The organism is Cyanobium sp. Aljojuca 7D2 (assembly GCF_024346415.1).
In the GTDB taxonomy this organism is placed as follows: Bacteria; Cyanobacteriota; Cyanobacteriia; order PCC-6307; family Cyanobiaceae; genus Cyanobium_A.
The window spans coordinates 55135-109659 of the sequence record NZ_JAGQCX010000003.1 but is presented as its reverse complement, the minus strand read 5'-3'; the positions used below and the strand labels follow the sequence as shown (position 1 = coordinate 109659).

General features: G+C 66.3%; 60 protein-coding genes, 3 tRNA genes, 1 other RNA gene, 1 pseudogene and 1 riboswitch (2 of these 66 cut by a window edge). Of the genes and pseudogenes, 42 read left to right on the top strand and 23 right to left on the bottom strand.

Annotation, left to right across the window (positions count from 1 at the left end; translation table 11 throughout):
• On the top strand, nt 1–351 hold the 3' portion of the coding sequence (locus KBY57_RS04855) for a DUF721 domain-containing protein (protein ID WP_254994756.1). Its footprint begins 180 nt before the window's first position; 351 of the gene's 531 nt are visible here — the last part of the coding sequence; its start codon lies beyond the left edge, outside the window; it ends in the stop codon at nt 349–351.
• On the opposite strand, the gene KBY57_RS04850 is transcribed toward KBY57_RS04855, so the two are convergent.
• The 3 genes from KBY57_RS04850 to KBY57_RS04840 all read right to left on the bottom strand — a co-directional run bounded on the left by KBY57_RS04850 (nt 345) and on the right by KBY57_RS04840 (nt 4368).
• On the bottom strand, nt 345–2177 hold the full coding sequence (locus KBY57_RS04850; RefSeq protein ID WP_254994755.1) for an ArnT family glycosyltransferase: 1833 nt from the start codon (nt 2175–2177) through the stop codon (nt 345–347). The genes KBY57_RS04855 and KBY57_RS04850 overlap by 7 nt on opposite strands.
• A gap of 167 nt (nt 2178–2344) precedes the next feature.
• Nucleotides 2345–3433 (bottom strand): glycosyltransferase, encoded by a 1089-nt coding sequence (locus KBY57_RS04845; RefSeq protein ID WP_254994754.1) that lies wholly within the window; start codon nt 3431–3433, stop codon nt 2345–2347.
• Complete coding sequence (locus tag KBY57_RS04840; protein ID WP_254994753.1) at nt 3433–4368, bottom strand: DMT family transporter; 936 nt, start codon at nt 4366–4368, stop codon at nt 3433–3435. Before KBY57_RS04840 ends, KBY57_RS04845 begins: the two co-directional genes overlap by 1 nt.
• A 59-nt stretch (nt 4369–4427) precedes the next feature.
• Between KBY57_RS04840 and sppA the strand changes: the two genes are divergently transcribed.
• The 11 genes from sppA (at nt 4428) to KBY57_RS04785 (ending at nt 12001) form a co-directional block, all read left to right on the top strand.
• Entirely contained in the window at nt 4428–5240 is an 813-nt protein-coding gene (gene sppA, locus KBY57_RS04835; protein ID WP_254994752.1) for a signal peptide peptidase SppA, read from the top strand.
• A complete protein-coding gene (gene aroH / locus KBY57_RS04830) occupies nt 5237–5614 on the top strand; it encodes a chorismate mutase (RefSeq protein ID WP_254994751.1) in 378 nt (125 codons plus the stop codon). Before sppA ends, aroH begins: the two co-directional genes overlap by 4 nt.
• An 85-nt stretch (nt 5615–5699) precedes the next feature.
• Entirely contained in the window at nt 5700–6278 is a 579-nt protein-coding gene (locus KBY57_RS04825) for a DUF2808 domain-containing protein (RefSeq protein WP_254994750.1), read from the top strand.
• Nucleotides 6279–6358: 80 nt separating this feature from the next.
• The gene (gene rpmH / locus KBY57_RS04820) at nt 6359–6496 is read left to right on the top strand and encodes a 50S ribosomal protein L34 (RefSeq protein WP_015108935.1); all 138 of its coding nucleotides are present in this window, start codon (nt 6359–6361) and stop codon (nt 6494–6496) included.
• A gap of 5 nt (nt 6497–6501) precedes the next feature.
• Nucleotides 6502–6885, top strand: coding sequence for a ribonuclease P protein component (gene rnpA / locus KBY57_RS04815; protein WP_254994749.1), 384 nt, complete (start codon nt 6502–6504; stop codon nt 6883–6885).
• On the top strand, nt 6882–7289 hold the full coding sequence (locus KBY57_RS04810) for a PH domain-containing protein (protein ID WP_254994748.1): 408 nt from the start codon (nt 6882–6884) through the stop codon (nt 7287–7289). The genes rnpA and KBY57_RS04810 overlap by 4 nt, the downstream gene beginning before the upstream one ends.
• Before the next feature lie 56 nt (nt 7290–7345).
• Complete coding sequence (gene yidC / locus KBY57_RS04805; RefSeq protein WP_254994747.1) at nt 7346–8473, top strand: membrane protein insertase YidC; 1128 nt, start codon at nt 7346–7348, stop codon at nt 8471–8473.
• 20 nt (nt 8474–8493) lie between these two features.
• Complete coding sequence (locus tag KBY57_RS04800) at nt 8494–9018, top strand: YceD family protein (protein WP_254994745.1); 525 nt, start codon at nt 8494–8496, stop codon at nt 9016–9018.
• Nucleotides 9019–9028: 10 nt separating this feature from the next.
• A complete protein-coding gene (locus tag KBY57_RS04795; RefSeq protein ID WP_254994743.1) occupies nt 9029–10528 on the top strand; it encodes an AAA family ATPase in 1500 nt (499 codons plus the stop codon).
• 90 nt (nt 10529–10618) lie between these two features.
• The gene (locus tag KBY57_RS04790; protein ID WP_094559691.1) at nt 10619–10798 is read left to right on the top strand and encodes a hypothetical protein; all 180 of its coding nucleotides are present in this window, start codon (nt 10619–10621) and stop codon (nt 10796–10798) included.
• A gap of 60 nt (nt 10799–10858) precedes the next feature.
• Nucleotides 10859–12001 (top strand): aminotransferase class V-fold PLP-dependent enzyme, encoded by a 1143-nt coding sequence (locus tag KBY57_RS04785; protein WP_254994868.1) that lies wholly within the window; start codon nt 10859–10861, stop codon nt 11999–12001.
• Between the two features lie 97 nt (nt 12002–12098).
• On the opposite strand, the gene aqpZ is transcribed toward KBY57_RS04785, so the two are convergent.
• Complete coding sequence (aqpZ, locus tag KBY57_RS04780; RefSeq protein WP_254994867.1) at nt 12099–12845, bottom strand: aquaporin Z; 747 nt, start codon at nt 12843–12845, stop codon at nt 12099–12101.
• Between the two features lie 397 nt (nt 12846–13242).
• Here aqpZ and KBY57_RS04775 point away from each other — a divergent pair, with 397 nt between their 5' ends.
• Nucleotides 13243–14196, top strand: a complete 954-nt coding sequence (locus KBY57_RS04775; RefSeq protein ID WP_254994742.1) for a hypothetical protein — start codon at nt 13243–13245, stop codon at nt 14194–14196.
• A 24-nt stretch (nt 14197–14220) separates the two neighbouring features.
• Here the strand turns inward: KBY57_RS04775 and KBY57_RS04770 are convergent, their stop codons facing one another.
• Genes KBY57_RS04770 through yidD form a run of 3 tightly spaced genes read right to left on the bottom strand, consistent with a single transcriptional unit; the run spans nt 14221 to nt 16232 of the window.
• A complete protein-coding gene (locus tag KBY57_RS04770; RefSeq protein WP_254994740.1) occupies nt 14221–15726 on the bottom strand; it encodes a UDP-N-acetylmuramoyl-L-alanyl-D-glutamate--2,6-diaminopimelate ligase in 1506 nt (501 codons plus the stop codon).
• 27 nt (nt 15727–15753) lie between these two features.
• Complete coding sequence (locus KBY57_RS04765; protein WP_254994739.1) at nt 15754–16026, bottom strand: glutaredoxin family protein; 273 nt, start codon at nt 16024–16026, stop codon at nt 15754–15756.
• A complete protein-coding gene (gene yidD, locus KBY57_RS04760) occupies nt 16026–16232 on the bottom strand; it encodes a membrane protein insertion efficiency factor YidD (RefSeq protein ID WP_094559821.1) in 207 nt (68 codons plus the stop codon). The genes KBY57_RS04765 and yidD overlap by 1 nt, the downstream gene beginning before the upstream one ends.
• Before the next feature lie 205 nt (nt 16233–16437).
• Between yidD and rpsD the strand changes: the two genes are divergently transcribed.
• Nucleotides 16438–17046, top strand: coding sequence for a 30S ribosomal protein S4 (rpsD, locus tag KBY57_RS04755; protein ID WP_094559687.1), 609 nt, complete (start codon nt 16438–16440; stop codon nt 17044–17046).
• Nucleotides 17047–17140: 94 nt separating this feature from the next.
• Here rpsD and trpC read toward each other — a convergent pair whose 3' ends face one another.
• From trpC to KBY57_RS04730, 5 genes are all read right to left on the bottom strand, one after another.
• On the bottom strand, nt 17141–18025 hold the full coding sequence (trpC, locus tag KBY57_RS04750; protein WP_254994738.1) for an indole-3-glycerol phosphate synthase TrpC: 885 nt from the start codon (nt 18023–18025) through the stop codon (nt 17141–17143).
• Nucleotide 18026: 1 nt separating this feature from the next.
• A complete protein-coding gene (gene lpdA / locus KBY57_RS04745; RefSeq protein ID WP_254994736.1) occupies nt 18027–19517 on the bottom strand; it encodes a dihydrolipoyl dehydrogenase in 1491 nt (496 codons plus the stop codon).
• A 38-nt stretch (nt 19518–19555) separates the two neighbouring features.
• A complete protein-coding gene (locus KBY57_RS04740) occupies nt 19556–20383 on the bottom strand; it encodes a TrmH family RNA methyltransferase (protein ID WP_254994735.1) in 828 nt (275 codons plus the stop codon).
• A 1-nt stretch (nt 20384) separates the two neighbouring features.
• On the bottom strand, nt 20385–20633 hold the full coding sequence (locus KBY57_RS04735) for a hypothetical protein (protein WP_254994733.1): 249 nt from the start codon (nt 20631–20633) through the stop codon (nt 20385–20387).
• Nucleotides 20634–20640: 7 nt separating this feature from the next.
• Nucleotides 20641–20724: transfer RNA gene (locus KBY57_RS04730), tRNA-Leu, on the bottom strand.
• Between the two features lie 141 nt (nt 20725–20865).
• On the opposite strand from KBY57_RS04730, the gene murA reads away from it, so the two are divergent.
• The 5 genes from murA (at nt 20866) to KBY57_RS04705 (ending at nt 25596) form a co-directional block, all read left to right on the top strand.
• The gene (gene murA, locus KBY57_RS04725; protein WP_254994732.1) at nt 20866–22203 is read left to right on the top strand and encodes a UDP-N-acetylglucosamine 1-carboxyvinyltransferase; all 1338 of its coding nucleotides are present in this window, start codon (nt 20866–20868) and stop codon (nt 22201–22203) included.
• 12 nt (nt 22204–22215) lie between these two features.
• Nucleotides 22216–22297: transfer RNA gene (locus KBY57_RS04720), tRNA-Leu, on the top strand.
• A gap of 8 nt (nt 22298–22305) precedes the next feature.
• Entirely contained in the window at nt 22306–23535 is a 1230-nt protein-coding gene (locus KBY57_RS04715) for an aspartate aminotransferase family protein (RefSeq protein ID WP_254994730.1), read from the top strand.
• A 7-nt stretch (nt 23536–23542) separates the two neighbouring features.
• Nucleotides 23543–24784 (top strand): bifunctional folylpolyglutamate synthase/dihydrofolate synthase, encoded by a 1242-nt coding sequence (locus tag KBY57_RS04710; RefSeq protein ID WP_254994729.1) that lies wholly within the window; start codon nt 23543–23545, stop codon nt 24782–24784.
• A gap of 350 nt (nt 24785–25134) precedes the next feature.
• On the top strand, nt 25135–25596 hold the full coding sequence (locus tag KBY57_RS04705; RefSeq protein WP_409996411.1) for a pentapeptide repeat-containing protein: 462 nt from the start codon (nt 25135–25137) through the stop codon (nt 25594–25596).
• Here KBY57_RS04705 and KBY57_RS04700 read toward each other — a convergent pair.
• The 3 genes from KBY57_RS04700 to KBY57_RS04690 are packed head-to-tail and all read right to left on the bottom strand — an operon-like array spanning nt 25580 to nt 28709.
• A complete protein-coding gene (locus KBY57_RS04700) occupies nt 25580–26956 on the bottom strand; it encodes an FAD-binding oxidoreductase (RefSeq protein ID WP_254994727.1) in 1377 nt (458 codons plus the stop codon). The two genes, KBY57_RS04705 and KBY57_RS04700, sit on opposite strands and share 17 nt — an antisense overlap.
• Nucleotides 26947–28242 carry an amidohydrolase family protein gene (locus tag KBY57_RS04695; RefSeq protein ID WP_254994726.1) on the bottom strand — a complete coding sequence of 432 codons (1296 nt, stop codon included), beginning with the start codon at nt 28240–28242 and terminating at the stop codon, nt 26947–26949. Before KBY57_RS04695 ends, KBY57_RS04700 begins: the two co-directional genes overlap by 10 nt.
• Entirely contained in the window at nt 28239–28709 is a 471-nt protein-coding gene (locus KBY57_RS04690; RefSeq protein ID WP_254994724.1) for a DUF4359 domain-containing protein, read from the bottom strand. Before KBY57_RS04690 ends, KBY57_RS04695 begins: the two co-directional genes overlap by 4 nt.
• Nucleotides 28710–28771: 62 nt before the next feature.
• Here KBY57_RS04690 and KBY57_RS04685 point away from each other — a divergent pair.
• Nucleotides 28772–28844, top strand: a tRNA-His gene (locus KBY57_RS04685).
• Here KBY57_RS04685 and KBY57_RS04680 read toward each other — a convergent pair.
• Together KBY57_RS04680 and KBY57_RS04675 are read right to left on the bottom strand one after the other, a co-directional pair.
• Nucleotides 28826–29977 carry a DUF1611 domain-containing protein gene (locus KBY57_RS04680; RefSeq protein ID WP_254994723.1) on the bottom strand — a complete coding sequence of 384 codons (1152 nt, stop codon included), beginning with the start codon at nt 29975–29977 and terminating at the stop codon, nt 28826–28828. The genes KBY57_RS04685 and KBY57_RS04680 overlap by 19 nt on opposite strands.
• A complete protein-coding gene (locus KBY57_RS04675; RefSeq protein WP_254994722.1) occupies nt 29971–31059 on the bottom strand; it encodes a dipeptide epimerase in 1089 nt (362 codons plus the stop codon). The genes KBY57_RS04680 and KBY57_RS04675 overlap by 7 nt, the downstream gene beginning before the upstream one ends.
• Nucleotides 31060–31237: 178 nt before the next feature.
• On the opposite strand from KBY57_RS04675, the gene miaB reads away from it, so the two are divergent.
• The 5 genes from miaB to ftsZ all read left to right on the top strand — a co-directional run bounded on the left by miaB (nt 31238) and on the right by ftsZ (nt 36301).
• The gene (gene miaB, locus KBY57_RS04670) at nt 31238–32602 is read left to right on the top strand and encodes a tRNA (N6-isopentenyl adenosine(37)-C2)-methylthiotransferase MiaB (protein WP_254994721.1); all 1365 of its coding nucleotides are present in this window, start codon (nt 31238–31240) and stop codon (nt 32600–32602) included.
• A gap of 32 nt (nt 32603–32634) precedes the next feature.
• The gene (locus tag KBY57_RS04665) at nt 32635–33762 is read left to right on the top strand and encodes a D-alanine--D-alanine ligase family protein (protein ID WP_254994719.1); all 1128 of its coding nucleotides are present in this window, start codon (nt 32635–32637) and stop codon (nt 33760–33762) included.
• Nucleotides 33759–34169, top strand: a complete 411-nt coding sequence (locus KBY57_RS04660; RefSeq protein ID WP_254994717.1) for a hypothetical protein — start codon at nt 33759–33761, stop codon at nt 34167–34169. The genes KBY57_RS04665 and KBY57_RS04660 overlap by 4 nt, the downstream gene beginning before the upstream one ends.
• Nucleotides 34170–34203: 34 nt before the next feature.
• A complete protein-coding gene (locus tag KBY57_RS04655; RefSeq protein WP_254994716.1) occupies nt 34204–35016 on the top strand; it encodes a cell division protein FtsQ/DivIB in 813 nt (270 codons plus the stop codon).
• Between the two features lie 124 nt (nt 35017–35140).
• Nucleotides 35141–36301, top strand: a complete 1161-nt coding sequence (gene ftsZ, locus KBY57_RS04650) for a cell division protein FtsZ (protein WP_409996410.1) — start codon at nt 35141–35143, stop codon at nt 36299–36301.
• Between the two features lie 85 nt (nt 36302–36386).
• Here ftsZ and ffs read toward each other — a convergent pair.
• An RNA gene (gene ffs, locus KBY57_RS04645) (signal recognition particle sRNA small type) lies at nt 36387–36483 on the bottom strand.
• A gap of 45 nt (nt 36484–36528) precedes the next feature.
• Here ffs and panB point away from each other — a divergent pair.
• On the top strand, nt 36529–37368 hold the full coding sequence (gene panB / locus KBY57_RS04640) for a 3-methyl-2-oxobutanoate hydroxymethyltransferase (protein ID WP_315859773.1): 840 nt from the start codon (nt 36529–36531) through the stop codon (nt 37366–37368).
• Between the two features lie 679 nt (nt 37369–38047).
• On the opposite strand, the pseudogene KBY57_RS14360 reads toward panB, so the two are convergent.
• Nucleotides 38048–38452, bottom strand: a pseudogene (locus KBY57_RS14360) (radical SAM protein); the annotation flags it as partial.
• 189 nt (nt 38453–38641) lie between these two features.
• Here KBY57_RS14360 and KBY57_RS04630 point away from each other — a divergent pair.
• The 6 genes from KBY57_RS04630 to KBY57_RS04605 all read left to right on the top strand — a co-directional run bounded on the left by KBY57_RS04630 (nt 38642) and on the right by KBY57_RS04605 (nt 43671).
• Entirely contained in the window at nt 38642–39835 is a 1194-nt protein-coding gene (locus KBY57_RS04630; protein WP_094559673.1) for a PIN/TRAM domain-containing protein, read from the top strand.
• 31 nt (nt 39836–39866) lie between these two features.
• Nucleotides 39867–40574: an ATP-dependent Clp protease proteolytic subunit gene (locus KBY57_RS04625; RefSeq protein WP_254994710.1), complete on the top strand. Its 708-nt coding sequence runs from the start codon at nt 39867–39869 to the stop codon at nt 40572–40574.
• Between the two features lie 74 nt (nt 40575–40648).
• Entirely contained in the window at nt 40649–41251 is a 603-nt protein-coding gene (locus KBY57_RS04620) for an ATP-dependent Clp protease proteolytic subunit (protein ID WP_254994709.1), read from the top strand.
• A gap of 50 nt (nt 41252–41301) precedes the next feature.
• Entirely contained in the window at nt 41302–42297 is a 996-nt protein-coding gene (gene ilvC, locus KBY57_RS04615) for a ketol-acid reductoisomerase (protein WP_254994708.1), read from the top strand.
• Between the two features lie 20 nt (nt 42298–42317).
• Entirely contained in the window at nt 42318–43379 is a 1062-nt protein-coding gene (gene cbiB, locus KBY57_RS04610) for an adenosylcobinamide-phosphate synthase CbiB (protein ID WP_254994707.1), read from the top strand.
• 49 nt (nt 43380–43428) lie between these two features.
• Nucleotides 43429–43671, top strand: coding sequence for a hypothetical protein (locus KBY57_RS04605; protein ID WP_254994706.1), 243 nt, complete (start codon nt 43429–43431; stop codon nt 43669–43671).
• Here KBY57_RS04605 and KBY57_RS04600 read toward each other — a convergent pair.
• A complete protein-coding gene (locus tag KBY57_RS04600) occupies nt 43637–43969 on the bottom strand; it encodes a YciI family protein (RefSeq protein WP_254994704.1) in 333 nt (110 codons plus the stop codon). The two genes, KBY57_RS04605 and KBY57_RS04600, sit on opposite strands and share 35 nt — an antisense overlap.
• A gap of 154 nt (nt 43970–44123) precedes the next feature.
• On the opposite strand from KBY57_RS04600, the gene KBY57_RS04595 reads away from it, so the two are divergent.
• From KBY57_RS04595 to KBY57_RS04585, 3 genes are all read left to right on the top strand, one after another.
• A complete protein-coding gene (locus KBY57_RS04595; RefSeq protein ID WP_254994703.1) occupies nt 44124–44336 on the top strand; it encodes a hypothetical protein in 213 nt (70 codons plus the stop codon).
• A 331-nt stretch (nt 44337–44667) separates the two neighbouring features.
• Complete coding sequence (locus tag KBY57_RS04590; RefSeq protein WP_254994701.1) at nt 44668–44853, top strand: hypothetical protein; 186 nt, start codon at nt 44668–44670, stop codon at nt 44851–44853.
• Nucleotides 44854–44860: 7 nt separating this feature from the next.
• The gene (locus KBY57_RS04585) at nt 44861–45037 is read left to right on the top strand and encodes a hypothetical protein (protein ID WP_254994700.1); all 177 of its coding nucleotides are present in this window, start codon (nt 44861–44863) and stop codon (nt 45035–45037) included.
• Nucleotides 45038–45547: 510 nt separating this feature from the next.
• On the opposite strand, the gene KBY57_RS04580 is transcribed toward KBY57_RS04585, so the two are convergent.
• The 3 genes from KBY57_RS04580 to KBY57_RS04570 all read right to left on the bottom strand — a co-directional run bounded on the left by KBY57_RS04580 (nt 45548) and on the right by KBY57_RS04570 (nt 47557).
• The gene (locus KBY57_RS04580) at nt 45548–45790 is read right to left on the bottom strand and encodes a hypothetical protein (RefSeq protein ID WP_254994699.1); all 243 of its coding nucleotides are present in this window, start codon (nt 45788–45790) and stop codon (nt 45548–45550) included.
• Nucleotides 45791–46237: 447 nt separating this feature from the next.
• Nucleotides 46238–46498 (bottom strand): Nif11-like leader peptide family natural product precursor, encoded by a 261-nt coding sequence (locus KBY57_RS04575; protein WP_254994698.1) that lies wholly within the window; start codon nt 46496–46498, stop codon nt 46238–46240.
• Nucleotides 46499–47230: 732 nt separating this feature from the next.
• On the bottom strand, nt 47231–47557 hold the full coding sequence (locus tag KBY57_RS04570) for a YnfA family protein (protein ID WP_254994697.1): 327 nt from the start codon (nt 47555–47557) through the stop codon (nt 47231–47233).
• Between the two features lie 948 nt (nt 47558–48505).
• Here KBY57_RS04570 and KBY57_RS04560 point away from each other — a divergent pair.
• The 7 genes from KBY57_RS04560 to KBY57_RS04530 all read left to right on the top strand — a co-directional run.
• Nucleotides 48506–48721, top strand: a complete 216-nt coding sequence (locus KBY57_RS04560) for a DUF3721 domain-containing protein (protein ID WP_254994694.1) — start codon at nt 48506–48508, stop codon at nt 48719–48721.
• The gene (locus KBY57_RS04555) at nt 48711–49160 is read left to right on the top strand and encodes a hypothetical protein (protein WP_254994693.1); all 450 of its coding nucleotides are present in this window, start codon (nt 48711–48713) and stop codon (nt 49158–49160) included. The genes KBY57_RS04560 and KBY57_RS04555 overlap by 11 nt, the downstream gene beginning before the upstream one ends.
• Before the next feature lie 14 nt (nt 49161–49174).
• Nucleotides 49175–49323, top strand: a riboswitch (cobalamin riboswitch).
• A gap of 72 nt (nt 49324–49395) precedes the next feature.
• Nucleotides 49396–49968 (top strand): HupE/UreJ family protein, encoded by a 573-nt coding sequence (locus KBY57_RS04550; RefSeq protein ID WP_254994692.1) that lies wholly within the window; start codon nt 49396–49398, stop codon nt 49966–49968.
• A 385-nt stretch (nt 49969–50353) separates the two neighbouring features.
• Nucleotides 50354–50530 (top strand): hypothetical protein, encoded by a 177-nt coding sequence (locus KBY57_RS04545; protein WP_254994691.1) that lies wholly within the window; start codon nt 50354–50356, stop codon nt 50528–50530.
• A gap of 382 nt (nt 50531–50912) precedes the next feature.
• Nucleotides 50913–52805, top strand: coding sequence for a type I restriction-modification system subunit M (locus KBY57_RS04540; RefSeq protein ID WP_254994690.1), 1893 nt, complete (start codon nt 50913–50915; stop codon nt 52803–52805).
• Nucleotides 52798–53913 (top strand): restriction endonuclease subunit S, encoded by a 1116-nt coding sequence (locus tag KBY57_RS04535; RefSeq protein ID WP_254994689.1) that lies wholly within the window; start codon nt 52798–52800, stop codon nt 53911–53913. Before KBY57_RS04540 ends, KBY57_RS04535 begins: the two co-directional genes overlap by 8 nt.
• 2 nt (nt 53914–53915) lie before the next feature.
• On the top strand, nt 53916–54525 hold the 5' portion of the coding sequence (locus KBY57_RS04530; RefSeq protein WP_254994688.1) for a type I restriction endonuclease subunit R. 2360 nt of this gene lie beyond the right edge of the window; the window shows 610 of its 2970 coding nt (coding positions 1–610); the start codon lies at nt 53916–53918; its stop codon lies off the right edge, out of view.

Genomic DNA, 54525 nt, shown 5'->3' with positions numbered 1-54525 from the left:
CTGGCGCCCCATTGCAGGCCCCTGCGGCTGCACAGCGGCTTGCTCACCGTGGGGGCAGCCCCCGGCCCCTGGCTGCAGGCCCTGCAATACAACCGCCACCAGCTGCTGGGGGCCTTACGCGCCCAGGGCTTCACCGTGCGCGACCTGCGCCTGGAGCAGCACCACCCCAGTGCCGCCGTTCCTCCGGGCGGCCTGCAGGAAGCGGAGGTGTGGGCCGCCCACCCCAGCCGGGTGGACGTGCATGGCATGGCCACCTGCCCATGCTGCGCCAGTCCGGCGCCGGCCGGCGAGATGGCCCGCTGGGGCCACTGCAGTTTCTGCCGACAAAAGCAACTGGCTCAAGCTCAGTAGCGCTCGGGCCGGGGGTCGCTCCAGTCGGCCGGCACACCCTGGCGCCACAACTGCCCGGCCCGCTGCTCCAGCCGGCGGCGATCCAGGCGCCAGAGGTTGTAGATGCCGCGACGCTCCAGCAGCTGGGGATTGAGGCCCTGCCAGTGGAACTGCTCCGCGGTGGCGGCATCGATCACCACCAGCACGCTGGGCTGCTGATCAGGCCGGCTGGCGGGCTGGCCCGGGCGGCTCTCGCGCCGCAGGCGATCAGCCAGGTTGACGAGATTGTGGGGCTCGGCCCCCTCGTAGATCACCACCCGGCGGCTGTAGTAGTGCAGCGAGGGCTTGAGCATGCCCACCATCGCCACCGGTTCGGCGGGGCGGGCCTGCCGCCCCAGCGCCACCGCCATCTGGCGCACCGGCTGGCCCCGCAGGCGATCGCCCAATTCCCAGGCGGGCTGGAGCACCAGTGGCACAAACGCCAGCAGCGGAAGCTGTAACCCCAGCAAGGCAACAGCCCCTCCGTGCCGGCCCAGGGCGAGGCCCAACCCCACGGCAGCGGCATAAAGCAGTCCGCCCAGGAGCAACCAGCGGCCCGCCAGCAGCTCTGGCACCAGGCCGGGCATCTCCGGGGCGACGATCAGCGGCACCCACAGGGGGGAGGCCAGCCAACCAGCCGCCATCACCGCGGTCACCACCAAGCTGAGCCGCCAGGGCCAGCCCAACCCCCGCTGGGCCGCCAGGGCCACCAGCAGGCCCGCCGCCGGGGTGGCCGGCAGCCAATAGCTAGGCAATTTGGTGGCGGCGACGGTGAAAAACAGCAGCACGGCCACCAGCCAACAGGCGGCGAAGCGCTGCAGGGAAAGCTCCGGGGCCAAGGGGTCGGCGGGCCTCCTCCAGCCCTGCACTCCCCGCCACCTCAATGGGCCAAACCCCTGGACCAAACCCGCCAGCAGCAGCGGCGTGAGCGGCAGGCTGGCGATCACCAGAACCACGCCGAAAAACCACCAGGGCTGCTGGTGGTTGTTCACCACCGCCGTGAAGCGCTGCAGGTTGTGGTAACCGAAAAAGCTGCGCCAGAAGGGCTCGCCTTCCACCAGCAGCGCCGCGCCATACCAGGGCAGGGCCACCGTCGCCGTGATCACCAGCCCCGGCAGGGGCCGCAACCGCCGCCAGAGACCCGGGAGATCCGCCTGCAGCAGGCCAAACAGCAGCAGGGTCAAACCCAGCAGCAGCACCGCCACCGGCCCCTTGGCCAGCACCGCCAGGCCCAGCAGCAACCAGGGCTGCCACCAGGCTCCCCACCAGCGAGCGCCACGGGCTGGGGCTGCGTAGGCCCTCCAGCTGAGCAGCAGGCTGCCGGCCAGCAGCCCGGAAAACAGGGCATCGCTGACGGCAATGCGGCCCCAGAGCAGCACCAACGGCGACAGTCCAAAGGCCAGAGCTGCGGTGAACGCCGTCAAGGCCGGGCGCTGCTGGCGCTGGGGCCAGCGCAGCAGGGTGTCGGCCAGGGCCAGCATCACCGCCCCGCAGGCCAGGGCCGAGGGCAGCCGCGCCGCCCAGGTGCCCAGGGGGTTCCACAGCTCCTGGCCGGGCAGGGCATAGAGCACCCCCATGGCCCAGTAGATCAGCGGCGGCTTGTCGTAGCGGGGCAGGCCGTTGACGCGGGGAATCAGCCAATCGCCGGTCTCGGCCATCGCCCGGGCCGAAGCGGCAAACAGGGGCGGCGTTTCATCCACCAGGCCGGTGCTGCCGAGGCGCCACACCAACAGCACCAGGGCTGCAGCGGCCGTGAGCCAAAGCACCTGGCGGCGCCGATGCGGGGCGACGGGCGGCAGCAGGGCCATCCGGCCAAGGCAAGGGGTTTGAACCTATCTCCCCCGATTGCGCCAGACCCCGGCCGCTGGCGCCTGCAAACCGGGATGAGGAATGGCAATCGGGGCCCCAGCGTGCGTTGAACAAACCGTTTCACAAACGCAAAAACGCAAAACAGCACCCAACTCGACTGCGTCCATCAGCCAGGCCCCGCAGCAACCAGGCCCTGCAGCAACCACGCCTCCACCCGCTCGGCCAGCACCGCGCGCGAGGCATGGGCCTCCACCCACTGCCGGCAGGCGCGCCGATCGATCGCGCCCACCTCAGCCGCCGCCGCTGCCAAGGCCACCACGTTGTCGGGCTCCACCAACAACCCATTCACCCCCGGCTGCACCAACTCCCCGGGCCCGCCGCGTCGGTAGGCCACCACGGGTACCCCGCAGGCCATCGCCTCCACCACCACGTTGCCGTAGGCCTCGTTCCACTTGGGCGTGTTGAGCAGGGCCCGGCAACAGCCCAGCTCGGCCTGCAGCTGGGCCGTGGGCAGGAACCCGCGCCACTGCAGCGTGCCGGCCGGCACCGAGGCCTCCACCGCCGCCGCGTAGGCCTCATCCTCCACCAGGCCCCACACCGCCAGGGGCAAGCCCAGCTGCGCCGCCGCCGCCGCCGCATCCTCCAGTCCCTTCTCCGGGGCCACCCGCCCAGCCCAGCCCAGCAGCGCCTCGGGCTCGGCGCAAAACCCATAGGCACTGAGATCGAAACCATTGCCCACCAGCACCGGCGCGGCAGGCAGGGCGAAATCGGCGGCCTGGGCTTGGGTGTGAAAGGCGAGGCGGTGCTGATCCCAGGCGGCGATCTCGGCGATCACCGCATCCATGGCCCGACTCACCGAGCCCATGCTCACCAGGTGAAAGATCGGCAGCGGCGCCGTCGGGGTGAGCCAGAACGGCAACCAGTCGTAGGCCAGGTTGAGCGCCGCATCGAATCCCGCCGCCGGCGCCTCGGCCAGCACCCGGCGCCAAAAGCGGGGCAGCAGGCCATCGGCAGGCATGGTGATCGGGGCGTCGCGCTCTTGATGCTGGGCACTGGGCTGGGAGCTGCCGCTGCAGGTCCACAGCGCGGCGGTGGCGCAGGCGGGGGGCAACTCCGAGCCCTCCGCCGCCAGCACCGTGAGCCGGTGGCCCCGCTCCAGCAGCCCCGCCACCAGGCTGACCAGGGTGAGCTCCACACCGCCGCCACGGCCGCTGCCCAGGGCCCCCACCGGGGTGCTCACCACCAGGATCCGCATCAGGGCTGCTCCAAAAGGGGCGTGCCCTGCCAGAGCTGCTGGCGCCGGTTGATCAACAGCACCGAGGCCAGGGCCAGCACCGCCCCCAGCCACTGCAGCGGCCGCAACTGCTCATCCAGCAGCAGCACGCCACAGAGCAGGGCAAACACCGGCGTTAAGAAGGTGAGGGCCGTGAAGCCGGTGAGATCACCGCTGCTGGCAAACCAGAAAAACAACCCGTAGGCCAAAGCACTGCCCAACACGGTGGCGTAGGCCATCAGGCCCCAGTCGGTCGGGCTCCAGGCCGGCAGCAGCGGCCCTTGAAAGGCAACGCCGCCGAGCAGGGGAATCCCGCCCAGCAGCAAATGCCAACCAGTGATCGCCACCGGATCACTCTCGCGGCTGGCATAGCGGCTCAGCACCGTGCCCAGGGCCATGGCGGCCGCCGCCGCCAGCATCCACAACTCCCCATGGCTCCAGGCCCGCTCCCCCAGGGCGGCTGGACCATCCAGCCACCAGTGGCGCAGCACCGGCGCCGGCAGGCCGAGGCAACAAATCCCTAGCAGGCCCACCAGCAGGCCCACCCAGCCCACCGGGTTGATCGCTTCGCCAAACAGGCTGCGGGCCAGCAGGGCAACCAGCAGGGGCTGGGAGTCGATCAGCACCGACCCCAGGCCCGCGCCGGTCTGACCGAGCCCCTGGGCCAACAAGCCCTGAAACAAACTGCCGTCCACCAGGGCGAAGGCGAGCAGCCAGGGCCAGTCGGCGGCGGCAATGCGCAGGGGGCGGCCCAGCAGCACCGCGGCCAGCAGCACCAGGGCACCGGCGGGCAGCAGGCGCAGGCTGGCCACCTGCAGGGGGGTGCCGCCCTCCAGCAGGGGCCGCATCGCCGCCATGGCCGTGCCCCAAAGCGCAAAGGGCAGCAGCATCAGGGGCCAACGCAGGGCCTGGGGCATGGTGCTTCCGGGCCGGTGAAGGCTTTCTTTTTAAGATCCAACCACTTCACACCGCCGCGATGCCCTGGCCCTGGCGCCGTAAGACCCGTCGCACCCTGGCGCGCATCGCCATCGAGGGCCCAATTGCCGGCCCCACCCGCCAGCGGGTGCTCAAGGCTCTCCGTCAGGTGGAGCAGCGGGAATGTCCCGCCCTGCTGCTGCGCATCGACAGCCCCGGTGGCACCGTGGGCGACAGCCAAGAGATCCACAGCGCCCTGTTGCGCCTGCGGGAGAAGGGCTGCCGGGTGGTGGCCAGCTTCGGCAACATCTCCGCCTCAGGCGGGGTGTACATCGGCGTGGCCGCCGAGCAAATCGTGGCCAACCCCGGCACGATCACCGGCTCGATCGGCGTGATCCTGCGGGGCAACAACCTCTCCAAGCTGCTGGAGCGGGTGGGGGTGAGCTTCGAAACCGTTAAGAGCGGCCTCTACAAAGACATCCTGTCCCCCGATCGCGCCCTCACCCACGGCGAACGGGAGCTGCTGCAAAGCCTGATTGATTCCAGCTACGACCAGTTCGTCGAAGCGGTGGCCACGGGACGGGGGCTCAGCCAGGAGGCGGTGCGCGGCTTTGCCGATGGCCGGGTGTTCAGTGGTGCCCAGGGCAAGGAGCTGGGCTTGGTGGATGTGCTCGGCGACGAGGAGACGGCACGGCGGCTGGCGGTGGAGCTGGCGGAGCTCGACCCGGAGAAAACCCGCCCGATCACCTTCGGCAGCCCGCCGAAGCGCTTTGGTGGCCTGATTCCCGGGCGCAGCCAGCTGCGGGGCCTGCTGGCGGCCCTCAGCCTCGAGCTGGCCTGGAGCGGCCAACCCCTGTGGCTCTACCGGCCATGAGTCAGGGGTTTGTCCTACGGGCCCTGCGCGGGGCCACCACTGCCGACGCCAACACCACCGAGGCGATCCAGCTGGCGGTGGCCGAACTCGTGGATGCTCTGGTGGCGCGCAACGGCCTGGAGGGAGAGCAATTGGTGTCGGTCACCTTTTCGGTGACCCACGACCTCGATGCCTGCTTCCCGGCCGCCATCGCCCGGCGCCAGACCGGCTGGGAGCAGGTGGCCCTGCTCGATTGCCAGCAGATGGCGGTGGCGGGCGATCTGCCCCGCTGCATCCGGCTGCTAGCCCATGCCTGGCTGCACCCGGAGCGGGTGCCTGTGCACCCCTACCTGCGGGAGGCGGCCCGCCTGCGCCCCGACCGGGCCCAACACTGATCCCGCCACCTGTGGGTCCGGCCACCACGGCCACCGGGGTCGCTGCCGGCTGAAGAGAATTGTTGTCTTGATCGGTACTGCCCTGATGGGTTTCCCTTCCCTCCGCCCCCTGCTGAGCCTTGCCGCCCTGGCCGGCGCCGGCGCCGTTGCCCTCAGCGCTCAGCCCGCAGCGGTGCTGGCCCAGGGCACACCGAGCCTGATGGAGTTCCGCTGGGACAACACCAAGGACTACCGCAAGCTCTATTTCTTCATGACCGATACCCAGCGCCTGAAGCGCTCGGAGTATTACCTGATCCTCAAACCGAAGGATCGCAAGACCGCCATCCTCAAGCTGAGCATCACCATCCCCAGCTACTTCGACGCCAAGATCGATCCCAAGCGGGTCAAGCTCTGCAAGATGAGTGAGGGCGGGATGATGTCGCGCACCAAGTGCCAGGAAACGATCCCGGCCACCATTGAGATCGCCGAGAACGGCAGGGCCATCGAGATCTTCCCCGACACCCCCGTACCCGACACCGGCACGATTGGGGTGTATATGAACATCTTCAACCCGTTCAACATCGGCATGTATCAGTTCAATGCCCTGGCCCAGGCCCCCGGCGACGTGCCGATGGCCGGCTACCTGGGCAGTTGGCTGATCCAGATCGATCCGCCCAACAACTGAGCCCGCCTCCCGCTTAGCCCGCCTGATAGGTTGGCTCCAACGCCCACTACCGACGCGACGAGCGCAGCGAGCAGCCAGTCATGACCAAGCGCACCCTGGAAGGAACAAGCCGTAAGCGCAAGCGTGTATCTGGCTTCCGCGTGCGCATGCGCACCCACACCGGCCGTCGCGTGATCCGCACCCGCCGCCGCCGCGGCCGGGCCCGCCTCGCCGTTTAAGGCCCTTGGCCCTGCCCCAGCGCCACCGGCTGAAGGGGCAACGGGTGTTTGACCGGGTGTATCAAAAGGGCCGTCGCTTCCACGGCCCTTTTTTGGTGCTCCGGATGCTGGAGGCCCAGCCCCAGTTGCTTCCCGTCGAGCAGCAAACCTGCCCGCCCAGCCCCTGGCGTTGTGGCGTGGTGGTCAGCAGCAAGGTGCACAAGCGGGCCGTGCGCCGCAACCGCCTGCGCCGCCTGCTCCACGCCCATTTGCTGGCCCAGCCACCCACGGTCTCCGAACGCTGCCTGTGGCTACTGCTGAGCCTCAAACCGGGCAGCGCTGATCTCACCCCAGAGGCCCTGCTGGGAGAATGCAGCCAACTCCTTCATCAAGCAGGTCTGACGCCATGAGCACAGGCACCGGCGCCACCATCCAGGAAACCGTGTTCTACGAGGGCGGCCCTGCCAAGGGAGATCTGGTGTTCAACCTGCTCCTGGGGCTCACGCTGATCGGCATCCCCTTCGCCGTGGGCGCGATTGTGCGAGCCCTGTGGCTGCGTTTCCGGATCACCAGCCGCCGCATCGAAGTGAATGGCGGCTGGCTGGGCCGCGACCGCACCCAGGTGGTGTACAGCCAGATCCGCGAAGTGCGCAGCGTGCCCAGGGGCTTCGGCCTCTGGGGCGACATGGTGCTGGTGCTCACCGACGGCTCCAAGCTGGAGATGCGGGCGGTGCCCCGGTTCCGCGAGCTGGAGACCTACATCGACGAGCGCCGCCAGGCCAAGAGCTCCACACCGAAGGGCATGGCCGCCTAGACCATCAGTCACACTGAGCCCACGCTCCCTTCCCCTACCCCCAGAGCCCCTCTGCCGTGATCGGCTACATCTCCGACAACCTGCTGCTCCCGATCCTCGATTTCTTCTATGGATTGGTGCCCAGCTACGGGCTGGCGATCATTGCGCTCACGGTGGTGATCCGCCTGGCGCTGTTTCCTCTGAGCGCCGGTTCGATCCGCAACGCCCGTCGCATGCGGATTGCCCAGCCCGCCATGCAGAAGCGGCAGGCCGAGATCAAGGCCAAATACGCCAACAACCCCCAGAAGCAGCAGGAAGAACTGGGGCAGTTGATGAAGGAGTTCGGCAGCCCCCTGGCGGGCTGCCTGCCCCTGCTGGTGCAGATGCCGATCCTGTTCGCCCTGTTTGCCACCCTGCGGGGCTCACCGTTTGCGGATGTGCCCTACACCCTCAACCTCAAGGTGCTGCCGTCCGAGCAGATCGCGGCGGTGGAACCCAAGCCGTTCAACAGCGCCAGCCATTCCATCTTCATCACCGAAACCAGCCATGTGCCGGTGATCGCCAGCCTTGAGGGCGGCACCAAGCTCGGCGTGGGCGATGCAGCCCAGGTGAACTTGCACACCAAGGACGGCGAGAGCTTCGCTGCGGTGTTGGGCGGCGTCGACAACGGCGATGCCTTCACCCCCACCTGGAGCGTCACCAAGGGTGAGGGCGTGGTGAGCGTGGCCGCCGATGGCACCATCACCGCCCTGACCACCGGCGACGCCACCGTGGAGGCCAAGATTCCCGGCCTGGCAGCCCGCAGCGGCTTCCTGTTCATCAAGGCTTTGGGCCAGGTGGGCTTCATGACCGATGGTGCGGTCAACTGGGATATCGCCATCCTGGTGGCGGGCTTCGGCGCCAGCCTGTTCGCCTCCCAGATCCTCTCGGGCATGGGCATGCCGGCCAACCCGCAGCAGTCCACGGCCAACAAGATCACCCCGGTGATGATCACCGGCATGTTCCTGTTCTTCCCGCTGCCGGCCGGGGTGCTGCTCTACATGGTGGTGGCCAACATCTTCCAGGCCTTGCAGACCTTCCTGCTCAGCCGCGAGGCCCTGCCCGACAACCTGCAGGCCATCCTTGATCAACAGATGGCCCAACAGACGGTCACCGTCAGTGCCAGTGGCGGCCGCCTGCCCTTCGAACCGAAAGGCAAGAAGTAACCCGCAGCACCCCGATTGCCGTGTCCAGCGTGCCCGACCTGCCCCTGCATCCCGTGCCCCTGCAGGAGCTCAAGCACCTCGAAGCCGGACGCCACTGGTTGATCAACCAGCAGATTGCCGGCCTGGACAGCCTGACGCCGGTGCGGGGCCAGCTGCACGCCACCCATCGGGGCACCGTGCTGGAGGTGGAAGGCGAAGCGGACACGATCGTGACCCTCTGCTGCGACCGCTGCCTGCAGCACTTCAACCACCCGCTGCGGGCCAGCAGCCGGGAGTTGCTCTGGATCGGCGAACCCGCCACCACCCACGCCACCGCCACCAGCGATCCGGTGGCCTTGGAGGGCGAGGGCGATGACGGCGGCGTCATGGAGCAGCTCGATCCCCGCGGCAGCTTCGATCCGGAGCACTGGATCTTCGAGCAGCTCAACCTGCAGCTGCCGATCGTCAACCACTGCGGCAGCGACTGCCCCGGCCCGGCCACCTGGACCAGCGACACCTCCGGCATCGATCCCCGCTGGCAGGCCCTGCAGGGCCTGCGCTCCTAGGCCTGCCGCCGTGACCGAAAGCTGGGCCGACCAACTCGATCTGCTGATCCGCGCCCGCACGCCGATCCTGTGGATCCGCAGCCTCGAAGAGGAACGGGTCGACAGCCTGCTGGAGCAGGCCGCCCAGCGGCTGGGGAGCCGCACCCTGCTGCGCTGGGACTTCATCGACGGCCTCAGCGGCGCCCCCAACCGCAGCGGTGAAGCGGCCCGCAACCCGATGGCGGCGCTGGCCTGCCTCGATCCCCTGCCACCCGAGCAGGGCGCCCTGCTGGTGCTGCGCGATTTCCACCGCTACTGCGACGACGCTGGCGTCTGCCGCCGGCTGCGCAACCTCGCCTCGAGCCTGCGCCAGGCTCCCCGCACCCTGGTGATCACCGCCCCCGACTGGGCGCTGCCCCGGGAGCTCGAAGACAGCATCACCCTGCTGGATCTGCCCCTGCCGGATGCCGAGGAGATCCGCCAACTGCTCAACACGATCGCCCGCGCCAGTGGCCAGCCGCTCGATCCGGCCGTGGCCGCCCAACTCACCGCCGCCTGCCATGGCCTCAGCGAGCAGCGGGTGCGGCAGCTGGCCGCCCGGGCCCTGGCGCGCCGCGGCCAATTGGGGGAGGCGGATCTGGCCGAGGTGTTGGAGGAGAAACGCCAGGCAATCGCCAAGAGCGAACTGCTGGAGTACTGCCCCAGCGAGGCCACCCCTGCCGACATCGGCGGCCTTGATGCCCTCAAGCACTGGTTGGAGCAGCGCCACATGGCCTTCAGCGAGGAGGCGATGCGCTACGGCCTGCCGTTGCCCCGAGGCGTGCTGCTGGTGGGCCCCCAGGGCACGGGCAAATCGCTCACGGCCAAGGCAATCGCCCACAGCTGGAGCATGCCGCTGCTGCGCCTCGATGTGGGGCGCCTGTTCGCCGGCCTGGTGGGGGCGTCGGAGGCCCGCACCCGCGACATGATCCAGCGCGCCGAGGCGATGGCCCCCTGCGTGCTCTGGATCGATGAGATCGACAAGGGCTTTGGCGGCGATTCGCGCAGCGACGGCGGCACCAGCCAGCGGGTGCTGGGCACGGTGCTCACCTGGATGGCGGAGAAAACCAGCGCCGTGTTCGTGGTGGCCACCGCCAACGGCGTCGACAAACTGCCGGCCGAGCTGCTGCGCAAGGGCCGCTTTGACGAGATCTTTCTGCTGGATCTGCCCAGCCCCGCCGAGCGCCGGGCCATCCTGGATCTGCAGCTGCGCCGGCGCCGGCCCGCCCACGCCATCCCCTTGGATGTGCTGGTGGACCGCACCGTGGGCTTCTCCGGCGCTGAACTGGAGCAGACAGTGATCGAGGCCATGCATCTGGCCTTCGCGGAGCAGCGGGAGTTTGGCGAGGCCGACCTGATCGCCGCCGCCAGCCAGGTGGTTCCCCTCTCGCGCACCGCCCGGGAGCAGCTCGAGGCCCTGCAGGCCTGGGCCAGTAGCGGCCGGGCCCGGCCGGCGAGCCCGGCTCCAGCCGGTGCAGATTGCGGCCCGTAACGAACTCCGACGCCAGGTAACAAGGACCGGGCCCAACCGGGGCGAGCCGAAACGATCGGCCTACCGTCGCCACCAGCCGAGATCCCTGCCATGCTGCCCAATCCCGCCCCCCGCGATCGCGGCGAACTCACCAGCCAGCTGGCCGTGGCCTGCATCGGTGCTGGCCTGATCACCAGCCTGGCGGTAGCCCAGGGCCAGAACCCCCTCACCGCCCTCGGCATCACCCTGTTTTCGGCCGTGGCGGCCGTGATGGTGGGCCAGGTGCTCTGATCCATTGATGACCCAACCGGATTGACGGCCCAACCGATCGGCCTGGCCTTGCGGGCGCTCATGCCCGCCCTGGCCAACAAGACCTACTTCAACTACGGCGGCCAGGGGCCCCTGCCAACCCCGTCGCTGCAGGCGATCACCGCCAGTTGGCAGACGGTTCAGGAGCTTGGCCCCTTCACCACGGCCGTGTGGCCTGCGATCGAAGCCACCACTGCCGGCTTGCGCCAGCGGCTCGCCCAGTGGCTAGGGGTACCGGCCCAGCGGCTGGCCTTCACCGAAAACGTCACCTCCGGATGCGTGTTGCCGCTCTGGGGCCTGCCCTGGCAGGCGGGAGAGAGCCTGCTGATCAGTGATTGCGAGCATCCCGGGGTGGTGGCCGCCTGCCGGGAGCTGGCCCGGCGGCACCAGCTGACGATCGAGTCCTTGACGGTGAGCGATCTCACCGGCAGCCCCGAGCAGGCGGCCACCACGGTGCAGGAACGCCTGGCGGCGGCCCTCACGCCCCGCACCCGGCTGGTGGTGCTGTCTCACCTGCTCTGGAACACCGGCCAGCGGATGCCGATTGCGGCGGTCGCCGCCCAGCTCAACCGCCACACCAACCAGCCCTGGCTGCTCGTTGACGCTGCGCAGAGCCTGGGGGCGATCCCAGTGGCGGAAGCGGCAGCCGCCGCCGACATCTACGCCTGCACCGGCCACAAGTGGTGTTGCGGCCCCGAGGGCCTCGGCGTTACGGCCCTCTCGGCGCGGCTACTGGCGCAGGGCCAGCCCACCCTGATCGGCTGGCGCAGCCTCAGCCACGAAGGCGATGGCTCCAGCGACTTCCACGCCGATGCCCGCCGCTTTGAGGTGGCCACCTCCTGCATCCCCCTGTTTGCAGGGTTGGATCAATCCCTGCAGCTGCTAGAAGCCGAAGGCACGGAGGGGCAACGCCTTGAGCGGATTCGCGAGCTGGCTGGCCTGCTCTGGCGAGGATTGCAGCAGCTGCCAGGGGTGGAAACCCTGCTGCAGGAGCCACCGCCAGCCGGCCTGGTGAGCTTCCGGCTGCGCCGAGCGGGTGTTGCTGGCCGCACCGTGCAGCACCTGGGTGAGCAGGGGCTGTGGATTCGCAGCCTCGACACTCCACCGTGCCTGCGGGCGTGCACCCACATCACCACCACCGCAGCCGAGATCGACCAGTTGCTGGCCGCCTTGGCCCTGCTGTAGCCGATCAAGCCCCGCGGCAGACAAGCGCACAAAAAAAGGGGCTTACGCCCCTTCTGATCTTGCCTTGATCTCCACTTTGACGGGTGGAGCCCACGGCTCAGGAAACCTCCTCGCTGAAGACGTTGCGGTAGACCCAGCCGGCCAGAAGCGCGCCCACAATCGGGGCCAACCAGAACAGCCACAGCTGACCAACCGCCTCACCGCCAACCCACAGGGCCACTCCGGTGCTGCGGGCGGGGTTCACTGAAGTGTTGGTGACAGGGATGCTGATCATGTGGATCAGGGCCAGGGTGAGGCCGATGGCCACGCCGGCAAACCCAGCAGGAGCGAGGCGATCGGTGGCGCCAATGATCACCAGCAGGAAGAAGAAGGTGAGCACCAGTTCCACGATGAGGGCCGCCCAGAAGCCATAGCCACCAGGAGAGTGAGCACCCCAACCATTGGTGGCCAGCGGGTTGGGGTTGCTGCCCGCCATCACCAAATCAAACGCAGGGCCTCCAGCCACCACCAGCTTGATGAAACCACCGGCCAGCACGCCACCGATCACCTGGGCCACGATGTAGGGAAGCAGCTCAGATCCCTTCATGCGGCCGCTGGCCCAAAGGCCGAAGCTCACGGCGGGATTGAGATGGCAACCGGAGATGTGACCAATCGCGTAGGCCATGGTCACCACCGTGAGGCCGAAGGCCAGTGACACTCCCAGAAAGCCCAGGCCAAAGGGGTTACCGGGGGCGATGTCGGCGCCGGTGAGATAGGGGAAGTTGGCCGCAATTGCGGCGCTGCCGCAACCACCCAACACCAACCAAAACGTGCCAAAAGCTTCTGCCAGAAGCTTTTTACCCATGGGGATGGAAGACGCCACGTCGTTTTGAGAAACAATCCTGACAACGTATATCGGTTGCGGTCAAGAAGCCAGCCAAAGCAGGCGTTTCGAAGCATTGATGAACAGAGTTTACAGCAGTTCACACAACTATATAAAAATAGCGAAAAGCTGGGCGGCGCGGCTACGGCGGAAGTAATTCTGGCAAAGTGCAGTCAATTGCCCTGCTGGCATGTTCCAAAAGCTTTCACCGAGCCTGAAGCGGATCGTTCTGACCCTGTGCTGCGGCCTACTCAGCTTGGTAACGGTTCTGCTGCCCGCCAGTGGCCCTCTGCCCAGTCAAGCAAGCACCCAGGCCAACGTGCAGGCCGGGAGCGAAACCATTCAACTGGCTCCAGATGCCAAGCCTGAGGGGTTGGAGGTGACCGTGGGCATCCAGGTGAGAAACCTCTACGACCTCAGCTTGGCCAACCAGAGCTTCCTGGCCGAAGGCTGGTATTGGCTGAACTGGGGGGATGACGTGCAGGCCGTGCTGGAGCGACTGAAGATTGAGCCATCAGAAATAGTGGAGTTCAGCAACGAAATCGAACCTGGCTCCTATCGCGTGAGCGAAGTGCTGCCAGAAAATGTGCAGTTCAGACCCGACGCCCCCCACTCCGTATATGTGAAGTTCTCAGGGAGGTTCTACATCAACGATGTAGCCCAGCGGCTGGCCCCCTTTGATCAGCAGCACCTGGACATTGCCTTGGAGGTGAAGCCTTCAGGCCTTTCGGAAGGGCGAAACCGCATCGCCCTGATCCCCGCACCTGTGGCTCAGGCCCCCATCGCAGGCGAGTTCACCTCCGTAAGCGGTTTCAACCTCGTTAGCACTGGCTGGACCCGTCAGAAGGTGCGGACTTATCAGCCCCTCTCCACCCAGGGCGGCGAGGGACTCCCCGCCGTGGACTACAGCCGCGCCACGGCGATTTTTACCTATGCCCCCGCTCCCTTCACCGTGTTCCTCAAGTGGATGCTCCCACTGTTTGCTGTGATGGGCATCGTGATTCTGGCGCCCTCAATCGATGGCGACCTCGGAGATGTGCGATTAGCGATCCCATCTGCTGCGTTGCTGACCCTGGTGGTGATGCATGACAGCTACAAGACCAATTTCCCGCCAGCCCCCTACCTCACCTATCTCGACGAGATCTACACCTACTGCTACATCGTTTGCTTTACCATCTTCCTGCTGTTTTTGGTGGGCACCAATGCCCACAACCGAAGCAGCGACAACGACCGCGAAACTATCACCAAAACGGTGAATCGCCTCGATCTGATCGTGCAGGTGAGTGCGGTGTCCGGCTTCTTGATCGTGGCCAGCGTTGGCTGGTTCAGTTAAGGATCAGCTGGAGGGGGTGCAGAGCTAGCTGTGCAACTGCGCCCGTAGGGCCTTTTCGGCCTCCTCCCGGTCGTCAAAGTGCACCTTGGTGGTGCCGAGGATCTGGTAGTCCTCGTGGCCCTTGCCGGCGATGAGCACCAGGTCTCCCGCTGTGGCGCCTGCGATGGCGACCGCGATCGCGGTGGCCCGATCCCCTTCCACGTCGTGGGGGCTGCCGGCAGGAATGCCGGCCACCACATCGGCCAGGATCTGCGCGGGGTCTTCGGTGCGGGGGTTGTCGGAGGTAACCACCACCTGATCGGCCAGCCGCGCCGCGATCGCGCCCATCTGGGGGCGCTTGCTGCGGTCGCGGTCGCCGCCGCAGCCAAACACGCAGATCAACCGGCCGCGGGTGAAGGGGCGGCAGGCCGCTAGGGCATTTTCCAGGCCATCGGGGGTGTGGGCGTAATCCACCAGCACCGCCGGGGAGCCATCGCCATCACCCACCACCACCCGCTCCATGCGACCGGGCACGCCGCGGAAGCTGGCCAGGCCCTGGAGCAGCAACTCCAGCGGCAGCTGCTGCTGGAGTAACACCCCTACGGCCTGCAACAGGTTCATCAGGTTGAAGCGGCCCACCAGGGGCGAGTGAAAGGCCCCTTCACCGGCCGGGCTCACCAGCAGCCCGCGAACGCCATCGGCCCCCAGCTCCAGATCCCGAATCGTGAGCTCGGCGCCACTGTCTTGCAGGGAACTGCGCCAGCAACGCTCGCCCAGCCGGCCGCGCAGGCGCTGGGCCAGCTGGACGCCCCAGGGATCATCGCCATTCACCACCGCCCCGCCCGCCAGCAGCGGCTCGGCAAACAGCTGCGCCTTGGCCTCGAAGTAGGCCTGCATCGAGGGGTGGTAGTCGAGGTGGTCCTGGGTGAGGTTGGTGAACACCGCCCCGGCGAAGCGGCAGCCCGCCACCCGCTGCTGGTCGAGGGCGTGGGAACTCACCTCCATCGCCCCGATCTGGGCACCGGCCTCCACCGCCTGGGCCAGCTGGGCCTGCAGCAGATCGGCAAAGGCGGTGGTGTGCTGAGCGGTCACGCTTTGACCGGGCCAGCGGTTCACCAGGGTGCCGAACAGGGCCGCCGGCCGGCCGGCATGGGCGGACAGATGCTCGATCAGGTGGGTGGTGGTGGTTTTGCCGTTGGTGCCGGTGACTCCGATCAAGGCCAGGCGCCGACTCGGCTGAGCCCAGAACGCTGCTGCCAGCAAGCCGGCCCAGCGCGCCAACGGCTCTGGGGCGATCAGCACCGCGTCGTCGGGCCCTGGGGGCTGGGCCGCCGCCGCCGCTGCGCTGATCACAGCCGCCGCCGCCCCCGCCTGCAGCGCCTGGGGCCAAAAACAGCCCCCATCCACCTTGGTGCCCGGCAGCCCCACAAACAGGGTGCCCCGGCCCACGCGGCGGGAATCGCAACTGATGCCGCTCACCTCCCGATTGGGCACCCCCGCTGGCAGCTCCAAACCCACCTCCCGCAGCACCGGATGGAGCAGCTGGGTCATGGCACCGGATCAGCGAATGGCGCCTTTCTAAGCGTCCTGATCCGAAAAGCCGTGCTTCTGCAACCAAACCCGCAGGCTGGTGCCGGCCAGCCGAGGTGGCACCCGCGGCAGCACCTGCTCCCCGTCGGGCGAGCGCAGCAGCAACAGCGGCACCTCCAGGCCAAAGCGGGCCTGCAAAGCGGGATCGCCATCGACATCGATCAGCTCGATCGCCAGGGGCGGCTCGAGGGCCCGCAACTTCTCGGCCAGGCCCTCACAAAGGCAGCAGCCCTGACGGGTCATCAACACCAGAGCGGGCATCAGTCGGGAACGGGATCGCAGCCGCAGGGGGTGAAGGGGTGGCAGCGCAGCAACCGGCGCAGGGTGAGCCAGCTGCCCCGCCAAGGGCCATGGCGGCTGATGGCCTCGAGGCCATAGGCGCTGCAGCTGGGGATGAAGCGGCAGCGGGGGCCCAGCAGCGGCGAGATCCACTGGCGATACACGCCGATCAGTGCCAGCAACAGCATCGCCAGCCATCGCTCCAACGGCCCAGCCGCGCCGGCACCAACCGAGGCGAGACCCGGCTCGGGCTGCAAGCCGATCTGGTGCGGCCCAACCGATAAGATCGACCGTTGGCGCGGCAAAGCTCAGGCCTGCGGGACTCTCCCAGCATGCTCGATGCCGCAGCGTCATGGGGCCATCCCGGCTCCCTCCGTCCTTCGAACTCGTTTCATGTCTCGCTACCGCGGCCCTCGCCTGAGGATTACGCGGCGCTTGGGAGACCTTCCCGGTCTCACCCGTAAGTCCGCCAAGCGGTCTTATCCCCCCGGTCAGCACGGCCAAGCCCGTCGCAAGCGCTCCGAATACGCCATCCGCCTCGAAGAGAAGCAGAAGCTTCGCTTCAACTACGGCATCTCCGAGCGACAGCTCGTGCGCTACGTGAAGAAAGCGCGCGCCCAGGAGGGTTCCACCGGAACCAACCTGCTGAAACTGCTCGAGAACCGCCTCGACAACATTTGCTTCCGCCTGGGTTTCGGCCCCACCGTGCCCGGCGCCCGCCAGCTGGTGAACCATGGCCACGTGACCGTGAACGGCCGCGTTGTGGACATCCCCAGCTTCCAGTGCAAGGCCGGCGACGTCGTCGCCATCCGCGAGCGCAAGCAGAGCAAGAAATTGGCTGAAGGCAACCTGGAATTCCCAGGTTTGGCCAACATCCCGCCCCACCTCGAGCTCGACAAGAACAAGCAGGTGGCCAAGGTGATCAGCAAGTGCGAACGCGAGTGGGTCGCCCTCGAGATCAACGAACTGCTGGTGGTGGAGTTTTACTCCCGCAAGGTCTGATCGCGCCGGCCATCGCGCCACGCCCATCAACCGATTCAGCCCGGCCCCAAAAGCCGGGCTTTTTCATGGCGTGCTGCATGGCCAGCCATGGGGCTCACCCCCCGATCAGAGCCTCAAGGGCAGCCGTCACATCGGCCTGGCGCATCAGGGATTCGCCCACCAGCACCGCATCGGCGCCAGCGCTCTGCACCCGATCGAGGTCGTCGCGCGTGACCAGCCCCGACTCGCTCACCAGCAGGCAGCCCTTGGCGCGGATCTGCTCGCCGTAGGTGGCGGTGAGCTGCTCGGTGGTGGCCAGATCGGTGTGGAAGGTGGCCAGATCGCGGTTGTTGATGCCGATCAGCTGCACCCCATCGAGAGCCAGCACCCGCTCCAGCTCGTCGGCATCGTGCACTTCCACCAGCACCGCCAGCCCCAGGGCCTTGGCCACCTTGAGCAGGTAGGCCATGTCCACATCGGTGAGGATCGCCGCAATCAGCAGGGCGGCATCAGCGCCGGCGGCCCGGGCCTGATACAGCTGATAGGGGCTGAGGATGAAGTCCTTGCAGAGCAGAGGCAGTTCCACCACCTGGCGCACCTGCACCAGCACCTCGAAGCCCCCTTGAAAAAACTGCTTGTCGGTGAGCACCGACAAACAGCTGGCGCCACCGGCGGCATAGCCCCGGGCAATCGCTTCGGGATCAAAATCCTCGCGGATCACGCCCTTGCTGGGGCTGGCCTTCTTCACCTCGGCGATCACCGCCGGCTTGCAGCAGCTGGCCCGCAGGGCCGCCAGAAAATCGCGGGGCGCTGGCAGCTCGGCCACCTGCTGCTTGAGCTTCTCCAGGGGCACCCGCTCGCGGGCAGCGGCCACCTCGCGGTCCTTCTCCCAAACGATCTTCTCGAGAATGTGGCGCGGTTCGCCTTCCTCGTGGGGGATGGCGTATTCGAGGAAGGCCACCTTCACCTTGGGATTCGGGGGCCGGCGACGGAACTCCATCTCAGGCACCCACCGCGACTGGAGCCAGTGCAGCAGCAGCCTGCTTGTAGGCCACTTCCACCACCTCACTGAGGGTGGGGTGGGTGTGCACTTCATTGGCGAGCTGGGTGACGCTCTGGCGACGCGCCACGGCGTTGGCGATCTCCTGGATCAGATCTGCCGCATGCAGGCCATAGATGTGGGCACCGAGCACCTCACCGCTGGCCTTGTTGAACAGCAGCTTCATCAGGCCATCGCTCTCTAGCTCGGCCAGGGCCTTGGAATTGGCCTTGAAGTAGCTGCGCACCACCCCGAGTTCGAAGCCGTCCTTGGCCGCCAGCGCTTTGGCATCAGCCTCGCTCAGGCCCACCGAGCTGATCTCCGGATGGGTGAAGGTGGCCGCCGGAATCGAGCGGTAGTCAATCGGGCGGGGGTGACCCAGGATGTTGTCGATCGCCACGGTGCCCTGGGCGGCGGCGGTGTGGGCCAGCATCATCTTGCCGGTCACATCACCCACGGCCCACAGGTGCGGCACGGGCTCACCGCCCACCAGCACCCGCATGTGATCGTCCACGGGGATGAAACCGCGCTCGGTCTCCACCCCCACCGCCGCCAGGTTGAGCGCGGCGCTGCTCGGCACCCGACCGGTGGCCACCAGCACCGCATCCACCTCCAGGGTTTCCACCAGCTCCTTGGTGGCCATGTCAGCCAACTCGATTTTCACCGGGCAGCCCGGCGTCACCTTGCGGGCCAGCAGCCCGGCGCGGGCGTCGATGTCGCGGCCGTCGATCAGGTGGCGAGCGGCGATCTTGGCGATATCCGGATCAAAGGTGGGCATCACCCGATCAAGGGCCTCGATCATCGTCACTTCACAACCCAGGGCCGTGTACACATCGGCAAATTCCAGGCCGATGTAGCCGCTGCCGATGATCGCCAACCAGCGGGGCAGCCACTCCAGGCTCACGGCCTCGTCGCTGGTGAACACGGTGCGCCCATCGGTTTCGATGCCGCGCGGCACAAACGGCTCCGAGCCGGTGGCGAGGATCACGTCGCGAGCGCTGTAGGTGCGCTCCACACCGCTGCCGCTCTCACGCACGGTCACCTGCTGGTGGCCGGCCAGGCGCCCCGTGCCCCGCAGGATCGTGGCGCCAGCGCGCTCGAGGGTTTTGGTGAGATTGGTGCGGATCGTGGCCACCAGCTGGTTGGCATGGTCGGCGATCTTCTGGCGCTCGAAGCGCACCGGGGCGGCATGGATCCCGAAGCCGGCCAGGTGCTCGGCATCGGCCAGCTCCCGCACCCGGCCGCTGGCCGCCAGCAGGGCCTTGGAGGGCACGCAGCCGCGGTTCACGCAGGTGCCGCCCATGTCGCGCGATTCCACGATCGCCACCTTCAGCCCGTGCTCCGCGGCGTGCTTGGCCGCGTCGAAGCCGCCATACCCGGCACCGACAACGATCACGTCGTAATCGAAGCTCGAGCCATCAAAACGCGATCCGTGGAGGGGGGCGTCGCTCACCGGGCAGCCGTGCAGTTGTTGACAGGCATTCTCCCCCGTCAGGCTCCGGCGCGCTGCCGCAAGCGCTCGAGCAGCAGGGGGGCCGCCGCCACCGCCACATTCAGCGACTCCACCACGGCACTGTGGGGGATCGTGACCCGCTGGTTGGCCAGCGCCTCCAGCTGGGGCGACACGCCGCCCCCCTCGCTGCCGAGCAACAACACCGTGGGGCGGGTCCAGTCGAGCTGCCAGTAGGGCAGCGGTGCCACCGGCCCGGCCCCCGGCCGAACGGCCACCACCACCTGGGATCCCGCCGCCGCGGCCGCCGCCAACCGCCCCGCCAGATCCGCCCGGCTCTCGCGCCACAGCGGCAGTGCCAGGGCTGCACCGGCCGAGGCGCGCAGCACCTTGGGCTGGAAAGGGTCGGCCCCATCGGCCATCCACAAGCTCTCCACCCCAGCCGCCAGGGCGGTGCGCATCAACGTGCCGAGGTTGCCAGGATCCTGCAAGCCATCGAGGGCCAGCACGAAGAGAGCTGGGGCCGCAGCCGCCGGCGCGGGTGGAGCCACGGTCAACACAACACCATCGGGATGCTGGGTGGTGGCCACCGCCTCCAGCACCTCGTGGCTCACCTCGCGGCAGATGCAGCCGGGCGGCAGGACCGCCACCAGGGCGCCGTGGTCGGCCAGCCAGGCAGCCGTGGCCAGCAGATCGACCGGCTGGAGCTGCAACCGCAGCACCTCCTGAAGCAGGTGGGTGCCCTCCAGCAGCAGCAATCCCTCCTGACGCCGACCGCGGGGGTCGTGGAGGAGCCGCAACCGCCTGACGAGCGGATTGCGGCGGCTGGTGATCGGCTCAGCGAGGCTCAGCCCAGGGCTGGGAACCACGTCAGAAGGTGTGGTGGCGACGGACGCGCATGCCGTCGTGCATCACCAGCTCCTTCTCCTCCAGATCGAGACCCCGCACCGAGGCCACCTCGCCCTTGAGACCTTCGGCCTGGAGGTTTTCAACCAACTTTTTCAGAACAATGTCCTCGATGGTCGATTGATCGAGAGCATCCGGGGTGAGATTCTCAAGAAACTTGCCGAGCTTCGAGGCCATGACCTCGGAGGCATTGGTGATCTTGAGGACAATCATAAAAAAGTGCGGATGGGGAGACTTGAACTCCCACGACATTGCTGCCACTAGTACCTGAAACTAGCGCGTCTACCAATTCCGCCACATCCGCGTGGCTGCCGCCGCAGCGACTGGGAAAACATACGCCATCGAGGGTCCTCCCCGGCTGTTCAAGCCAGTTTGGTCGGCGGCCGTCTAGACGGTCTCATCGTTTGTTGTCAAGATGCGTCAGCAAGAGCTGGGCAGTCGCTCCATGGGTTTGATCGCTGTCCAGTCCAACTTTCAGGCCCAGGCGGTTTTCAGCCCCCAGCTGGAAATCTCCGGTGGCCGCAAGCTGGCTGGGGAGCTGCAGGTGAGTGGTGCCAAGAACTCAGCCCTGGTGCTGATGGCCGCCTGTTTGCTCAGCCGCGACACGATCCGGCTGCGCAACGTGCCACCGCTCACCGACATCTCCGCCATGGCCGAGATGCTCGGCAGCCTCGGGGGCCGGGTGTTGCGCCAGGGCGACTGCCTGGAGCTCAATGGCGACGCCATCAACAATTCCACTGCGCCCTACGAGCTGGTGAACAGCCTGCGGGCCAGCTTCTTCTGCATCGGGCCGCTGCTGGCCCGGATGGGCATGGCCAAGGTGCCTCTGCCCGGTGGCTGCCAGATCGGCACCCGGCCCGTGGTGGAGCACGTCAAGGGGCTGAAGGCCCTCGGTGCCCAGGTGACGATTGAGCACGGGGTGGTCACCGCCGTCGTGCCGGGTCGTGGCCATCGCCTCACCGGCGGCCGCATCCACATGGACTGCCCCAGCGTCGGGGCGACCGAGACGTTGATGATGGCCGCCGTGCTCGCCGATGGTGAGACGGTGATCGACAACGCCGCCCTGGAGCCGGAGGTGGTGGATCTGGCCGGGCTGCTGATCGCCATGGGCGCCAAGGTGCGCGGCGCTGGCACGCCCACCATCACGATCGTGGGCGTCGAGCGTCTCCACGGCGCCGACTATGCCGTGATCCCCGATCGCATCGAAGCCGGCACCTTTCTGCTGGCCGCTGCCATCACCCGCTCCCACCTGCGGATCGCCCCCGTGATCCCCGACCACCTCGGCGCCGTGCTCACCAAGCTGGAGGAGGCGGGCTGCACCCTGGAGCACGACGGCATCGGCCTCACCCTCAAGGCCGATCACATCAATGCTGTCGACCTGCGCACCCAACCCTTCCCCGGCTTCCCCACCGATCTGCAGGCGCCATTCATGAGCCTGCTGGCCACGGCCCAGGGCACCAGCGTGATCACCGAGAACATCTTCGAAAACCGCCTGCAGCACGTGGCGGAGCTGCAGCGCATGGGGGCCGCCATCCGCATGCAGGGCAACACCGCCTTCGTTGAAGGAGTGGCCCGGCTCAGCGGTGCGCCGGTGCAGGGCACCGATCTGCGGGCCTCCGCCGCCATGGTGCTGGCGGGCCTTGCCGCCGAAGGCATCACCACGGTGCGGGGGCTGGAGTTCCTCGACCGCGGCTACGCCAACCTCGAAGCCAAACTCAACGCGGCTGGCGCCTGCATTCAGCGTGTCAGCGGTGCCTCCAACAGCACCAGCATCGCCGCGTAAGCTCTCACCTGCGGGAGCGTGCCGGAATTGGTAGACGGACTCGACTCAAAATCGAGCGCCTTCGGGCATGTGGGTTCGAGTCCCACCGCTCCCATCTCGCCGGTGTCCACGTCAGCAGTGATGGACACCTATGCCCGCTTCCCGATCAGCCTCACCCGGGGTCGGGGGGTGTGGGTGTGGGACAGCAGCGGCAAGCGCTACCTCGACTGCGTGGCCGGCATCGCGGTCTGCACCCTCGGCCACAGCGACGGCCGGATGAAGCGGGCCCTGAGCCGGCAGCTGGGCAAGCTTCAGCACGTGTCCAACCTGTATCGCATTCCTGAGCAGGAGGAGCTGGCGGCGGCGATCACCGCCCGCAGCTGCCTGGATCGGGTGTTCTTCTGCAACTCCGGAGCTGAAGCCAACGAGGCCGCCATCAAATTGGCGCGCAAGCATGGCAACAGCGTGCGTGGCATCAACACCGCGGGCGGCATTTCCGGCGGCGAGCACGGCCCCCTGATCCTCACCGCCCAGGCCAGCTTCCACGGCCGCACCCTGGCGGCCGTCACCGCCACGGGCCAACCCAAATACCACCAGGGCTTTGAGCCGATGGTGCAAGGCTTCCGCTACTTCCCCTACAACGACACCGCCGCCTTTGAAGCCCTGCTGGCCAGCTGCGAGGCGCAGGGGCCGCGGGTGGCGGCCGTGCTGCTGGAGCCGATCCAGGGCGAGGGGGGCGTGCACCCGGGCAACCGCGCCTTCTTCCAGCGGGTGCGCGAGCTCTGCGACGCCCACAACATCCTGCTGATCTTCGACGAGGTGCAGATCGGCGTCGGCCGCAGCGGCCAGCTCTGGGGCTACGAGCAGCTGGGCGTGGAGCCCGATGCGATCACCCTGGCCAAGGGACTGGGCGGCGGCATCCCGATCGGCGCCCTGGCGGTGAAGGCGAAGGTGGATCACTTCCGCCCCGGCGAGCACGCCAGCACCTTCGGCGGCAACCCCTTCGCCTGCCGGGCCGGCCTCACGGTGCTGGCCGAACTCGAGCGCCGCAAGCTGCTCAGCCACGTGCAGCGGATGGGGGAACTGCTGCAGGAGCTGCTGGCCGAGCTGGTGAGCCGCCATCCCACCCTGCTGGAGGGGGTGCGCGGCTGGGGGCTGCTGCAGGGCCTGGTGCTGCGGCCCGAGGCTCCGAGCGCCCCCGAGATCGTCAAGGCTGCGATGGAGCAAGGCCTGCTGCTGGTGCCCGCCGGGCCCCAGGTGGTGCGCTTCGTGCCGCCGCTGGTGATCCAGCCCCGCCACCTGCGCCTGGCGGTGGATCGCCTCGAGCGGGCCCTCACCAGCCTTGGTTGCTGAAACAGCCTTGGCCGCTGAGCCCGACCCCTTCGCCGACCTGATCGAGCCCTTCAGCCGCCGCGGCGTCGACCTGGGGCTCGATCGCCTGCAGGCCGCCCTAGCCGAGCTGGGCCATCCCGAGCGCCGCTTCGCCGCCGTGCAGGTGGCCGGCACCAACGGCAAGGGCTCGATCTGCACCCTGGTGCACCAGGCGCTGCTGGCCGCTGGCATCCGCGCTGGCCTCTACACCTCGCCCCACCTGGTGAGCTGGACCGAGCGCATCCGCCTGGGCGACGCCCCGATCGCCGCGCCGGATCTGCGCCGGCACCTGGAAACCGCCACGCCGGTCGCCCAACGCCACCAGCTCACGCCGTTTGAGCTGGTCACCGCCGCGGCCTTTCTGGCCTTCGCGGAAGCAAACCTGGAGCTGGTGGTGCTGGAGGTGGGACTGGGGGGCAGGCTCGATGCCACCACCTGCCATCCCCACAGGCCCGTGATCGGCTTTGCCTCGGTGGGGCTCGACCACGCCGAGTTTCTGGGGCCGGATCCAGCCCACATTGCCGCCGAAAAAGCGGGCGTGCTCCAGCCGGGCGCCGTGGCCATCAGCGCCCCCCAGAGCCCCGAGGTGGCCGCGGTGTTGAACGCCCGGGCGGCGGCGGTGGGGGCCGAGCTGCGCTGGCTGGAGCCACTCGATCTGGAGCGCTGGCCCCTGGGGCTGCCGGGGGCCGTGCAGGCGAGCAACGGCGCCGTGGCGTTGGGGATGCTGCGGGCCCTGGCGGAGCGGGGCTGGCCGATCAGCGAGGCCGCCATCCGGCAGGGCTTCGCCGCCGCCCGCTGGCCCGGCCGGCTGCAACAGCTGATCTGGCGCGGCCAGCCCCTGCTGCTCGATGGGGCCCACAACCTGCCCGCCGCCCTCGCCCTGCGCAGCGAACTCGACGCCCATCCCGAGCGCCACGGCCTAGCCCCCGGCCCCCGCCACTGGGTGCTGGGCATGCTGGCCAACAAGCAGGGGCCGGCCATCCTCGAAGCGCTGCTGGCCCCCCACGACCGCGCCTGGATCGTGCCGGTGCCCGGCCACGCCAGCTGGAGCCATGCTGCCCTCGCCGTCACCTGCCCCAGCCTCGTGGATCAGCTGCAGCCGGCCTCCGAACTCGAGGCTGCCCTGCTCCAGGCCCGGGTTGCCGCAGCCAGGCCGACCGTGGTGGCCGGCTCGCTTTACCTGATCGGTCACCTGCTGGAGCAGCACAGCAAGGAAAAGCCGGGCGGGTGAGCTGGGTTGCGGGTTGGGCTTATGGACTGGGGAATCCCGGATCCGGGCCCTGAATCTGGCCCCGATCCAGACGGGCGGTCACAATTTCGGCGCTTAGCTAAGCCAAAACTAAGCCAAGCGTTAAAACGGCAAGTGCCCCGCCAAAACGGCGAGCGCCCCGACGTCGCCCCCTTCAGCCCGCCTTGGCTCCAGGTCACACAGCAGGGGCGGCAACCACCAGCCAAAGTGACGCTCTGCGGCCCCGGCTCCCCATGACCCATCCTGTCGGCCAAGCGGCCACGGCCCTCGGCCGACTGTGCCACCGACTGCGCCACCGACTGAGCAGCTGCCTGGTACTGCTGACTGTGCTGATGACACTGGGGCTGGCCCCCGGGCTGGTGCTGCCGGAGCCGGCCGCCGCCGAGTTTTCCGGGGTGGACTACACGCTCACCAACCAGAACGAGCAGGATTTCAGCGGCCAGAACCTGGCCAACACCTCCTTCGCCGGGGCCACGGGACGGCACGCCAACTTCAGCGGCGCCAACCTGCACGGCGCGATCCTCACCCAAGCCGCCTTCCCGGAGGCCAATTTCGCCGGGGCCGACCTAAGCGGCACCCTGATGGACAAGGTTGATCTGTCCGGCGCCGACCTCACCGGGGCCGTGCTGAGCGGCGCCATTGCCTCGGGCAGCAGCTTCCGGGGCGCCACCGTCACCGATGCCGACTTCAGCGACGCCCTGATCGATCGGGTCGACCAGCGCTCCCTCTGCCGCGACGCCGAAGGCACCAACCCGATCACCGGCGTCGATACCCGCCTCAGCCTGGGCTGCTGAGCCAGCCGCGCAGCTTGCCCGGGTTGAGCAACCCCAATGGGTCGTAGGCAGCCTTGGCGGCCACCTGGTCGGCATCGATCACGCCCAGGCCGCCGTCCTCGACGGTGAGCACATGGGGGTTGAACAGCACCGCCCCCGCCTCGCGGCAGTCGGCCATCAAGCGCTGCAGGGCCTCCTCCCCCCGCCAGCGCACCAGCGGCAAGGCCGCCAGCCGGGCCGCCCCCTGCTGCTTCACCGCTTCCAGATGCCAGAGCAGATCGTCGCCCCACCCGGTCCGCAGCCGCTCCAAACAGGGCCCCTCCGGCTGGGGTAGCAGCATCTGCAGGTAGGTCCAGCCCTTGTGCTGGGTGCGCCAGTGCAGGGTGGTGTGGTTCCAGCTGAGCTCCCGCAGCGGCAGGCCCCGGCTCTGGCCCTGGGGGGCCTGCCAGCGCAGCGTGCCGCCGCGGGCCGCCAGCCAATCGGGCAACACCGTCAGGGCATCGGGGGCGGCCAGCAGCAGCAGGCGATGCTCCTGCGGTTCCGGCGCCGGACAGCCCGCCGGCCAGGGCAGCGGCTGGGCCACCGGCGCCTCCAGCAGCGTGATGGCGTTGAGCTGCAGCGCCGTGGCGGGCAGGGCCTGGGCCGCCGCCAGGGCCCGATCCCATTGCGCAAACCCCACCACGAGCTGCTGCCAGGCCACGGCTTCGGTGGTGGGCAGGCGCAGAGCCGTGAGGATGCCGTTGGTGCCGTAGGCATGGTTGAGCGGGGCGCTGGCGGCGGCATCGAGCTGGAGCAGCCGCGGCTCGGGCTCCAGGGTCACCACCTCCAGGCCCAGCAGGTTGCCGGCATCCCGCAGGAAGCCCCAGCGCAGGGAGCCGATGCCGCCGGAGCCCCCGGCGATGAAGCCGCCGATGGTGGCGCTGCGCACCGTGCTGGGCACCAGCCGCAGGGCCCGGCCCCGGGGCGCTAGCTGCTGCTCAATCGCGCCCATCAGGGCGCCCGCCTCGACCTCGATCACCCCGGTGGCCTCATCCAGCTGCCGCAGGCGCTGGAGGCCGGTGAGATCCAGCACCAGGCCGCCCTGAAGCGGCACGCACTGGCCGTAGTTGCCGGTGCCGGCCCCCCGCCCCGTCAGGGGCACACCGTGGCGGGCACAGGCACCGGCCACCAGCCGCACCTGCTCCACCGTGATGGCCGCAGCCACCAGCTGGGCGCGGCAGCCCTGCAGCTGCGGCACCAGCACCGGCGAGTAGTCGAAGTAGTCGCGGGAGAGGCGCTCCAGCTCTGCCGGCGCCTCCGGGCCCAGCAGCGCCAACGCCGGATCGAGCCGCTGCAGCTCTGCCGCCAGGGCGGCGATCCGGGAGCAGGGGATCAATTCCATGGAAGCAGCAGGGGAGAGGGCTGCTCCTGCGCAGGGCGTGGCAGCCACTGGCCGGCGCGCAGCACCCGCCGCTGGGGCGGCCTGGCCAGCAGCTCGCCCCACGAGCCCGCACCGAGCAGCACCAGATCGGCAGGCCCCCCAACGCGCAGCACCCCATCCCAGGCCAGCCCCAGCACGGCGGCGGCGGCGGTGCTGAAGGGGGCCAGGCCGAGGCGCTGCCACGGCATCAACTGGCAGAGCGGCGCCGCCCAGCGCAGCAGCTCAACCGGATCGAAATCGCCGCCGGGATACCAGGGGTCCTGCACGTTGTCGCCGCCGAGGGCCAGCCGCACCCCCGCCCGCTGCAGGCTGCGGATCGGCGCCAGCGGCCGGCGCGAGGGGGTGCGGCCGGGCCTGCGGCCCAGCAGCCAGAAATTGGTGGTGGGCAGCGCCACCACGGCGATCTCCGCCGCGGCCAGGCGCTCGGCCAGCTGGTCGCAGGCCCGCACTGGCAGCAGGCCCATGCTGCTGGCGTGGCTGCAGGTGATCGCCACGGCACGGCGCTGCTCCAGGGCCACCCGGGCCACCAGATCGACGCCCACCCCCGGGTCGCCATCGGATTCATCCACGTGCAGATCGACGCCGCAACCAAAGCGCTCGGCCAGATCGAGCAGGGCCAGCAGGGCCTCCCGGTCGGCGGCGCGGCGGGCCGGCCCCTGCCCGTAGGGCGGCCCGATCACCCCACCCAACAGCCCCTGACCATCGGCCACCGCACGGGCGAGGGCTTCCCCTTCCGGACTGAGCCAGTGGGCCAGCGGCGCCAGGGCCACCAGCTGCAGCTCAACCCGCCCCCGCCAGCGCTCGCGGGCCTCCAGCAGGGCGTCCCAGCTGGCGCGAGCCGCCGGCCCAACGCTGTCGATGTGGCTGCGGATGGCCCGCACCCCGTTGCGCCAGGCCCGATCGAGGGCCAGCTCGGCCCGCGCCGCCACCTGCTCGCCGGTGCGCGCGCCGTACTCGCGCTGGTTGGCCTCCAGGGCGGCGGCCATGGTGCCTTCCCGGTTGGGGAAGGCGGCGGCCGTGAAGGCCTTGTCAAGGTGGGCGTGGGGCTCCACCAGGGGCGTGAGCGCCAAAGGCAGGGCGGCCAGCACAGCCGGATCCCCGCCCCGCAGCGGCTCGATCGCCGTAACCAGCGCTCCGGCCATCCGGATCTGCAGCGCCACCAGGCCATCGGCGTCGGCCTCAAAGCCACTGGCCAGACGCGGATCCAGCAGGCCGCGGGGCAGGCGCAGCGCCAGAGGAGAGATCACGGTGCGTCCTGGGAGCTGTCGGAGTTGGAGCTGTCGGTGCCAGCTCTGTCAATCGCGGCACCGATCAGCACAAACTGGCCCGCCACCCCAACCACGGTGGAGCGGAAGCGCGGCACTCGCCAGCGCAGCAACGTTTGGCCGCCGACGTCACTGCGATTCAGGCTCAGCACCCCGAGATTGTGGCGGCGGGTGTGGCCTGCCACCAGCGCCGCCAACGGCGCCCGTTGGTCCAGCACCAACTCCTGACAGTTCTGAATCGCCAGCCGCATCAGCACCGGTAGACCGCCCTCAGCGCAAACTTCCTCGCTGATTTCATCCACCAACCGCTCGGCGGCATAGGCCTGGAAATCGGCGGCGGAGGGATTGGTGATGGCCAACCCGGCCCCGGCCAGGGCCGCCAGCATCAGGCCGAATGCCCAGGGTGGACCGGCGAAGTGATCGGAACGGCCGGGCAAACGGGACGTCATTCGAGGGCTCCCACGTTGGCACCAATCCCTGTCGGTGGCTTGGTACATTGTTCGCAATCACGGCGGGCGTCGCCAAGTGGTTAAGGCAGCGGCTTGTGGCGCCGCCATTCGGGGGTTCAAGTCCCCTCGCTCGCCCTTGATGTCCTAGCCGTCTCCGCTTCTGGTGGAGGCGGCTTTTTTATGCAGCCCTGCAGCAAAGCGTCCTGCTGCAACAGGGCCTGCAGCAGCAGATCCGCCCCCTGCCGCACCGGATCAACGCAGGGCAAACCCGTCTCTGCGGCCGTGGCCAGGAGAGCAGCGTCGGCTTCCGCGGTGCTGAGCCGGGCGGTGTTGAGCGCCACGGCCCGCACCCGGGGGCGTAGGCCATCGGGGCGGCCCAAGGCCGCCAGGGCCTCCAGCGCCGCGATCAGCTCCGGCAGCGGTGGAATCGCCACCGGCGCCGCCCCGGGCCGGGTGCGCACGAAGCGCTGACCGGCGCGGTGCACCAGCAGCAAGTCGGTGGGCTGGCTGCCGCGCAGCAGCGGCAGGGTGGCGGTAGAGCCCGGATGGCAGAGCGACCCCTGCCCCTCCACCAGCACCAGGGCCTCAGGCCCAGCCCCCACAGCGGCGGCCAGCACCGCCGCCTCCACGGCACCGGCGGCGTAATCCACCCGCACCGCGTCCAGCGCCACACCGCTGCCGGCGATCAGGATCCCCGCCTGGCCGGTGCCCACAAAGCGGGCATCGAGGCCCTGGCGCCGGGCCTCGGCCTGCAACTCCAGGCAGGCGCTCATCTTGCCCACGGCCATGTCCGATCCCACCGCCAGCACCCGCCGGCAGGGCAGAGCCGCCGCCCGCGCCGTGGCCACCTCCAGCGCCTCGGGCTCCTGACGCAGGTCCCAGATCCACTGGCCGGGGCGGGTGCAGGCCGCCGCCAACGCCGGATCATCCCCCAACCGGCTGTGCAGGCCGCTGGCCAGGTGCAACCCGGCCTGGAGTCCGGCCAGCAGATCGGCGCGCATCGCTGCGGGCAAGCGGCCACCGGAGGGAGCCAACCCCACCACCGCCACCTCGGGCCCGTAGGCCAGGGCAGCCGCCATGTCGGCCACCACCGGCACGGCACGGTCGATGCCGGTCAGGTCCCGCAGATCAGCGCCGGCGAAGGCCGGATCGATCACCGCCACGATTGGGCCGGAGCGGTAGCGCAGCATCGCCAGGCCGGTCTTGCCGGAGAGGTCGTCGAGGCCGCCGTGCTGCAGCAACACGACCGGGGCGCTGGCGCTCAACATGCCTGATCGCCTCTCAGCCCAATCCCCAGGCCGGGGCCGGGTGGCGGCACCAGCACGTCGCCCGTCAGGGCCAATCCCGTAAACGGGTCGTCCACCAGGTTGAGGTGGCTGTCGAGATCGGGCCAGGTCACCAGGGGCAGCAGCTGGGCGGCGGCGCCATTGAGCAGGGCGGCGTCGGAGTAGCAGCCGACCATCACCCCAAGCCCCAGCCGCCGGGCCGCCTGGGCCATCAGCAAAGCCTCGGAGAGGCCTCCACTTTTGAGCAACTTGATGTTGATGCCGTCCACGTAGGGGGCCAGCCGCACCAGATCGGCCAGGTCCCAACAGCTCTCATCCGCCACCAAGGGCATCGGACAGTCGAGCTCCAGGGCCTCGAAGCCGGCCGTATCGAGCTCCGCATCCAGCAGCGGTGCCAGGGGCTGCTCCAGCAGCACCACCCCAGCCCGCTCGAGGGGCTCGAGCATGGCCCGGGCCGTGCCCAGATCCCAACCACCGTTGGCATCCACCTGCAGCTCGCAGGCCACGCCGGTGCTCTGGCGCCGCTGCTCGAGGGCCGCAGCCACGGCCTCCAGCAGCACCAGGTCGTGGGCCACCCCCTCGGGACTGCCGAGCTTGAGCTTGATGCGGGTGGCGGGCAGCTGCAGCCACCAGCGCTCGAGCCGCGCCAGCACAGCCTCGGGGGGGCCTAAGCCGAGGGTCACGCTGGTGGCGACACGGGCTCCCGGATCCAGGCCCCAGAGCCGCCACAGCGGTTGCCCCAGCCGTTGGCCCCACCAGTCGTGCAGGGCCAGATCGAGGCCGCAGCGCGCCGGCGGGCTGAGGCCAGCCAGCAGCGGTTCCAGGGCCTGGAGGGGCTCCGGCGCCTGGCCCGCCAGCTGGGGGGCCAGGGCTTCGAGCTCCGCCGCCACGGCGTCGGTGGCGTAGTGGCGATGGCCGGTGTCGAAGCCGCCGGTCTCACCGATGCCCGTGAGCCCGTCGTGCTCGAGGCTCACCAGCAGGTGCTCCACAGCCGCCGTGGTGCCGCGGCTGATGGCCAGGGGCACAGCCTTGGTGAGCGGAAACCGGCGCAGGCTCAGGCGCATGGGGATGGGGCGCTGCCATCAAGCTGGCACAACCGGGACGGCACGCGTCTGACATGCCTCCTGAAATCCGTACAACCCGTACAGATTTCGGAACACCAGCCAGCGCCATTCCCCAGCCCTTGCCCACGACCTGCCACCAGCAACCCAGGTGCGGAACCCGATGGCCGAAACTGGTGGGATGACGGCCTCCACGCTCAGCACCCGCGGCAGCTACTGGATCACCACCTTCGGCTGCCAGATGAACAAGGCGGATTCCGAGCGCATGGCCGGGATCCTCGAAGCCATGGGCTACCGGGCCGGCGACGACGAACACAGCGCCGATCTGGTGCTCTACAACACCTGCACGATCCGCGACAACGCGGAGCAGAAGGTGTACAGCTATCTGGGGCGCCAGGCCCAGCGCAAGCGCACCAACCCCAATCTCACCCTGGTGGTGGCCGGCTGCGTGGCCCAGCAGGAGGGCGAATCGCTGCTGCGGCGCGTTCCCGAGCTGGATCTGGTGATGGGGCCCCAGCACGCCAACCGACTCGATGTGCTGCTGGCCCAGGTGGAGCAGGGCCAGCAGGTGGTGGCCACAGGCGAGCACCACATCCTCGAAGACATCACCACCGCCCGCCGCGACAGCACCATCTGCGGCTGGGTGAATGTGATCTACGGCTGCAACGAACGCTGCACCTATTGCGTGGTGCCGTCGGTGCGGGGCCAGGAGCAATCGCGCCTACCTGAGGCCATCAAGCTGGAGATGGAGGGGCTGGCCGCACGCGGCTTCAAGGAAATCACCCTTCTGGGCCAGAACATCGATGCCTACGGCCGCGACCTGCCCGGCATCACAGCCGAAGGTCGCCGCGCCCACACCCTCACCGACCTGCTCCACCACGTGCACGACGTGGCCGGGATCGAGCGGATCCGCTTCGCCACGAGCCATCCGCGCTACTTCACCGAGCGGCTGATCGACGCCTGCGCCGCCCTGCCCAAGCTGTGCGAGCACTTCCACGTGCCCTTCCAGAGCGGTGATGACGACGTGCTCAAAGCCATGGCCCGTGGTTACACGGTGGATCGCTACCGCCGCATCGTCGAGCGCATCCGCGAGCGCATGCCCGATGCCGCGATCAGCGCCGATGTGATCGTGGCCTTCCCGGGCGAAACCGACGCCCAATACCGCCGCACCCTGGATCTGATCGAGGAGATCGGCTTCGATGCGGTGAACACCGCCGCCTACTCGCCGCGGCCCAACACCCCCGCCGCCGACTGGCCCAACCAGCTCAGCGAGGCGGTGAAGGTGGAGCGGCTGCAGGAGCTCAATGCCCTGGTGGAGCGCACCGCCCGGGAACGCAGCGCCCGCTACGCCGGCCGCCGCGAGCAGATCCTGGTGGAGGGCACCAACCCCAAGAATCCCGAGCAGATGATGGGCCGCACCCGCACCAACCGACTCACCTTCTTCCCGGCCCAGCGCTCCGATGGCCGCACCATCGCCCCCGGCGAGCTGGTGACGGTGCAAATCGAAGACGTGCGGGCCTTCTCCCTCAGCGGCAAACTGGCCTGAGTTTTGGGCCCCTGGCTCACCCTGCGCACGGCATGACACCCACCCCCCTTGCCGTTGGCCTGATCTTTGGGGGGGCTTCCGGCGAACACGCCGTTTCGATCCGCTCAGCGGCCACCGTGGCCGCCGCCGTGCGCCATCCCGACAACGCCGCGCGCTACGTCCTGCGCTGCTTCTACATCGACCCCGAAGGCCGCTGGTGGGGCCCTGATGTGGCCGAGGCCGTGCTGGCCCAGGGCACGCCCGCACGCCCCGACCAGCTGCCCCAACCCCTGCCGGAGCCTGGATTCCGCAGTTTTCCCGCCGGCGCCCTGGAGGTGGCGGTGTGGCTGCCGGTGCTGCACGGCCCCAATGGCGAAGACGGCACGATCCAGGGCCTGTTCACGTTGATGCAGGTGCCCTACGTGGGCTCAGGGGTGCTCGGCTCGGCCGTGGGCATGGACAAGCAGGCGATGAAAGCCGCCTTTGCCGCCGCCGGGCTGCCCCAGGTGCCCTACGCCTGCGTCAGTGCCAGCCAGGTGGCCCAGGATCCAGGCGCCCTGGTGGAGCAACTCGAAGCCAAGCTCGGCTATCCCTGCTTTGTGAAGCCCGCCAACCTGGGCTCCTCGGTGGGCATCAGCAAGGCCACCGACCGGGCCAGCCTGCTGGCCGGCCTGCGCATCGCCGCCGCCCTCGATCCGCGCCTGGTGGTGGAGCAGGGCGTCACGGCCCGGGAGCTGGAGTGCGCCGTGCGGGGCGGTGGCCACCAGGCCCTGCAGGCCTCGGTGCTGGGCGAAATCTGCTTCGACGCCGACTGGTACGACTACGACACCAAATACAGCGAGGGCAAAAGCCACACCGTGATCCCCGCCGTGGTGCCCGAGCCGATCGCCGCGCGCGCCCGGGCCATGGCCATCCAGGCCTGTGAGGCGGTGGGAGCGATGGGTTTGTCGCGCGTGGATTTCTTCTACTGCGAAACCAGCGCCAATGAAGCCAACCCCAACGAGCCCAGTGGCGCGCTGTGGCTCAACGAGATCAACACCCTGCCCGGCTTCACCAGCCAGAGCATGTACCCGATGCTCTGGGCCGCCAGTGGTGTGCCCTTGCCGCAATTAGTGGGCGACTTGCTGGAAGGGGCCCGAGAATGGCACCAGGCAACACCATTGGGAGGCCCCTTGGCATGACGCACGGACTGCTGTGGCTTCCACTGCTACTGGTGTTTGTACTGCTCACTGCCCTGGGCTGGCTGGAGCGGCGGCGGCAGCGGCTGTTCCGGGAATGGGCCGAAGGCTCCGAGCTGGCCAAGCTCGACAGCTGTGGCGCCGCCCGGCTGGTGGATGGGGTGCTCACCTGGTGCACCTTCGAGGCTGGTCAACTGAGGGAGGAGGGCTCCTTCGTGATCAAGCAGCTCGAGCTGGTCGAACTGCTGTCGCTGCGCTCGGGCGAGGCGCCGCTGACCGAGGAAAGCCAGGGGGCCTGCCGGCTGCGGCTGGTGGGCGGAAGCGAGCAGAAGGATCTGCCCTTCGCCGATGCGGAGCGGGCCCGGCGCTGGATCTCTGAGCTGATGTCCCGCTCCCGCTGCGAACTGTGAGCCCCATTCCAGGTCGACGGGTGAGCCTGCGGTGGTGAAGGCCAATCCCGCACCCCCTGGGTCGGAGCGCCGCCGCCAACTGCGCCAGCAGCGGCAGCGCGAACGGCTGCGCAATCTCTGGCGGCTGGTGGTGCTGCTGAGCCTGGCGGGCGGCCTGGGCTACGGCCTGCTGCGTCAGGGCTGGGTGCTGACCGGCCCCAGCCAGGTGGAGGTGGTGGGCAGCGAGCAGGTGGGGCCGGACCAGGTGGTGCAGGCCGCCCAACTCAGCTTTCCCCAACCCCTGCTGGCCCTGCAGCCCAAACGCATCGCCGAGGCCGTAGCCGGCGCCCTGCCGGTGGAGCAGGTGCAGGTGAGCCGGCTGATGGCGCCGCCGCGGCTGCGGATCGAACTGGTTGATCGCCAGGCAGTGGCCCGGGCCCAGCGGCGCACCAGCAGCGGCATCGAGCAGGGCTTTGTCGACCGATTTGGCCACTGGATGAGCAACCGCCAGGGGCAGGGCGTTGCCGCCAAGGCCAGCGCAGGCTTGACGGTGGTGGGCTGGCAGCCGCGCTACCGCCCCGCCCTGGCCCAGGTGCTGGAGCAGCGCGACTGGCTCGGAGCCGACCTACGCCAGATCCGCTTTGAGCCCGGCGGCAGCCTCTGGCTGGAGAGCACCAGCCTCGGCCAGGTGCGGCTGGGGCCAGCCGACGCCCAACTGGGGCGGCGTCTCGAGGTGCTCGGCCACCTCCAACAGGAATTGCCAGCGCGAATCAAGGGCCGGCGGCTGCAATCGATCGACCTCAGCGATCCGGAACAGCCGGAACTGGGGCTGCCCGTGCCCGCCCAGCCGACCAAGCCCCCCGGATGAGCATTCCGGCAACGGCCATGCCAGGAAACCCGCAAAGGTGGGACACTCCCTGAATCCAGGGGTGCCAAAGGCCGACATAATGCAGCCGCAGATGTACAGCACCGCCGCCTCCCCCAATGCCGCTATGACCCACAGCTCCCCCCAATCCGGGTCCCCCCTATCCAACGGTGTCCAGCCCGCGAACGAAGGGTTGCTTGGCAGTTCGACCGCAGGCGGAATTGTGCCCAGCCAGTCGGCACGCATCGAAGTGATCGGGGTTGGCGGTGGTGGCAGCAACGCGGTCAACCGGATGATCGCCTCCGATCTCCAGGGTGTGGGCTATCGGGTGCTCAACACCGATGCCCAGGCCCTGCTGCAGTCGGCATCCCAGAAGCGCATCCAACTGGGCCAGAAACTCACCCGCGGCCTGGGGGCCGGCGGCAATCCCGTGATCGGCCAGAAGGCGGCTGAAGAATCCCGGGCTGAACTGCAGGAATCGCTGCAGGGCGCGGATCTGGTGTTCATCGCTGCGGGCATGGGCGGCGGCACCGGCACCGGCGCCGCGCCGATCCTTGCCGAGGTGGCCAAAGAGGTGGGGGCCCTCACCGTGGGCATCGTCACCAAGCCCTTCGGGTTTGAAGGTCGCAAGCGGCTGCGCCAGGCCGAGGAGGGCATCGCTCGCCTGGCCGAGAGCGTCGACACCCTCATCGTCATCCCCAACGACCGCCTGCGGGATGCCATCGCCGGAGCGCCCCTCAATGAGGCCTTCCGCGCCGCCGACGACGTGCTGCGCATGGGCGTCAAGGGCATCAGCGACATCATCACCAAGCCCGGTCTGGTGAACGTCGACTTCGCTGACGTGCGCTCCGTGATGGCCGACGCCGGCACCGCCCTGCTGGGCATCGGCGTGGGCTCCGGTCGCTCCCGGGCCAGCGAAGCGGCCCAGGCGGCGATGAGCAGCCCCCTGCTGGAGTCGGCCCGGATCGACGGCGCCAAGGGCTGCGTGATCAACATCAGCGGTGGCAAGGACATGACCCTCGAGGACATGACGACCGCCTCAGAGGTGATCTACGACGTGGTTGATCCCGACGCCAACATCATTGTTGGCGCCGTAGTGGACGAGCGCCTCGAGGGTGAGATCCACGTGACCGTGATCGCCACCGGCTTCGAAAGCGGTGCTCCATACCGCAGCGAGCGCACCACGGTGAGCTTTGCCGGCACCACCCTGTTCAGCAACAATCAGGAAGAACGCGGGGCCAAGATTCCGCCGTTCCTGCTCAACCGCCAGGGTCAGGCCAATTCATAAGGCCTGACTTGGCGATTGAGCTCTGAGCACGACCTGGGGTCCGGCCTGAAGGTGGCGACCCCTGAAAGTGATGACCAGTGAAAGTGGTGACCCGGAGTCCACGCCTGCCCTGAGCATCCCGTGTGGCTGCTCCCTTCCGGTCCTGACCAGATTTGGGCGTCGGAGCCGCATGGGTCCGAGTCGATTGGATGCTAGCAATGGCATCCTCCGCACCGACGTCCGTGCCCCTGCGCCCCGCAGATCTGGCGAGTCGCAAGCAGGCCGGGCTGCCGATCACGGTGCTTACCGCCTGGGATGCCCTCTCCGGAGCGCTGGTGGCCGAGGCCGGCGCCGATGCGGTGCTGGTGGGTGACTCCCTGGCGATGACGGTGCTGGGCCACGCCACCACCCTGCCGGTGACCCTCGAGGAGATGCTGCACCACACCCGGGCCACGGCGCGCGGCCTGGCCAGCAGCTGTTCCCCCGGGCAGGAGCCGCTGTTGATCTGCGATCTCCCCTTCCTCAGCTACCAATGCAGCGCCGATGAGGCCGTGGCCGCCGCCGGGCGGGTGCTGAAGGAAACCCCCGCTGCCGCCGTGAAGCTCGAAGGGGCCGAACCGGAAACCCTGGCCGTGATCGACCGGCTGGTGCGCAGCGGCATCCCGGTGATGGGCCACATCGGCCTGACGCCCCAGTCGGTGCACCGCCTGGGCTACCGCCGCCAGGGCAACGACGCACCCAGCCAGGAGCGGCTGCGGCGCCAGGCGCTCGCCCTGCAGGAGGCCGGCTGCTTCGCCCTGGTGCTGGAGCACGTGCCGGCCGATCTGGGGGCATCCCTGCAGCAGGCGCTGGATCTGCCGGTGATCGGCATTGGCGCCGGCGAGGGCTGCGACGGCCAGGTGCGTGTCACGGCCGATCTGCTGGGGCTCACCAGCCAGCAACCACCCTTCAGCCCACCCCTGCTGCAGGGCCGGACCCTGGGGGTGGAAGCGCTGCGGCGCTGGATTGCCGCCCAGCGCCATCCAGCCCAGGAGCATCCAACTGCTCCTGCCACCAGGCCAGCAACTCCCGCAGCACCCCATTGCTGAGGGCCAGGCCGGCCGGATCACTGAGCCGCCAGCGGGGGCCCTCAATCCGCAGCAGCCCCTGGCGCCACCACGGCTCGAGCCGCTCACGCAGCTGGGCGCAGCCGGCCTCGCCCAGCAGCTGGGGCAGATGCACCCCCTCCCGGCGGCGCAAACCCACCAGCAACCGCTCATCGATCGGCATTCCCGCCCCGGCTCCAGCCCTGGGATCCCCTGGCTCACCGCTGCCCTGGGGCTGGGCCAGCCAGGCGGCATAGCCCTCGCGGGTGCGGGGCCGAGCCAGCCGCTCGCCCCAGGGCGCCGAGGTCGCCCCCATGCCGAAGCCCCACCAACCGGCACCGCTCCAGTAGACGCGGTTGTGGCGGGAGGCGTGGCCGGGCAGGGCGTAGTTGGAGATTTCGTAGTGGCCATAGCCGGCGGCGCTGAGCTCGGTCCATGTGAGCTCCATCAGGTCGGCGCCCAGATCGGCATCGGGCAGCTCCAGCTGACCGCGCTCGTGGCGCCGCGCAAACACGGTGCCGGGCTCCAGGGTGAGGTCGTAGACCGAGAGATGGGGCGGCGCCAGGGCGATCGCCTCACCCAGCTGCTGGCGCCAGGCCGCCAGGGCCGCTGCGGAAGACGCCTGACCCGGCAGCCCCTGGATCAGATCCAGGCTCCAGCTCGCCAGGGCGCCGCGGCGCTGGGCCTCGGCCAACCAAGCCGCAGCCTGCCGCAGGTCGGCGCCGCTGTGGCGGCGCCCCAGACTCGCCAGCACGGCGTCGTCGAAGCTCTGGCCGCCCAGGCTCACCCGATTCACCCCGGCCTGCAGGTAGCCCGCAAGCCGCGCCTGATCGAAGCTGGCCGGATCGAGCTCCAGGGTGATCTCAGCGGCGGGAGCCAGGCCGAAACGCCGCCGCAGCGCCGCCAGCAGGGCCCTCACCTGGTCCGGCCTAAGCAGCGAGGGGGTGCCGCCACCGAAATACACCGTGCTCAGGGGCGGCCCCGGCGGAGCCAGGCCAATCTCCTGGTGCAGCAACTGGAGATAGGCCTCGATGGACGCCGAACCCGGCGCCCCCGGCTCGCCGCCGGCCCGGTCGCCCAGGGGCACCACCGGGAAATCGCAGTAGAAGCAGCGGCGGTGGCAGAAGGGGATGTGCAGGTAGGCACTGCGGGGCGGCCAGGGCGGGCCAGGGATTTGGGCAGTCACAACAACAAGTGCGGGAACACCTTCAGGCCAATGGCGCGGAAATCAGGCATGCTGCAACCTTGAACGGATGGGCAGCCACGCAAGACGGGAATGGTGGACTCCCTCATCCTGATCCTGTTTGTGATCTCCGGGGCCGCCGCTGGCTGGCTGGGGGTCGACCTGCTGCCAGCGCCCCTGCTGCTGCAGGTGGACAACCCCGAGGGGCTGCGCACGGTGCTGGGCGGGTTCGGAGCCTTTTTCGGGCTGCTGGCGGGCTTTTTCTTCGGTCAGCTGCGCCGCAAGCTGATGGCCCAGGTGCGCACCATGCCCACCGACCTGCTGATCAGCCGCGCCGTCGGCCTGATCCTGGGCCTGCTGGTGGCCAACCTGCTGCTGGCCCCGATCCTGCTGCTGCCGCTTCCCTGGGAGGTGGTGTTCGTCAAACCGCTGGCAGCAGTGCTCAGCAATGTGTTTTTCGGGGTGTCCGGCTACAACCTCGCCGAGGTGCATGGCCGCACCCTGCTGCGTCTGTTCAACCCCACCAACACCGAAGCCATGCTGGTGGCCGATGGGGTGCTGCAGCCCGCCAGCGCCAAGATCCTCGACACCAGCGTGATCATCGACGGCCGCATCCGCGGACTGTTGGCCTCGGGGCTGCTGGAGGGCCAGGTGATCGTGGCCCAGAGCGTGATCGATGAGCTGCAGGCCCTGGCGGATTCAGGCAACGCCGAGAAGCGTGGCCGCGGGCGCCGCGGTCTCAAGCTGCTCAGCGAGCTGCGCGAGCAATACGGCCGGCGGCTGGTGGTGAACAGCACCCGCTACGAGGGCAACGGCGTCGACGACAAGCTGCTGCTGCTCACCGCCGATACCGGCGGCACATTGTTAACCGCCGACTACAACCTGGCCAAGGTGGCGGAGGTGAAGGCGCTGCGGGTGCTCAACCTCAGCGAGCTGGTGATCGCCCTGCGGCCCGAGGTGCAGCCAGGCGACGAGTTGCTGCTCAAGATCGCCCGCGATGGCAAGGAGGCCGACCAGGGCGTGGGCTACCTCGACGACGGCACGATGGTGGTGGTGGAAGGGGCCCGGGGCCGCATCGGCGAACGGCTGCCGGTGGTGATCACCGGTGCCCTGCAAAACCCCACCGGACGAATCGTGTTTGCCCGCAGCGAACCTTTGGCGCCGGCCTCCAGCCCCGATCCGGCCCCGAAGCGCAAACCCCGCTCTGAGCGCAATTCCGAGCGCAACGCCGAGCGCAGCAAAACCAATTCGGCCCAGACGAATCCGGAGACCGATGGCCCCCGCTAGGCTCCGCAAGCGTGCTTTCCATTAACCGCGGATGTCGGTGTCAGCCCCCTACTACGGCGATTCCGCGGTCATGCGCACCCCGCCGCCCGATCTGCCGAGCCTGCTGCTGAAAGAGCGGATCGTGTATCTGGGCTTGCCGCTGTTCAGCGACGACGATGCCAAGCGCCAGATGGGCATCGACGTGACCGAGCTGATCATTGCTCAGCTGCTCTATCTGGAGTTTGACAACCCCGAGAAGCCGATCTTCTTCTACATCAACTCCACCGGCACCAGCTGGTACTCCGGTGATGCCGTGGGCTTCGAAACCGAGGCCTTCGCCATCGCCGACACGATCCGCTACGTGAAGCCCCCGGTGCACACCATCTGCATCGGCCAGGCGATGGGCACCGCCGCGATGATCCTCAGTGCCGGCACCAAGGGCCAACGGGCTGCCCTGCCCCACGCCTCAATCGTGCTGCACCAGCCCCGCAGCGGCGCCCGCGGCCAGGCCACCGACATCCAGATCCGGGCCCAGGAGGTGTTGCACAACAAGCGCACCCTGCTGGAGATGCTGTCGGCCAACACCGGCAAGTCGGTGGAGCAGCTGTCGCGCGATTCCGACCGGATGACCTACTTCACCGCCGAAGAGGCCAAGGAGTATGGCCTGATCGACCGGGTGCTCACCAGCCAGAAAGACTTGCCTGGTGGTGGGGCCGCTGCCGCTGTGGCGGCCGAGCGCAGCCCGGCCGGTATCGGCTGAGGCTGACGGGCTGAGAAGCCCGCCCTGCGAGCTCATCTGACGATTCCTTTCCTTCAACCTTCACCGCCACAGCCATGCCGATCGGCACTCCCAGCGTTCCCTACCGCCTCCCCGGCAGCCAGTACGAGCGCTGGGTTGACATCTACACCCGTCTGGGAGTGGAGCGAATCCTGTTTCTGGGCTCGGAGGTGAACGACGCCGTGGCCAATGCCCTGGTGGCCCAGATGCTGTACCTCGATTCGGAGGACAACTCCAAGCCGATCTACCTCTACATCAACTCCCCTGGGGGCTCGGTGACCGCCGGCCTGGCGATCTACGACACCATGCAATACGTCAAATCTGACGTGGTCACCATCTGCGTGGGTCTGGCTGCCTCGATGGGAGCGTTTCTGCTGGGCGCCGGCACCAAGGGCAAGCGGCTTGCCCTGCCCCACAGCCGCATCATGATTCACCAGCCCCTGGGCGGCACCAACCAGCGCCAGGCCAGCGACATTGAAATCGAGGCGAAGGAGATCCTGCGCATCAAGGACATGCTCAACCGCTCAATGGCTGAGATGACCGGCCAGGCCTTCGAGAAGATCGAAAAAGACACCGACCGCGACTACTTCCTCAGCGCCGCCGAAGCCAAGGACTACGGCCTGATCGACCGGGTGATCGCCCACCCCAGCGAGGCCTGAAAGGCGCTTGCGTAAGCTCGGGCCTTGCCCTGCCCAGACCCGAAGCCTCGATGGCCAAGCTCTACTACGACACCGACGCCGACCTTGCGCTGCTGAACGGCAAGACGGTGGCCATCATTGGCTATGGCAGCCAGGGGCACGCCCACGCCCTCAACCTGAAGGACAGCGGCGTCAACGTGGTGGTGGGCCTCTACGAAGGCAGCCGCTCGGCTGACAAAGCCAAGGCCGACGGCCTCGAAGTGCTGAGCGTGGCCGATGCCGCCGCCAAGGCCGACTGGATCATGGTGCTGCTGCCCGATGAGTTCCAGAAGGACGTCTACGACAAGGAAATCGCACCCCATCTGAGCGCCGGCAAGGTGCTCAGCTTTGCCCATGGTTTCAACATCCGCTTCGGCCTGATCAAGCCGCCTGCCGATGTTGACGTGGTCATGATCGCCCCCAAGGGCCCCGGCCACACCGTGCGCTGGGAATACCAGAACGGCATGGGCGTTCCCGCGCTGTTTGCCATTGAGCAGGACGCCAGCGGCCAGGCCCGTGATCTGGCCATGGCCTATGCCAAGGGCATTGGCGGTACCCGTGCCGGCATTCTTGAGACCAATTTCAAAGAGGAGACCGAGACCGACCTCTTTGGCGAACAGGCAGTGCTTTGCGGCGGCCTTTCCGAACTCGTCAAGGCTGGCTTTGAAACCCTGGTCGAGGCTGGCTATCAGCCCGAGCTGGCCTACTTCGAGTGCCTACACGAGGTGAAGCTGATCGTGGACCTGATGGTGAAGGGCGGCCTGACCGCCATGCGCGATTCGATCTCCAACACCGCCGAGTACGGCGACTACGTGAGCGGCCCGCGCCTGATCACCGCAGACACCAAGGCCGAGATGAAGCGGATCCTGGCCGACATCCAGGACGGCACCTTCGCCCGCAACTTCGTGGCCGAGTGCGACGCCGGCAAGCCGGAGATGGCGAAGATCCGTGAGCGCGATGCCCAGCACCCGATCGAGCAGGTGGGCAAGGGCCTGCGCTCGATGTTCAGCTGGTTGAAGGCGGCCTGAGCCCCTGGCCCTGGCTGCTGGTGCTGGCCGCCTGCGGCCTCGATCGCCTGGTGGGGGACCCGCGTTGGTGCCTCCACCCGGTGGTGGTGATGGGCTGGTGGATCACAGCCCTGCGCCGGCTGACTGAGGCCTGGGCGGGTGATGCCCCGAGGAAGCTGCGCCTCGCAGGCGCCCTGATCACGCTGCTGCTGGTGGGCGTCAGCGGCCTGGCGGGCTGGGGCCTCGAGCAACTGGTGCGGCAGCTGGCGACGCGCGGCCCGGTGGCCTCTGGCCTCAGCCTCGCCGCCTTAACGATCGCCCTGACCAGCGCCCTGGCGGGGCGCAGCCTGGAGCAGGCGGTGCAACAGGTGCTGAACGTGCTCCCATCGGATTCCGTACGGGCTGTACAGAATCCCGAAGCGCAGAACACGACGTCCCCCGAGAGCCTGATGGCCGCCCGACAGGCCCTGGCGTGGATCGTGGGTCGCGACACCAACGGGCTGGATCGGGCCGAGATCCTGCGGGCCGCCGCTGAAACCGCCAGCGAAAATGCGGTGGATGGTCTGTTTGCGCCGCTGTTCTGGATGCTGGTGGGGGCTGGGATCGGCAGCCTGAACCCCGCCCTGCCGGGTCCTCTGGCCCTGGCCTGGGCCTTCAAGGCGGCCAGCACCCTGGATTCGATGCTCGGCTACCGCCGCGGCCGCTTGCGCTGGCTGGGCACCGCCGGCGCCCGGCTCGACGATCTGCTGGTGTGGCTGCCCTGCCGGTTGGTGGCCCTGAGCCTGCCGGTGGCGGCAGGGCACCCTGGCCGCTGCTGGGCGCTGCTGACAGCAGCCCTACGGGAGGGGGCCGCCGACCCCTCCCCCAATGCCGGTGTCTCCCAGGCGGCCTATGCCCACGTGGCGGGGGTGCAGCTGGGCGGCAGCAACCGCTACGGCGGCCAGATCCGCAGCAAACCTTTGCTGGCCAAGGGCCTGCCACCGGCCGATGCAGTTGCGGTGCAGCGCATCCTGGTGCTGAACCGTCGGCTCGAAACGCTGTGGCTCGCCGCCGCCGGAACCCTGGCTGCCGCGGTGTCGTTCATCACGAAAACTCTCAGCTGATTGCCCCGACACCAGCGGCTACCGAAGCTGCGGGAACGTTCCTGGGCCCATGCCAATTCGCGACCTGCTCGAAGAAGCTCTGCAAGAGCCGAATATCGGCCTCACCCCATGCTTCCGCTGGCACGCCACGCCAGTGGGCATCGCAGCGCTCTGGGAGGCCGGCTCGCCTCCGAGCTCCCCGCCGTTCGAAGACGCCCTCAAAGAAGGCCTGCAGGTGGGGCTTGACCTGAGCCGCGAAGAGCGGGAATTTCACCAGCTCAACTCGGGCCTGGTGCTGCTGTTTCACAGCTAGCCCGGGGCGGGCGCGGAAAGACCACCGCCCATTCATGCAGCGTCCAGTCGACACAGCCCTCAAGGATCAGCGGGTCGCTCCGCACCAGCAACTCGGCTTCAGCCCAGTCGCGGGCACGAAACACCAACATGCCACCGGCTCCGTCCCCAGTGCGGCCAAGCCGATCAGCCCAGTAGCCACTGCGGGGCGCGTGGCCGTTGCGCTCCAGATCAGCCAGCCAGGCCAAATGGGCTGGGATCACTGCATCGAATTGCGGCTTGGGCACCAGGCCCGCCTCCAGCTTCACAAACCAGGGCATGGGATCAGGCCAATGCGAGCCGACGGTACCGCTGCATTAACCAGGGCTCCACAACGCTGCGGGGTGCTTGGGGGCTGCTGCAGATCAGCCGCAATCCCTAATGAGGCCAGCCAGGGCCTATAGGGTCACGCACGAGTTTCAGAAGCCAAGGCAGATGAATTGCCTGCACCCCTCCATCGGCCAACGCCTAACACCATTGGTGATTGGCATCACGCCGGAGCGGCGCCGTGCCGTGCTGAGCATCGCCCAACAAGCCTCCAGCTGGCAGGACTTTCTGGATGCGCTGAAACAGGGAGACTTCCCCCTGCCGGGTCTTCGCAAAGGGAAGAAAAAACCTTCCGCGCCTCTTCCAGCGAGTGCAAATTAGCAACCTTGACGATGCCCTAGGAATCGTGCGTATTGATGGTGAAGGTCATCGCTTGAGAATCTGGAAGAACAGGGTTGGTGCCGCACCTGATACCGAAGCACCACAGCGGTTCAGCGCATTTTGCAATAACCGGAACCCACATCCCCCCCTTAGGCAGGACGTGCCGGAACGTCCGCCAGCAAGGAATGCAGAGCGCCTATCAGACCAGTAGCGATGACACACGTCATCAAGTGCTCAAGCGTCGGGGCAAGAGCAAGGCGCGGCGACGGCCAGGGACACACCTGGCTGCCTCATGTGATTACTGTTCAACCAGGGCCTCTGAGCGCCGCCTGTGACCACTGAACTGCTGCTGGCACTGGGCATCCCCGCCGCCTATCTGGTGGTCTCCACCCTGCTGCTGGTCCAGCGTCCTCAGACCCTGCCGCCACTGCTTCAGCGCCTCAGCACCCGCAGAGCAATCGCCTGGAACACGATGGTGGGACTCTCAATCGGTGTGGGGCATTGCGATGGGCACTGAATCGATGATGACCAACCCCCTGTGGATGCTGGTGCCCTGGGCGGTCTTTGCGCTCGCCGCTGGGTTGAAGTTCTGGCGTCTCACCGCCCTTTTCCGCAAGCACCTGCTGGGGGTCCCCTCGCGCACGGAACGCTTCAGGCAGGCACTGGAGCGGATCTGGCAGAAGGATCAGCAAACGGTGTGATGGACCACCTGAACTGGGGAATCATCCAACTGGGTCTGGTCGCCCTTGCTTTTGGCGGTCTTCAGATCTGGTGGATCAGCAGCGTTTTTAGGAGGAGAAACCTGGCGCGACCCTTGAACGAAGGAGAGTTCAAGCAAACGCTGGAGCGGATCTGGAGAAGGAAGTCATGATGCCGCACGTGGCAGCGAATAGGGATCATCATTGGGCATTTCCCTCTGAGAACTAATCAAAGCACTTTCAATAGAATATTGCTCAAAAATCAATCCGTGATGGAATTCCTTGGGATGGTTGTAGCAGGTCATCCAATCAATCAGAGATTAGAGATCAGAGATCAGACCAACAGCCTCCCATCGTCGTTGCCCTAGCAGGCCCAAGGAGAAGCAACTATGCACAAGGGCTGCGAGTCAACTGCATCATCACAGGTCACACTAGCGATGGCGCAGAAGTCGCTTGCGCCGATTAAAACAACATGGCCCAAAGCGAATTGTCTACGTCGGGAGAAAGATATGACTAAACAACCGCCAGCAAATCCTCAATACCACAACCCAGCACCGTCACGATCTTGGATGCCAGGTGCAGCGACAGCGCTGATGCCGCCTTCTGATCGTTTCGTGCCAGTCGGGTGATGGTGGTCGCGCCCCCCGCCTGAACCACCAGCGAGTTCATCATGATGGGTTTCTCGCCCGTCTCAGCACGGCACAAATTTGCCTTGGCGATTGCTTTGGCGAGGGTCAGGCGAACTTGCTTTGCCATGTCAGGCACACCAAAAGGTGCTCAAGCAATCACCCCGATCACGACCCGCACCACCAGGAATCCGAGCAGCCCCAGAAGGGCAAGCAACGACGGCAGACCAGCGACACCCATCTCCCGCTCTCGAATCAACGACCATTTCTAAAGGAATTCTAAAGAACCATCCGTAGTGATACACACAGAAGCACCGAACGGAACATTCCTCAATGCGCCACGACTCCTGCTGGTGTGGGCGGCATCCCCTGTCACCCTTCCTCCACCCACCCCAACACGAATGGCACACGAAGACCCTGACGCCCAAGCAGTTCGGCATTTCCGACAGCGCAGCAATCAACCCATCAGCCTCGCTGCCATCGTGGAAGACCCCTGCGCACATCTGGCAGATCTCAGTGCTGATGAGCACCTATCGCTGCCAGCCCCAGAAAAGCGCCGGAGACTCCCTACCGAGCATCAAACGCGAAAGACCCTCTGAAGATGGGCGACCGGGTTGCTGCCCTCATCTCCACCAACCACCCAAAACTCAGTGCTGCCACTTCTGAGGAGGGCACGGAAGTCATCGGCGTCGATCAAAATCCCGCAGTGTTCTGCCAGGGCGACCATCTCCTCTGGGGTGGTGGCGGCATAGAACTCACGCCCCAACTCTGGTTCACCATCCATCCGATACAGGAAGTGATCCAGGGCATCCAGCAGCGGGGACGAGGAGCAATCCACCCAGGGTGCTCAACTGATGAGAACCATTATCTGCAACGGCGGGATTGCCCGACAAATAACTTCACAAGAGCAGCAGCAACGGCCCCCAGGCATCCGCCTCCATTGCCATCCAGTGCTCTCTACGACCCACTGCCGAAACCCTGTCGGATCTGTCGCGTCCCGTTGACACTCGGCACCTCAAGGGGATGGTCCTTGGAAGATAGAGGTGCTGGCGACTCAGCCAATCAATCCGTAGATCAACAACGATGACGACCCATGCGAGTGCTCTATGACAACCTTAAGAGCCTTGAGCCTGAGTACTTCTTCTCAGATGATCGTGATGCAGTCAAGAGTCCAAGAAGCAGCAGCAGAGAAAAGGCGAGAGCGGGAAGAAGAGCAAAGGATTTGGTTGATTCCTTATTTCTGATTAGGGCCATGATCTTTTGACACCCTTTACCTCCAGAGAAGTCAAATACATGCGAGACCCCAGGTTCTTTCTCCTTAAATAAGTTACCCAGTCATTCATCACTCTTAAGGCCTCAGGCACTGATCAGGCTCTGGTAATCCAGACCTCAGAAATTCAAGAAAACGGAGAGGGTGTCCGTCGATTCGGGTCTAATCAGGACGCTATAAGACGCTTTTCAGGTGTTGGGGTGCGATTTACCCCAATATTTACCCCAGCATCAGTTTTCTTCCGTGAACTCGACGGATGCGCCAGATCACTTGCAGCGCAGTGAGTTCCAGGCATTCAACCTACCCCCGCTGAGCACCACCCATCAACACCCCCATCCCCGCCAGGACTACCACCACGCCCACCAGGTCCCGAAGCGTCAGCGGCACCCCATCCACCACCCGCAACCAGACCAGCGCCACCGAGACATAGACCGCCCCATAGGCGGCATAGACCCTGCCTGCTGCCGTGGGGTGGAGCGTGAGCAACCAGGCAAAGAGCGCCAGGGAGAGCGCCCCAGGGATCAGCAGCAGCGGGGACCTACCGTCCTTGAGAACCAGATAGGGCAGGTAGCACCCAACGATCTCAGCGACCGCCGTGAGGGCGAACAGCAGGGTGGTCCGCAGCACGGCAACGGGTCAGCGCGTCTTGCAGTAACCAGACCCCGCATAACTGGATCCGCCTGGGCAGGAGGTGCCGCCACTGCCTCCAGCAGGGAAGAACTGCTGCCCTGGTTTGTTGGCACGGCAATACCCACTGCCCTTGTAACTGGAACCACCAGGGCAGGAGGTCCCACCGCTACCGCCAGCAGGGAACATCTGCTGAGCAGAGGCAGGACCGCTGAGCAGAGCAAGGACTGCCAGAGCGCCCGTCAGACCAGTTGCAATGACGCTCTTCATCGGTGTTCGGGCAAAGAGGGAGGAGCAAGGCGGGGCGACGGGAACCGACTATCCGCCTGCAACCTCAGTGGTCTTGGGGCGTCGAACTGCCCTTCAGACCGAGCGTTTCTAAAAGACCAGACGGCACTGCCGCGAATCAGGGGCATCGGTCGTCAAAAAAAATCCCTGGCGTGTTCGACTCCACCAGGGACAGGTCTCCCGTCGCTCATCACGACCAACGAACCTTAGTAAGCATTAATGCTCACACCATGTGGGTGGTTTCCGAACTTGTTCAGGCGGACACGCTCAGGACGCCTCACCCACCCTCAGGACACCACCCCTGCCGCACCTCCTGCCGTGCCACCCACCGAGAGCACCGCTTGGTCAGGTGCTGCCCCTGGGGGATCAGACCCTGATGGATCGGGCAGGTCAGCAGCGTGACGCAGTGCCTGCCGACTTCATAGCGGAAGTGCTGGCAGGTGATGCAGACAGACCCCGTGCGGGATGGTTTGAGGACATCCCACTCCAGGTCATCCCACTCCTCTGGGTGGGTCAATGCGGCAGCGGTCAAAGCAGCAAGGCAAGAACACCTGTACTAGTCGGGGTTAGGGGTTGAGGTCAAGTGTCGTGGGCACTCGCACAAAGTCCACTGGAATCTCTCTCCGGTGCTCATAGGGTCTTGTGACCTTCGCTCTCGCCATGAACCGTTTGCTCCTGTGTGCCCTGGTATTCGCCTGCTTACCGCCAGTTGCCTCTGCTCAACACGCCAACCAAGGCGCAGTGCCAGCGATGTATGCGACCAAGGCAGAAGCGGAAAAGGCAGCAAGCAAGTTCAACTGCACAGGGGCACACCAGATGGGTGACAAGTGGATGCCCTGTGCCAAGCACAGCGACACCAAGACCCATGCCCATTGAGCAACCTCAGGGTTGCGGGAGCAAACCCAAGGTTCTTGCTATCGGCATTGCACCCCTGGGCATCGTCTCCATCGGGATTGTCCCCATGGGTGTCGTCAGCATCGGTGTAGTGCCAATGGGGGTGATCAGCATCGGTGCCGTTGGCATGGGTGTGATCAACGCCTGTGTGGTGGGAATGGGGATCCTGGTTGCAGGCGTCAATGTGATGGGGGTGTGGTGGATCGGGATGGACGGAATGGGTCCGAAGCGCCTGGGTTCATCAAGCGCCATCCACTCCCATCACCACCATTCGTCTCAGACCCGAAACCTTTATGCCTATCCCAGCAAGCAGGTGGCAATGCAGAAAGCAGAAGAACTGGGATGCAAGGGGGTCCATGCCATGGGGTCGCTATGGATGCCCTGCGAACAACACCCAGAAGGTCCAGCAGACAATCCCTGAGACGCACCAGGCACCCCATAGTGGGGATTGACGGGTCCATCGCCTTTGGCGGTGGATACACGAGGAAAGAGCGGTGCGGGTTCGCCCAAATCCGCCGCTGTCCCGCAACTGTGATGGGGTTCTCCCCTCAGTCAGAACACTCGCCGTCCCAACTCTCCTTTCTGCTCGGCGAGGACCGAGGCATCCCATGAAACGCTTCCTATCCCCCCTGGTCGCCCTGACTGCTGGATCCGTCGTGGTCCTGGGCACCCATCCCGCTCTTGCCCACAGCACTGCCGCTGGTGGTGCTCTGGGCGGTTTGACCCACCCGCTGCTGGGTCTGGATCACCTGTTCATGCTGATGGCAGTGGGAACCGCTGCCTCCTTCATCTCCTCCCAACTGCTGCTGTGGGCACTGGGTGGGGCGGTCATCGGTGCTGCCATTGGGTTCACAGGGTTCACCATTGCCTCCGCAGAAGTGATGGCGGCACTGGCAATCTCTGCGGTGGGTGCGCTGACCTTGTTGGGAGGGCGCTTTGCCAAGACCTCCAACCCCAACGCACTCACCACCATCAGTGGGGTTGTCGTGGGGGCAGGCGTGTCTATTCACGCCATGCTTCATGGTCTGGAGGCACCCAAGGACAGCAGCACCCTGCTCTGGTGGAGCGGTGCGCTGCTGAGTTCTGTGCTGGTCTGCGGCGGGACCTATCTCCTGCTCAAGAAACTTCCTGTGTCCGTGAGCAAGGCAGCAGCGGTTGCCTTCCTGGCGATTGGTGGGTTCCTTGCCTTTGGTCCTCTGGGTCTGCTGGCGGGCGGTGCTGGGGCATGACCCAACTCGCATGACCCTGTGAAGCGAGAAAGTCCATTACGGCAGGCACTGTGCGGTGGTGGCATTTTTGCCGTCAGCACGGTGCTACCCGAGAAGATTGAGCACCTGGCACTCCATCTGGTTGAAATCAACCGATCTGGAGTGGATGGGTTGGGAGAGCACTCACTTCAACTGGTCGGGTGCTTTGTGCTCCTATCGGTTCTGATCTGGTTGGCGGAGGGGAGGGAAGTCAAACGACACCCGTTGCTTTCCTACCCTCCCCACACCAAACCCATGGCGCTCACGCACATCGTCGGGTTGGTGGCAGGTGCTGCTCTGCTGGTCGCACCGCACTGATGAGCGATCCTGACCGCTGGCAATCATTTCAAGGGCAGAAGGTGGCGTGATGACCAATCCCCTCTGGATGCTGGTGCCGTGGGCGATCTTTGCGATCGCTGCTGGGTTGAAGTTCTGGCGTCTCACCGCCCTGTTCCGCAAGCACCTGCTGGGGATCCCCTCACGAACCGAACGCTTCAGGCAGTCGCTAGAACAGATCTGGCAGAAAACACAGAAGGCAGCGTGATGGACCACCTGAACTGGGGATACCCACAACTGGGTCTGGTCGCCCTTGCCTTTGGCGGTCTTCAGATCTGGTGGATCGGCAGTGTGTTCAGAAGGCGCGACCTGGCACGACCACAAAGCGAACAGCAGTTCAGGCGGTCACTGGAGCGGATCTAGGCAAAAAGATCCTGAGCGGACCACTGCTCGCACTCCGTTGCAGAACTTCATAGAATTATGCCTTGGTCATCGGGCGGTCCTGGACGGGTCCGCTTTTTTATTGGGCAATCGCTGCGTAGAGGCGCAATGGTTGCGCTGCTATGAGAATTGAGATGGTCTATGCGAGAACCGCATAACGGGCAAAACCCAGTCCCACAGGCGAGAATGGTAGGAAGCGACCAGTCCAAGTGACCGACTCAGCGACCTTCACCACACCCGAAGCAGACGACGAAGAGGCGGGTGAAGACCTGGGCGGTCTGGATGACCTTCTGGCATCGCTGAGATCCGATGACGCACCAAGACCAAAAAGGGGCAGGAAACCCAAAGGCAATGGGGTTGCCCCAGAACCCACCTTCCAGATCGGGCAGAAACTGACCCTCTCCCAACTGGAGTCATTCCTCTGGAAGAGTGCCGACATCCTGCGGGGAAGCATGGATGCCTCGGAATTCAAGGACTACATCTTCGGGATGCTGTTCCTGAAGCGTCTGTCCGATGCCTTTGATGAGGCACAGGAAGGCGTGATCCAGTACTACCTGGATAAGGGCAAGACCCAGGAGCAAGCAGAGGCACTGGCAGAGGACGAAGACGAGTACGACAAGACCTTCTATGTGCCTGAGAAGGGTCGCTGGAAAAACCTCAAGGACCTCAAGCACGACATCGGTGCTGAACTGAACAAGGCAACCGAAGCGATTGAGGAGCAGAATCCGACGCTTGAAGGGGTACTGAGTGCGATTGACTTCAACATCAAGAACAAACTCAACGACGGAAAACTTAGGGACCTACTTTCTCACTATTCGCAGTTCCGATTGAGAACAGAGGACTTTGAGCGTCCTGACCTTCTGGGTGCTGCCTACGAATACCTGATCAAAATGTTCGCTGACTCTGCGGGCAAGAAAGGTGGTGAGTTCTATACGCCTGGAGAGGTGGTGCAACTGCTGGTGGCACTGATCAAACCTCATGCAGGGATGAGGGTGCTGGATCCGACCTGTGGTTCAGGCGGAATGCTGCTCCAGTCACGGAACTATCTGGCGAAGCACGGGGAAAACGAACAGAACATCAGTTTGTTCGGTCAGGAGATGAACCTGAGCACTTGGGCGATCTGCAAACTCAATATGTTCCTGCACGGGTTCTTCAATGCGGACATTCGTAAGGGGGACACCCTGGGCGAACCGCAGCATGTGGAGCACGGGGAACTGATGCGGTTTGATCGGGTGATCGCCAACCCACCCTTCTCCTTGAAGAACTGGGGACGGGAACTGGCGGAACACGATGGGTACGGCAGGTATCGCTATGGCATTCCTCCCAAGGACGCAGGAGATCTGGCATTCGTTCAGCACATGATCGCCTCACTGAATCAGGAGGGCGTCATGGGCGTAGTAGTGCCTCATGGGGTTCTGTTCCGTGGTGGTCAGGAAGGTGAGATCCGCAAGGGCATCCTGGAAGACGATCTGGTGGAAGCAGTGATTGGTCTGCCGTCAGGATTGTTCTATGGCACGGGGATCCCTGCGGCACTTCTGATCATCAACAAGAACAAGGCGATGGAGCGTCGTGGGAAGGTGCTCTTCATCAACGCTGAACTGGACTACCAGGAGGGCAAGAACCAGAACCTGCTGAGAGACCAGGACATTGAGAAGGTGGTGGAGTGCTTTGACGCCTACAACGAAATCAAGCGGTTCTCACGGGTGGTTCCGATTGAGGAAATTCGGGAGAACGACCACAACCTGAACATCCGTCGGTATGCAGACACCTCACCACCACCTGAACCCTTTGATGTGAAGGGCATCCTTCATGGTGGGGTGCCGATCAAGGAAATTCAGAGTGATTACATCCAGGAGATCCTTGAGGGGTTTGATGTCTGCGTCGTCCTGGTGCCGAAGGATGCTGAGTATCTGAAGTTTCGGGAGGACATTCAGGAGAAGTCCCAAATCCGTCAGCAACTGGGGGATGCTTCTGATGCTGTGATTCAGCAGTTTGAGCGGTGGTGGGACAAGTATGGGGTCTCACTCGCTCAGATTGATGCTGAGGTCAAGGAAGCAGAAGCAGTGATGCACGGGTTCTTGAAGGAGTTGGGATATGAATGATTTCTCTGATGACTGGGTTGAGATTTCTCTTGGAGAAGCATTCTCAGTAAAAAGAGGAGATAGCAGTTTGACAAAGAGTGCTTACAGATCAACAGGCACCCTTGCCTTCAGCGCCTCAGGTCCAGACGGATTCGTAGAAGAATGCCAGAACGACGGGGCAGGGATAGTAGTTTCTTCAGTAGGTGCCCAGTGTGGCAAGATCTTCAAGGCATCTGGAAAATGGACAGCAATAAACAATACTATTTCCATTACAGAAAAGACTAGCAAATTCAGCATTGAATATCTGTATTACCTTCTTGAGCGTCAAGATATACTCTTACCAGAAGGTGGTGCTCAACCATTCATAAGTCAGAAGGAGGTCGTGGGTGCAACTCTTTACTTCCCCCCACTCCCCGAGCAGAAGAAGATCGCCGAGATACTCTCTGGGGTTGACAAGCAAATCACAAACAAGACGAAAGAGGTTGAAAAGCATCAGTTCCTGATTTCTGGCATCCTCAATCAATTGATGACCAGCGGAACAACCAATCGGATGGTGGTAGAAACCGAAGCGGGAAGGGTGCCTGAAAACTGGATAGTTGGGAAGGTTGAAGATTTCTTTGAACTTGGGAGGGGAAGGGTGATCAGCATTCCGTACATCAAAGAGAATCCAGGACCCTACCCTGTATTCAGTTCCCAATCAAAGAACAACGGCGAGATGGGAAGAATGAATTCGTATGATTTTGATGGCGACTATTTCACATGGACGACTGACGGGGCATATGCAGGGAGCGTATTTGCCAGAAGCGGAAAATTCAACTGCACCAATGTCTGCGGCACTGGAAGGGCAAAGTCATCAAGCGACGCAGATACAAGGTTCGCCGCATACTTCCTCCAGCGGGTCGCCAAGCGCCATGTCTCCTATGTTGGCAACCCAAAACTGATGAACAATGTATTTGCGGCGATACCCTTTGCCCTTCCACCAATTGGCGAGCAAAGAGAAATCGCAAAGATTATTGACGCCCAAAAGAGCGGTGCTGCGTTATTAGAAAGGCAGATTGCATCGTTGTCAAATCTGAAGAGTTCAATTGCAAGCGACCTCCTCTCAGGACGCAAGAGGGTCAGCGTTTAACCATGGAAGGCGACGAGCGGAAACTGGTAGAGGCACCTGCCCTTGATCAACTCAAGGGTCTGGGTTGGTCGCACATGGATGGCACCACGCTGGCACCAGAGAAAACCACCCTCCGCTCATCGTTCAAGGATGTGGTCCTGACTCCAAACCTGGAGCAGGCAATCCAACGCATCAACCCCTGGATCAGCGAAGACAACCTCCGCAAGGCGGTGCGTGAGGTGACCCTGATCCAGACATCCACATTGATGGAGGCAAACCAGTGGTTCTGGGAACGCCTCACCCAGTACTTCAGTGTGGATCAGGACCTCGGCAGTGGTCGTCGTGGTCAGACCCTGAAACTGATTGACTTTGACACTCCTGAAAATAATGAGTTCCTCTGCGTTGATCAGTTCAAGGTCCAGGGTCCAAACCAGAACATCATTCCCGACATCACGCTCTTCGTGAATGGGTTGCCGTTGGGTGTCATTGAGTGCAAATCCCCCTTCGTCACCGATCCGATGGCAGAAGGAATCAACCAACTGCGGCGGTACGCCAACCTTCGCAACCCAGGTGATTCAGAAGGATGCGAGAAACTCTTTCATTACAACCAAGTGATGGTCTCCACCTACAGGG

Bases quoted from the DNA above. Each gene is read 5' to 3' on its own strand.
- KBY57_RS04850 (WP_254994755.1), bottom strand. From the start codon at position 2,177: ATGGCCCTGCTGCCGCCCGTCGCCCCGCATCGGCGCCGCCAGGTGCTT.
- KBY57_RS04790 (WP_094559691.1), top strand. From the start codon at position 10,619: ATGCTGCCCAATCCCGCCCCCCGCGATCGCGGCGAACTCACCAGCCAG.
- aroH (WP_254994751.1), top strand. From the start codon at position 5,237: ATGAGTCAGGGGTTTGTCCTACGGGCCCTGCGCGGGGCCACCACTGCC.
- KBY57_RS04665 (WP_254994719.1), top strand. From the start codon at position 32,635: ATGACACCCACCCCCCTTGCCGTTGGCCTGATCTTTGGGGGGGCTTCC.
- KBY57_RS04660 (WP_254994717.1), top strand. From the start codon at position 33,759: ATGACGCACGGACTGCTGTGGCTTCCACTGCTACTGGTGTTTGTACTG.
- KBY57_RS04735 (WP_254994733.1), bottom strand. From the start codon at position 20,633: ATGATTGTCCTCAAGATCACCAATGCCTCCGAGGTCATGGCCTCGAAG.
- KBY57_RS04700 (WP_254994727.1), bottom strand. From the start codon at position 26,956: ATGGAATTGATCCCCTGCTCCCGGATCGCCGCCCTGGCGGCAGAGCTG.
- KBY57_RS04625 (WP_254994710.1), top strand. From the start codon at position 39,867: ATGTCGGTGTCAGCCCCCTACTACGGCGATTCCGCGGTCATGCGCACC.
- KBY57_RS04605 (WP_254994706.1), top strand. From the start codon at position 43,429: ATGCCAATTCGCGACCTGCTCGAAGAAGCTCTGCAAGAGCCGAATATC.
- KBY57_RS04595 (WP_254994703.1), top strand. From the start codon at position 44,124: ATGAATTGCCTGCACCCCTCCATCGGCCAACGCCTAACACCATTGGTG.
- ftsZ (WP_409996410.1), top strand. From the start codon at position 35,141: ATGACCCACAGCTCCCCCCAATCCGGGTCCCCCCTATCCAACGGTGTC.
- KBY57_RS04765 (WP_254994739.1), bottom strand. From the start codon at position 16,026: ATGCCCGCTCTGGTGTTGATGACCCGTCAGGGCTGCTGCCTTTGTGAG.
- KBY57_RS04845 (WP_254994754.1), bottom strand. From the start codon at position 3,433: ATGCGGATCCTGGTGGTGAGCACCCCGGTGGGGGCCCTGGGCAGCGGC.
- KBY57_RS04680 (WP_254994723.1), bottom strand. From the start codon at position 29,977: ATGTTGAGCGCCAGCGCCCCGGTCGTGTTGCTGCAGCACGGCGGCCTC.
- KBY57_RS04545 (WP_254994691.1), top strand. From the start codon at position 50,354: ATGACCAATCCCCTCTGGATGCTGGTGCCGTGGGCGATCTTTGCGATC.
- KBY57_RS04690 (WP_254994724.1), bottom strand. From the start codon at position 28,709: ATGACGTCCCGTTTGCCCGGCCGTTCCGATCACTTCGCCGGTCCACCC.
- KBY57_RS04810 (WP_254994748.1), top strand. From the start codon at position 6,882: ATGAGCACAGGCACCGGCGCCACCATCCAGGAAACCGTGTTCTACGAG.
- KBY57_RS04840 (WP_254994753.1), bottom strand. From the start codon at position 4,368: ATGCCCCAGGCCCTGCGTTGGCCCCTGATGCTGCTGCCCTTTGCGCTT.
- KBY57_RS04580 (WP_254994699.1), bottom strand. From the start codon at position 45,790: ATGGCAAAGCAAGTTCGCCTGACCCTCGCCAAAGCAATCGCCAAGGCA.
- KBY57_RS04630 (WP_094559673.1), top strand. From the start codon at position 38,642: ATGGTGGACTCCCTCATCCTGATCCTGTTTGTGATCTCCGGGGCCGCC.
- KBY57_RS04785 (WP_254994868.1), top strand. From the start codon at position 10,859: ATGCCCGCCCTGGCCAACAAGACCTACTTCAACTACGGCGGCCAGGGG.
- miaB (WP_254994721.1), top strand. From the start codon at position 31,238: ATGACGGCCTCCACGCTCAGCACCCGCGGCAGCTACTGGATCACCACC.
- KBY57_RS04555 (WP_254994693.1), top strand. From the start codon at position 48,711: ATGCCCATTGAGCAACCTCAGGGTTGCGGGAGCAAACCCAAGGTTCTT.
- trpC (WP_254994738.1), bottom strand. From the start codon at position 18,025: ATGGAGTTCCGTCGCCGGCCCCCGAATCCCAAGGTGAAGGTGGCCTTC.
- KBY57_RS04600 (WP_254994704.1), bottom strand. From the start codon at position 43,969: ATGCCCTGGTTTGTGAAGCTGGAGGCGGGCCTGGTGCCCAAGCCGCAA.
- yidD (WP_094559821.1), bottom strand. From the start codon at position 16,232: ATGCTGTTGCTGGCACTGATCGGCGTGTATCGCCAGTGGATCTCGCCG.
- rpsD (WP_094559687.1), top strand. From the start codon at position 16,438: ATGTCTCGCTACCGCGGCCCTCGCCTGAGGATTACGCGGCGCTTGGGA.
- KBY57_RS04770 (WP_254994740.1), bottom strand. From the start codon at position 15,726: ATGACCCAGCTGCTCCATCCGGTGCTGCGGGAGGTGGGTTTGGAGCTG.
- KBY57_RS04535 (WP_254994689.1), top strand. From the start codon at position 52,798: ATGAATGATTTCTCTGATGACTGGGTTGAGATTTCTCTTGGAGAAGCA.
- KBY57_RS04675 (WP_254994722.1), bottom strand. From the start codon at position 31,059: ATGCGCCTGAGCCTGCGCCGGTTTCCGCTCACCAAGGCTGTGCCCCTG.
- KBY57_RS04825 (WP_254994750.1), top strand. From the start codon at position 5,700: ATGGGTTTCCCTTCCCTCCGCCCCCTGCTGAGCCTTGCCGCCCTGGCC.
- KBY57_RS04705 (WP_409996411.1), top strand. From the start codon at position 25,135: ATGACACTGGGGCTGGCCCCCGGGCTGGTGCTGCCGGAGCCGGCCGCC.
- KBY57_RS04620 (WP_254994709.1), top strand. From the start codon at position 40,649: ATGCCGATCGGCACTCCCAGCGTTCCCTACCGCCTCCCCGGCAGCCAG.
- aqpZ (WP_254994867.1), bottom strand. From the start codon at position 12,845: ATGGGTAAAAAGCTTCTGGCAGAAGCTTTTGGCACGTTTTGGTTGGTG.
- KBY57_RS04560 (WP_254994694.1), top strand. From the start codon at position 48,506: ATGAACCGTTTGCTCCTGTGTGCCCTGGTATTCGCCTGCTTACCGCCA.
- ilvC (WP_254994708.1), top strand. From the start codon at position 41,302: ATGGCCAAGCTCTACTACGACACCGACGCCGACCTTGCGCTGCTGAAC.
- murA (WP_254994732.1), top strand. From the start codon at position 20,866: ATGGGTTTGATCGCTGTCCAGTCCAACTTTCAGGCCCAGGCGGTTTTC.
- KBY57_RS04585 (WP_254994700.1), top strand. From the start codon at position 44,861: ATGACCAACCCCCTGTGGATGCTGGTGCCCTGGGCGGTCTTTGCGCTC.
- sppA (WP_254994752.1), top strand. From the start codon at position 4,428: ATGCCCTGGCCCTGGCGCCGTAAGACCCGTCGCACCCTGGCGCGCATC.
- rpmH (WP_015108935.1), top strand. From the start codon at position 6,359: ATGACCAAGCGCACCCTGGAAGGAACAAGCCGTAAGCGCAAGCGTGTA.